General features: G+C 68.8%; 55 protein-coding genes and 1 tRNA gene (1 of these 56 running past the window's edge). 21 read left to right on the top strand and 35 right to left on the bottom strand.

From position 1 onward, the window contains the following. The 11 genes from katG to IT40_RS06395 all read right to left on the bottom strand — a co-directional run. Window positions 1-246, bottom strand: the 5' portion of a protein-coding gene (gene katG, locus IT40_RS06445) for a catalase/peroxidase HPI (protein WP_036751992.1). It extends 1,926 nt beyond the left edge of the window; the window shows 246 of its 2,172 coding nt (coding positions 1-246); its start codon is at window positions 244-246; its stop codon lies beyond the left edge, outside the window. Window positions 247-500: 254 nt separating this feature from the next. After that, on the bottom strand, window positions 501-767 hold the full coding sequence (locus IT40_RS06440) for a hypothetical protein (RefSeq protein WP_036751990.1): 267 nt from the start codon (window positions 765-767) through the stop codon (window positions 501-503). Beyond that, window positions 724-2,178, bottom strand: coding sequence for a cytochrome D1 domain-containing protein (locus tag IT40_RS06435; protein ID WP_036751987.1), 1,455 nt, complete (start codon window positions 2,176-2,178; stop codon window positions 724-726). The genes IT40_RS06440 and IT40_RS06435 overlap by 44 nt, the downstream gene beginning before the upstream one ends. After that, on the bottom strand, window positions 2,153-3,376 hold the full coding sequence (gene nirJ, locus IT40_RS06430; protein WP_036751984.1) for a heme d1 biosynthesis radical SAM protein NirJ: 1,224 nt from the start codon (window positions 3,374-3,376) through the stop codon (window positions 2,153-2,155). Before nirJ ends, IT40_RS06435 begins: the two co-directional genes overlap by 26 nt. A gap of 12 nt (window positions 3,377-3,388) precedes the next feature. Then, a complete protein-coding gene (ahbB, locus tag IT40_RS06425; protein WP_036751981.1) occupies window positions 3,389-3,871 on the bottom strand; it encodes a siroheme decarboxylase subunit beta in 483 nt (160 codons plus the stop codon). Beyond that, window positions 3,868-4,341 (bottom strand): Lrp/AsnC family transcriptional regulator, encoded by a 474-nt coding sequence (locus IT40_RS06420; protein ID WP_036751977.1) that lies wholly within the window; start codon window positions 4,339-4,341, stop codon window positions 3,868-3,870. Before IT40_RS06420 ends, ahbB (IT40_RS06425) begins: the two co-directional genes overlap by 4 nt. Beyond that, window positions 4,338-5,312 (bottom strand): siroheme decarboxylase subunit beta, encoded by a 975-nt coding sequence (ahbB, locus tag IT40_RS06415; protein ID WP_036751974.1) that lies wholly within the window; start codon window positions 5,310-5,312, stop codon window positions 4,338-4,340. Before ahbB (IT40_RS06415) ends, IT40_RS06420 begins: the two co-directional genes overlap by 4 nt. 1 nt (window position 5,313) lies before the next feature. Further along, window positions 5,314-6,465 (bottom strand): cytochrome D1 domain-containing protein, encoded by a 1,152-nt coding sequence (locus IT40_RS06410; RefSeq protein WP_036751971.1) that lies wholly within the window; start codon window positions 6,463-6,465, stop codon window positions 5,314-5,316. Next, window positions 6,462-6,773, bottom strand: coding sequence for a c-type cytochrome (locus IT40_RS06405; protein WP_036751969.1), 312 nt, complete (start codon window positions 6,771-6,773; stop codon window positions 6,462-6,464). The genes IT40_RS06410 and IT40_RS06405 overlap by 4 nt, the downstream gene beginning before the upstream one ends. Then, window positions 6,766-7,626 carry a uroporphyrinogen-III C-methyltransferase gene (gene cobA, locus IT40_RS06400; RefSeq protein ID WP_036752143.1) on the bottom strand — a complete coding sequence of 287 codons (861 nt, stop codon included), beginning with the start codon at window positions 7,624-7,626 and terminating at the stop codon, window positions 6,766-6,768. The genes IT40_RS06405 and cobA overlap by 8 nt, the downstream gene beginning before the upstream one ends. Before the next feature lie 64 nt (window positions 7,627-7,690). Continuing rightward, window positions 7,691-9,481 (bottom strand): nitrite reductase, encoded by a 1,791-nt coding sequence (locus IT40_RS06395; RefSeq protein WP_036751967.1) that lies wholly within the window; start codon window positions 9,479-9,481, stop codon window positions 7,691-7,693. A 126-nt stretch (window positions 9,482-9,607) separates the two neighbouring features. Between IT40_RS06395 and IT40_RS06390 the strand changes: the two genes are divergently transcribed. The 8 genes from IT40_RS06390 to IT40_RS06355 all read left to right on the top strand — a co-directional run bounded on the left by IT40_RS06390 (window position 9,608) and on the right by IT40_RS06355 (window position 18,024). After that, entirely contained in the window at window positions 9,608-11,653 is a 2,046-nt protein-coding gene (locus IT40_RS06390) for a NosR/NirI family protein (RefSeq protein ID WP_052095766.1), read from the top strand. After that, entirely contained in the window at window positions 11,650-12,576 is a 927-nt protein-coding gene (locus IT40_RS06385) for an FAD:protein FMN transferase (protein ID WP_036751965.1), read from the top strand. Before IT40_RS06390 ends, IT40_RS06385 begins: the two co-directional genes overlap by 4 nt. 74 nt (window positions 12,577-12,650) lie before the next feature. Beyond that, window positions 12,651-13,103, top strand: coding sequence for a c-type cytochrome (locus IT40_RS06380; protein WP_036751962.1), 453 nt, complete (start codon window positions 12,651-12,653; stop codon window positions 13,101-13,103). A gap of 12 nt (window positions 13,104-13,115) precedes the next feature. Then, complete coding sequence (locus tag IT40_RS06375) at window positions 13,116-14,504, top strand: cbb3-type cytochrome c oxidase subunit I (protein ID WP_036751959.1); 1,389 nt, start codon at window positions 13,116-13,118, stop codon at window positions 14,502-14,504. A 3-nt stretch (window positions 14,505-14,507) separates the two neighbouring features. Further along, window positions 14,508-15,320, top strand: a complete 813-nt coding sequence (locus tag IT40_RS06370) for a CbbQ/NirQ/NorQ/GpvN family protein (RefSeq protein ID WP_036751956.1) — start codon at window positions 14,508-14,510, stop codon at window positions 15,318-15,320. A 14-nt stretch (window positions 15,321-15,334) separates the two neighbouring features. Then, the gene (locus tag IT40_RS06365) at window positions 15,335-17,251 is read left to right on the top strand and encodes a nitric oxide reductase activation protein NorD (protein ID WP_208021262.1); all 1,917 of its coding nucleotides are present in this window, start codon (window positions 15,335-15,337) and stop codon (window positions 17,249-17,251) included. After that, complete coding sequence (locus IT40_RS06360; RefSeq protein ID WP_036751950.1) at window positions 17,251-17,787, top strand: cytochrome c oxidase subunit 3; 537 nt, start codon at window positions 17,251-17,253, stop codon at window positions 17,785-17,787. Before IT40_RS06365 ends, IT40_RS06360 begins: the two co-directional genes overlap by 1 nt. A gap of 3 nt (window positions 17,788-17,790) precedes the next feature. After that, on the top strand, window positions 17,791-18,024 hold the full coding sequence (locus tag IT40_RS06355) for a cytochrome C oxidase subunit IV family protein (RefSeq protein ID WP_036751948.1): 234 nt from the start codon (window positions 17,791-17,793) through the stop codon (window positions 18,022-18,024). A gap of 12 nt (window positions 18,025-18,036) precedes the next feature. Here the strand turns inward: IT40_RS06355 and IT40_RS06350 are convergent, their stop codons facing one another. From IT40_RS06350 to IT40_RS06325, 7 genes are all read right to left on the bottom strand, one after another. Next, a complete protein-coding gene (locus IT40_RS06350; protein ID WP_036751945.1) occupies window positions 18,037-19,143 on the bottom strand; it encodes a helix-turn-helix transcriptional regulator in 1,107 nt (368 codons plus the stop codon). Window positions 19,144-19,341: 198 nt separating this feature from the next. Then, window positions 19,342-19,512, bottom strand: coding sequence for a hypothetical protein (locus tag IT40_RS28390; RefSeq protein ID WP_157034060.1), 171 nt, complete (start codon window positions 19,510-19,512; stop codon window positions 19,342-19,344). A gap of 595 nt (window positions 19,513-20,107) precedes the next feature. Continuing rightward, on the bottom strand, window positions 20,108-20,782 hold the full coding sequence (locus IT40_RS06345; RefSeq protein ID WP_036751943.1) for a Crp/Fnr family transcriptional regulator: 675 nt from the start codon (window positions 20,780-20,782) through the stop codon (window positions 20,108-20,110). Window positions 20,783-20,875: 93 nt separating this feature from the next. Beyond that, window positions 20,876-22,000 (bottom strand): N-acetylglucosamine-6-phosphate deacetylase, encoded by a 1,125-nt coding sequence (gene nagA / locus IT40_RS06340; RefSeq protein WP_036751941.1) that lies wholly within the window; start codon window positions 21,998-22,000, stop codon window positions 20,876-20,878. Continuing rightward, window positions 22,000-23,025 (bottom strand): SIS domain-containing protein, encoded by a 1,026-nt coding sequence (locus IT40_RS06335; RefSeq protein ID WP_036751938.1) that lies wholly within the window; start codon window positions 23,023-23,025, stop codon window positions 22,000-22,002. Before IT40_RS06335 ends, nagA begins: the two co-directional genes overlap by 1 nt. Then, window positions 23,025-23,792, bottom strand: a complete 768-nt coding sequence (locus IT40_RS06330; protein WP_036751936.1) for a GntR family transcriptional regulator — start codon at window positions 23,790-23,792, stop codon at window positions 23,025-23,027. The genes IT40_RS06335 and IT40_RS06330 overlap by 1 nt, the downstream gene beginning before the upstream one ends. Next, window positions 23,792-24,625 carry a glucosamine kinase nucleotide-binding domain-containing protein gene (locus tag IT40_RS06325; RefSeq protein ID WP_036751934.1) on the bottom strand — a complete coding sequence of 278 codons (834 nt, stop codon included), beginning with the start codon at window positions 24,623-24,625 and terminating at the stop codon, window positions 23,792-23,794. The genes IT40_RS06330 and IT40_RS06325 overlap by 1 nt, the downstream gene beginning before the upstream one ends. A gap of 153 nt (window positions 24,626-24,778) precedes the next feature. On the opposite strand from IT40_RS06325, the gene IT40_RS06320 reads away from it, so the two are divergent. From IT40_RS06320 to IT40_RS06300, 5 genes are all read left to right on the top strand, one after another. After that, window positions 24,779-25,657: an N-acetylmuramic acid 6-phosphate etherase gene (locus IT40_RS06320; RefSeq protein ID WP_036751931.1), complete on the top strand. Its 879-nt coding sequence runs from the start codon at window positions 24,779-24,781 to the stop codon at window positions 25,655-25,657. A 48-nt stretch (window positions 25,658-25,705) separates the two neighbouring features. Further along, entirely contained in the window at window positions 25,706-26,965 is a 1,260-nt protein-coding gene (locus tag IT40_RS06315; RefSeq protein WP_036751928.1) for an ABC transporter substrate-binding protein, read from the top strand. 151 nt (window positions 26,966-27,116) lie between these two features. Continuing rightward, window positions 27,117-28,034, top strand: a complete 918-nt coding sequence (locus IT40_RS06310; protein WP_036751925.1) for a carbohydrate ABC transporter permease — start codon at window positions 27,117-27,119, stop codon at window positions 28,032-28,034. A gap of 10 nt (window positions 28,035-28,044) precedes the next feature. Beyond that, window positions 28,045-28,884: a carbohydrate ABC transporter permease gene (locus IT40_RS06305; protein ID WP_036751922.1), complete on the top strand. Its 840-nt coding sequence runs from the start codon at window positions 28,045-28,047 to the stop codon at window positions 28,882-28,884. Window positions 28,885-28,909: 25 nt separating this feature from the next. Then, window positions 28,910-29,902, top strand: a complete 993-nt coding sequence (locus IT40_RS06300; protein ID WP_036751919.1) for an ABC transporter ATP-binding protein — start codon at window positions 28,910-28,912, stop codon at window positions 29,900-29,902. Here the strand turns inward: IT40_RS06300 and IT40_RS06295 are convergent. The 7 genes from IT40_RS06295 to IT40_RS06265 form a co-directional block, all read right to left on the bottom strand. After that, window positions 29,899-30,786, bottom strand: a complete 888-nt coding sequence (locus tag IT40_RS06295) for a cation diffusion facilitator family transporter (RefSeq protein ID WP_036751916.1) — start codon at window positions 30,784-30,786, stop codon at window positions 29,899-29,901. The two genes, IT40_RS06300 and IT40_RS06295, sit on opposite strands and share 4 nt — an antisense overlap. A 109-nt stretch (window positions 30,787-30,895) precedes the next feature. Then, window positions 30,896-31,192 (bottom strand): hypothetical protein, encoded by a 297-nt coding sequence (locus tag IT40_RS06290; RefSeq protein ID WP_166443840.1) that lies wholly within the window; start codon window positions 31,190-31,192, stop codon window positions 30,896-30,898. Window positions 31,193-31,328: 136 nt separating this feature from the next. Beyond that, window positions 31,329-35,861 (bottom strand): glutamate synthase large subunit, encoded by a 4,533-nt coding sequence (gene gltB / locus IT40_RS06285; protein ID WP_036751910.1) that lies wholly within the window; start codon window positions 35,859-35,861, stop codon window positions 31,329-31,331. Between the two features lie 14 nt (window positions 35,862-35,875). After that, window positions 35,876-36,658, bottom strand: a complete 783-nt coding sequence (locus tag IT40_RS06280; RefSeq protein WP_243700100.1) for a hypothetical protein — start codon at window positions 36,656-36,658, stop codon at window positions 35,876-35,878. A 9-nt stretch (window positions 36,659-36,667) separates the two neighbouring features. After that, window positions 36,668-38,161 carry an NAD(P)-dependent oxidoreductase gene (locus IT40_RS06275; RefSeq protein ID WP_036751906.1) on the bottom strand — a complete coding sequence of 498 codons (1,494 nt, stop codon included), beginning with the start codon at window positions 38,159-38,161 and terminating at the stop codon, window positions 36,668-36,670. A 150-nt stretch (window positions 38,162-38,311) separates the two neighbouring features. Continuing rightward, the gene (locus IT40_RS06270) at window positions 38,312-39,118 is read right to left on the bottom strand and encodes an undecaprenyl-diphosphate phosphatase (RefSeq protein WP_175562306.1); all 807 of its coding nucleotides are present in this window, start codon (window positions 39,116-39,118) and stop codon (window positions 38,312-38,314) included. Continuing rightward, window positions 39,115-40,107: a complex I NDUFA9 subunit family protein gene (locus IT40_RS06265; RefSeq protein ID WP_036751901.1), complete on the bottom strand. Its 993-nt coding sequence runs from the start codon at window positions 40,105-40,107 to the stop codon at window positions 39,115-39,117. The genes IT40_RS06270 and IT40_RS06265 overlap by 4 nt, the downstream gene beginning before the upstream one ends. A gap of 576 nt (window positions 40,108-40,683) precedes the next feature. Between IT40_RS06265 and IT40_RS06260 the strand changes: the two genes are divergently transcribed. Together IT40_RS06260 and IT40_RS06255 are read left to right on the top strand one after the other, a co-directional pair. Beyond that, window positions 40,684-40,768, top strand: a tRNA-Leu gene (locus IT40_RS06260). A 208-nt stretch (window positions 40,769-40,976) separates the two neighbouring features. Then, a complete protein-coding gene (locus IT40_RS06255) occupies window positions 40,977-41,417 on the top strand; it encodes an NUDIX domain-containing protein (protein ID WP_036751900.1) in 441 nt (146 codons plus the stop codon). Window positions 41,418-41,428: 11 nt separating this feature from the next. On the opposite strand, the gene IT40_RS06250 is transcribed toward IT40_RS06255, so the two are convergent. After that, the gene (locus tag IT40_RS06250; RefSeq protein ID WP_036751898.1) at window positions 41,429-42,700 is read right to left on the bottom strand and encodes a PP2C family protein-serine/threonine phosphatase; all 1,272 of its coding nucleotides are present in this window, start codon (window positions 42,698-42,700) and stop codon (window positions 41,429-41,431) included. A 119-nt stretch (window positions 42,701-42,819) separates the two neighbouring features. Here IT40_RS06250 and IT40_RS06245 point away from each other — a divergent pair, with 119 nt between their 5' ends. Next, the gene (locus IT40_RS06245; protein WP_036751896.1) at window positions 42,820-43,170 is read left to right on the top strand and encodes an Hpt domain-containing protein; all 351 of its coding nucleotides are present in this window, start codon (window positions 42,820-42,822) and stop codon (window positions 43,168-43,170) included. Window positions 43,171-43,177: 7 nt separating this feature from the next. Here the strand turns inward: IT40_RS06245 and ilvA are convergent, their stop codons facing one another. Continuing rightward, the gene (gene ilvA / locus IT40_RS06240) at window positions 43,178-44,416 is read right to left on the bottom strand and encodes a threonine ammonia-lyase IlvA (RefSeq protein ID WP_036751894.1); all 1,239 of its coding nucleotides are present in this window, start codon (window positions 44,414-44,416) and stop codon (window positions 43,178-43,180) included. Between the two features lie 78 nt (window positions 44,417-44,494). After that, on the bottom strand, window positions 44,495-45,337 hold the full coding sequence (locus IT40_RS06235; protein WP_036751892.1) for a hypothetical protein: 843 nt from the start codon (window positions 45,335-45,337) through the stop codon (window positions 44,495-44,497). Window positions 45,338-45,387: 50 nt separating this feature from the next. Between IT40_RS06235 and IT40_RS06230 the strand changes: the two genes are divergently transcribed. Both IT40_RS06230 and mog read left to right on the top strand, forming a co-directional pair. Further along, window positions 45,388-46,614 (top strand): argininosuccinate synthase, encoded by a 1,227-nt coding sequence (locus tag IT40_RS06230; protein ID WP_036751889.1) that lies wholly within the window; start codon window positions 45,388-45,390, stop codon window positions 46,612-46,614. 49 nt (window positions 46,615-46,663) lie between these two features. Beyond that, window positions 46,664-47,197 carry a molybdopterin adenylyltransferase gene (gene mog / locus IT40_RS06225; protein ID WP_036751887.1) on the top strand — a complete coding sequence of 178 codons (534 nt, stop codon included), beginning with the start codon at window positions 46,664-46,666 and terminating at the stop codon, window positions 47,195-47,197. Here mog and IT40_RS06220 read toward each other — a convergent pair. The 4 genes from IT40_RS06220 to IT40_RS06205 form a co-directional block, all read right to left on the bottom strand. Next, window positions 47,187-47,786 (bottom strand): nucleoside/nucleotide kinase family protein, encoded by a 600-nt coding sequence (locus tag IT40_RS06220; RefSeq protein WP_036751885.1) that lies wholly within the window; start codon window positions 47,784-47,786, stop codon window positions 47,187-47,189. The two genes, mog and IT40_RS06220, sit on opposite strands and share 11 nt — an antisense overlap. A 61-nt stretch (window positions 47,787-47,847) precedes the next feature. Then, on the bottom strand, window positions 47,848-48,642 hold the full coding sequence (locus IT40_RS06215) for an ATP-binding cassette domain-containing protein (protein ID WP_208021261.1): 795 nt from the start codon (window positions 48,640-48,642) through the stop codon (window positions 47,848-47,850). Continuing rightward, the gene (locus IT40_RS06210) at window positions 48,639-49,712 is read right to left on the bottom strand and encodes an ABC transporter permease (RefSeq protein WP_036751880.1); all 1,074 of its coding nucleotides are present in this window, start codon (window positions 49,710-49,712) and stop codon (window positions 48,639-48,641) included. The genes IT40_RS06215 and IT40_RS06210 overlap by 4 nt, the downstream gene beginning before the upstream one ends. 90 nt (window positions 49,713-49,802) lie before the next feature. Then, window positions 49,803-50,822, bottom strand: a complete 1,020-nt coding sequence (locus IT40_RS06205) for a sugar ABC transporter substrate-binding protein (protein ID WP_036751878.1) — start codon at window positions 50,820-50,822, stop codon at window positions 49,803-49,805. Window positions 50,823-50,940: 118 nt separating this feature from the next. Here IT40_RS06205 and IT40_RS06200 point away from each other — a divergent pair, with 118 nt between their 5' ends. The 3 genes from IT40_RS06200 to IT40_RS06190 are packed head-to-tail and all read left to right on the top strand — an operon-like array spanning window position 50,941 to window position 53,405. Continuing rightward, window positions 50,941-52,131 carry an ROK family transcriptional regulator gene (locus IT40_RS06200; protein ID WP_036751875.1) on the top strand — a complete coding sequence of 397 codons (1,191 nt, stop codon included), beginning with the start codon at window positions 50,941-50,943 and terminating at the stop codon, window positions 52,129-52,131. Window positions 52,132-52,149: 18 nt separating this feature from the next. Continuing rightward, a complete protein-coding gene (locus IT40_RS06195; RefSeq protein ID WP_036751873.1) occupies window positions 52,150-53,061 on the top strand; it encodes a DnaJ C-terminal domain-containing protein in 912 nt (303 codons plus the stop codon). Continuing rightward, complete coding sequence (locus IT40_RS06190) at window positions 53,058-53,405, top strand: hypothetical protein (protein WP_036751871.1); 348 nt, start codon at window positions 53,058-53,060, stop codon at window positions 53,403-53,405. Before IT40_RS06195 ends, IT40_RS06190 begins: the two co-directional genes overlap by 4 nt. On the opposite strand, the gene IT40_RS06185 is transcribed toward IT40_RS06190, so the two are convergent. From IT40_RS06185 to IT40_RS29170, 3 genes are all read right to left on the bottom strand, one after another. Further along, window positions 53,402-53,584, bottom strand: a complete 183-nt coding sequence (locus tag IT40_RS06185; RefSeq protein WP_036751869.1) for a DUF1289 domain-containing protein — start codon at window positions 53,582-53,584, stop codon at window positions 53,402-53,404. The two genes, IT40_RS06190 and IT40_RS06185, sit on opposite strands and share 4 nt — an antisense overlap. Further along, window positions 53,581-54,057: a Holliday junction resolvase RuvX gene (ruvX, locus tag IT40_RS06180; RefSeq protein WP_036751867.1), complete on the bottom strand. Its 477-nt coding sequence runs from the start codon at window positions 54,055-54,057 to the stop codon at window positions 53,581-53,583. Before ruvX ends, IT40_RS06185 begins: the two co-directional genes overlap by 4 nt. Then, window positions 54,054-54,854 (bottom strand): tetratricopeptide repeat protein (locus IT40_RS29170; protein ID WP_036751865.1); only part of this gene is annotated, 801 nt, incomplete at its 5' end. The genes ruvX and IT40_RS29170, both read right to left, overlap by 4 nt.

Raw genomic sequence — 54,854 nt, 5'->3', positions numbered from 1 at the left:
CGGCCACCAGTCCTGGCTGTCGGTCATCAGCGCATGCAGGTCGCGCTTGACCGCGTCGAAGTCGAGATTGCGCACCTCGTTGCGATAGGTGAAGTCCTGGAGCGGGTTGGTCTTGCGGTCATGCTGGTGCAGGATGTCCAGATTCAGCGCATTCGGCCACCAATCCATGTTCGAGGTTCCCATGGCGGTGTTGCCGCCATGCATGACGGGGCATTTGCCCGTCGAGGGAATATCGTTGCCGTCCATGCTAGCTCTCCTTTGCTGGGCCGCGCCGCGGGGCGGCGCTGGTTGACCGGTGCGGATCGCGGCCGTCTTGTGGCTGCGACGGATGGCTCTTTCGAATCTACGCACCTTCTGGAGACAGGTTCTAGCAGCTTCCGAAATTGTTGGAATTTATAAGTTTTAATAGTTTTAATAACTTTTTATTATGTAGGGTGCCGCAGTTTCGCGCCCCTTTGCGCCGGCCGGGCGCAGGGGGGCCGCCTTTCCGGTGAAAAGGGTCAGTCGCGCGGCCGGGCGCGGTCCATCAGGCTGCGGATCCAGCGCCCCGAGGCCCAGCCCGCCGGCACGCCCAGAAGCAGCGCGGCGCCGGCGGCCTGCATCGGCGGCAGCACCGGCAGGCCGATCCAGCTGGCCAGAAGCGACAGCATGAACAGGTTGATCCAGACCGCCGCCGCCGCGAAGGGATAGAACAGCAGCGCCAGTTTCCAGGCCGGCCAGCCGTCAGTGGCTGGTTCCGTCCTCGAAGGTGATCTTGTTCCAGACATTGTATTTCCCCGAAGGCTTGCGCATCGGCAGCCGTTTCACCTCGTCCAGCGTCCCGGCATCATAGACCACGACCGCGCCCTCGTCCTCCCACAACGAGACCAGGACATGTCTGCCGTCGCGGGTGAATTCGCTATGGGCGAAGGTCTGGCCGGGAAAGGGCGCCAGCGTCTTGACGATTTCCAGCGTCTCCTTGTCGATGACATGCATCTCGTCCTTGTGCGGGCCGAAGAAGACGTCCGCCCAGACATAGGGGCTGGCGGCATGGCCGCGCAGGAAGAAGCCGGGGCCGTCGGTCTTGATCTGCTTGACCAGGCTCCAGTCCTGCATGTCGATGACCGAGATCACCCCCTCGCCCAGATGCGGGGTGGCCATGACGCGGCGGCCGCCCCGTTCCCAGGTGATGCCCGAGCCCAGGTGCGGCATCCCCGGCAAGGGCAGTTCCGCCACCTTGTGCCCGTCGTCCAGGTCGATCACCACGCCCTTGTCGCCCGCCCGGTTGGCGCCGATCAGCTGGCGGTAGTCGGGCGAGAAGAAGAAATCGTCCAGCGGCTCGTCGATCGGGATGCGGCGGATGGCCAGGTCGGCGGTCGCCACCTCCCAGATCTCGGGTGCGTCCTTCAGCGCCAGCACGAAGCTGCGGCGCTGCGGCGCCTGGTAGACGGCGCTGACCCGGCTGGGGGTGCCGCCGACCTCGGTCTCGATCAGCCGCAGCGGATTCAGGTCGGCGTCCAGGATGGTCAGGCTTTCGGGCAGGTAGTTCGCGACCGCGATGCGCTGGCCGTCCGGGCTGATGGCGATGTTGCGGCTGTTCAGCGCGGCGCGGATGCGGCCGACCTCGGCCAGCGACCAGATGTCGTATTTCTGCACCCAGCCGTCGCGCGACATGATGTAGACGAAGCGCCCGTCGGGGCTGAACTTCGGCCCGCCATGCACGGCGAAGGGGGTGGCGAAGCGGTCCAGGACCTCGAACGTGTCGCCGTCCAGCACGCTGACGTGATGGTCGCCGGTCTCCACCACCAGGGTGATGTTCAGCGGATCGGCGGCAAAGACCGGCTTGTCCGCCGGGTGGTAGTCGGCATTCATCTCGCGGCTGGCGGCGATCTGCTCGGCGCTCCAGTCCGGGCGGTGGTCCAACGGTGCGGTGACATAGCCGACCAGAGCCGCGATGGCCTCGGGCGACAGCCGGTCGGCAAAGCCCTCCATCTGGGTCGAGACCCTGCCTTGGGCGATCACCCCGTCGATGACCTTCACGCGCCCCAGCGTCTCGGGGATCAGCGCCGGGCCGGTGCCGCCCAGCCGGTCCTCGCCATGGCAGGCGGCGCAATGCTCGGCGTAATCGGTGGCCGGGTCGGCCTGCGCCGCCAGCGGCAGGGCAAGCAGCAGGCTAAAGGAAACGATGGGCCGGATCATGGCTTTTTCCCCGGAAAGGCGTGACGGCAAGGCGGCCCTGGTCGGCGCCCTCGGCGCCGATCTCGGAGCCTGAGAGATAGCAGGCCGGGTCTTCGGCCCATGGGTCGCCGGTCAGTTGCAGCGCGCGGATGCGGGTATTGCCGCCGCAGACCGCCTGATAGGCGCAGGCGCCGCAGCGCCCCTTCAGCGGCCGCGGCCGGGTGCGCAGCGTGGCCAGGATTGGGTCGTCCCCGGTCCAGATCGCGGAAAACGGCCGTTCCTTGACCGAGCCCAGCGTATAGTCCGACCAATAGGTATCGGGATGGACGCGGCCCTGCGGGTCGATGTTGCCGACCCCGAGCCCCGAGGAATTGCCGCCCCAGGCCTCCAGATGCGCGCGCAGATGCGCGACGGCGGCGGGTGCAAAGCGCGTCTCGGCCCAACGCAGGAAATAGACCGCATCGGCGTCGTTGTTGCCGGTGACGACCTCCAGCGGCTCGCCTTGCTCGACCGCCTGCCAGGCGCGGGCGATCAGCAGGTCCATGGCGCGGCGGGTGCGGGCATGCTCGGTATCCTCGCCCCGGTGCTTGTCGCCGCGACCGGCATAGACCAGATGCGACAGGTAGAACTTGTCCACGCCCTCGTCGCGGCACAGGTCCAGCATGGCGGGCAGGTGATGGGCATTGCCCTCGGTGATGGTGAAGCGCAGGCCCACCTTGACGCCCTGCGCCTTGCAGGCGCGCACGCCGGCCAGCGCCTGGTCGAAGGCGCCCTCGACGCCGCGGAACCAGTCGTTCACCGCGCCGATCCCGTCCAGCGAGATGCCGACATAGTCGAAGCCCAGCCCGGCCAGCCGGTCCACGTTCTGCGCATTGATCTTGGTGCCGTTGGTCGACAGCGACAGGTGGCGGAAATCCAGCCGCCGCGCCTCGGCCGCCAGTTCCCAGAAGTCGAAGCGCGACATCGGCTCGCCCCCCGACAGGATCAGCGCCGGGATGCGGAAATCCGACAGATCCCGCAGCACCGCCATGGCCTGGTCATGCGAAAGCTCGCCCGGAAACGGCCGGTCGGCCGAGACGGTATAGCAATGGCGGCATTTCAGGTTGCAGCTGCGCGTCAGGTTCCAGATCACCACCGGGCGGACCGCATCCGGCCGGCTGCGGCGGCGCGGCGGCGAGGGGTCCAGAAGCTGCTGCATGTATTGGGTCAGGCGGAACATGGTTTGCCTTTCTTAGCCGTCCTTCAGGCGCAGGCCGGTCTTTTTCAGGATCCGGGTGGAATAGAGGATGTCGTCGGCCCGGCAGGCGGCGCCCAGCAGCGCGCGGACCTGGGCGCGCTTTTGCTCGACCTCGGCGCGGCTCTGGCCGTGCAGCATGGCGAACAGGTTGTAGCGCCAGACCGGCGCGCGCGGCCGCAGGTAGCAATGCGTCACGAAATCCAGCGCGCCCACCTTTTCGCCAAGGCCGGCCGCCTGCGCGTCCTCGACGTCCCAGACGCTCATGCCGTTCGCGGTCATTCCCAGCGCGTAGTGGTTGGGCGCGATGGCGATGCGGCGGATCACGCCGCGCGCGTGCAGGACCGACAGCCTGGTGATGACCTGCGTTTCGGTGAGGCCCAGGTCGGCGGCGATCCGGGCATAAGGCGCCTCGACCAGCGGCAGCCCGGCTTGCGTCGCGGCGATCAGCCGGCGGTCGGTATCGTCCAGGACCGTCATGCCGCCACCCGAAAGCCGATGAAGAACTCCCGCAGCTTGGGAAAGCGCCAGACGGTCAGCCCGGTCTCGGCCTCGATCTGCCCGGCGGTCTCGGCGATGGCTTCGGGCGTGGCGGTGGCCAGCACGAACCACATGTTCAGCGCATGGTCGCGGGCATAGTTATGCGCCACCTCGGGATGGGCGTTGACCAGATCGGCGATGCGGTCGAAATCCGCCTGCGGCGCGGAAAGCGCGCAAAGGCAGAAGGCCCCGCCCATCGCCGCGGCGTCGTAGAACGGGCCGAAGCGGGTGATGGCGCCGATCGCGCGCAGGCGTTCGAGCCGCCCGATCAGTTCGGCGCCGGTCAGGCCAAGCGCCGCGCCGGCATCGTCGAAGGGGCGGGGGGTCAGCGGAAACCCCTCTTGCAGGCTGTTCAGGATGGCGCGGTCGGTATCGTCCAGCGCCTCGGGGGGCAGGGTCTGGCGGCTCATGCGGCAACCTCGGCGATGACGGCGCCCCGCTGGCGAAAGCAGCGGGTCGAGAACAGGATGCGATGCGGCACGCCTTGCAGTTCGGGCAGGGCGCGGGCCTGGACCAGCACCTCCATCGCCTCGGCGCGCGAGCGGGCGTGGATCATGCAGAACAGCGGCCAGCTCCACAGCCCCGGCACGCAGCGGCGCTGATAGCACAGCGTCACGCCGGGAACCCCGGCCAGCGCCGTGCCGGCGGCCTCGACCGCGGCTTCGGGCAGGCGCCAGACCACCATGGCGTTCTGGGTCCAGCCGAGCGCGCGATGGCGCACGATCACGCCGACGCGGGTCAGGATGCGGGCCTCGGCCAGCGCGCGGATGCGCGAGATCACCTCGGCCTCGCTGCGGTGCAGCGCCTGTCCCAGCGCGACGAAGGGGCGCGGCACCAGCGCCAGCCCGGTGGTCAGCGCCTGCATCAGCGCCTTGTCGCGCGGGCGCAGCGCGGCCAGGTCGGCGGGCCGGTCCAGCGCCATGGCGCGGCGCGGGCCGAGCAGCGGAAAGCCCAGGTCGATGTTGAAGGCCCGCACCAGCGGCAGCGACAAGGGCAGCAGCCCCGTCGCCGTCTCGATCCGGGCCAGGCTTTCCTCCAGCGCGGCGGCATCGGGGGCGGTGGCGACGAACCACAGGTTCCAGTCGCTGCCCTCGCGCAGATAGGCGTGGTTGACGCCGGGCTCGGCCCCGACCAGCGCCGCGACCTTGTCGATGCGCCGCACCGGCACGCGCAGCGCGGCGAGCGTCGAGGCGCCGGCGGTGTTCGGCCGGCAGGTGGCGCCGATGCGGGCGATCAGCCCCTCGTCGCGCAGGCGGGTCAGGCGGGCGATCACCTCGGCCTCGCTGGTGTCGAGGCGGTGGGCGATGGCGGCGAAGGGCCGGGTCTCCAGCGGCAGGTCGCGCTGGAAACCGTCCAGCAGGCGCAGGTCCAGATCATCCATGTCATAACCCCGTGCGATGCGCGCGATCGGTGAAGAAGATGCCCGAGGGCGCGCGGGCCTCGATCTCGCCCAGAACCTCGCGGGTGCGGGTGTCGCGGATCTCGACCCGGTTCTCGTCGCGGACCGACAGCCAGACCTCGCGCCCGCGGGGGGCGAATTCCATGTGCAGCACACCCTTGCCGGGGGTCAGCGTGTCCAGAACCTCGTGGGTCAGCACGTCCACCACCTGCAGCTTGTCGTTGTCGGGCGGGGCGAAGTTCACCCAGACCTCGCGCTGGTCGGGGCGGGCCAGGGCAAAGACCGGCTGGCCGGCCAGCTCGGTGCGGCCGATCTCGGCCAGCCCGTCGGCATCGACCCAAAGCAGCTGGTGCAGCCCCACGGCAGGCAGGGCGAAAAGCCCGTCGGCCAGGGTCCAGCCTTGCAGATGCGGCATCTTGTAGACCGGCAGGTCGGGCTGGTCCTTGCCGTAGTCGGGCAGGAAGCGCGTGACCTTGGGCGGGTCTTGCCACAGGTCGACCTGCGTCAGTCCCTTTTCGCCGAAGAGCCCGACGATATAGTGCCGCCCGTCGCCGGTCAGCAGCGCGTCATAGGGGTTGGCGCCGATGCCTTCCAGCGTCGTCACCGCAGGCTGCGCCGGATCGGCGGAATGGTCGAGGATCCAGACCTCGCCCGTGTCCCAGGTAGCCACCACGAAGCGCGAGCCGGGCGCATCGGCGATGCCCACGGTCTTGGAGCCCATCGGCACGTCCGCCACCAACTCCAGCGTCTCGGCGTCGAAGACCTTGACGCCGCCCGGCTCGTAATTCGCGACCGCGACCAGACGGCCGTCGTCCGAGATGGCGCCGCCGATGGAATTGCCGGCCTGCACCACGCGGCGGACCACCTGCCGGGTCAGGATGTCGACCTTGGTCAGCCCGCCGTCGCGGCCGAAGACATAGGCGAAGCGTTCGTCGGGGGAATAGACCAGGCTCGCGTGGGACAGGTCGCCCAGCCCCTCGATCCGGCCGAGCGCGGCGCGTTCGCTGCGGTCCACGACCAGCAGCGAGCCGGCCTCGCGCTCGACCACCAGGCCCAGGTCGCCGGTGCCGCGCAACGCGTCGGCCAGCGCCGGGCTGGCGATCATCAGGGCGGCCAGGAATGGCTTGAGCATCATTGCGTCTCCGTCGTCAGAAGGTAATCGGCGATCCAGCGCGCCTCGTCCTCGGTCAGCAGCGGGCGCCAGCCGGGCATGGCGGTGCCGGGCATGCCGTCCAGGATCACGCCGCTCAGATCCTCGGCATCGCGCCCGGCCAGCGCCTGGGCGGTGATCGGCCGGCCGAGCCCGCCGGTCAGCCGCAAGCCGTGGCACGAGCCGCAATCCTGCCGCACCAGATGGCGCAGCTGGTCCTGCCGCGCGGCATCGGGCGGGCCCGCCGCAGCGGTCCCGGCCAGCAGCACCAGCAGGAGCGCCAGCCTAGCCATGCGCCACCAGCCGCCATTCCGGGCGGTAAAGCCCCTGCGGCAGGGCGCAATCCTCGGCCATTGCCGCGACATGGCCGACGATGAACAGCACCGGCGCCGGCAGCGGCTCGCGCGCCAGGGCGGCGGCGATGCCCGACAGCGTGGCGCGCAGCCGCCGTTCCTGCGGGGTGCTGGCCTGCGACACGGCCAGCACCGGCAGGTCGGCCGGCATGCCGTGGCGGATCAGCTGGGCCGCGATCTCGGCCATGTTCGCCGCGCCCATGTAGACGGCCAGCGTGGTCTTCGGATCGGCCAGCGAGGCCCAGTCGAGGTCCAGCGCCGCGTCCCGCGCCCGGTGGCCGGTGACATGGCGCAGCCCGGTCGCCAGCCCGCGATGCGTCAGCGGGAACCGGGCCGAGGCCGCCGCGCCCTGCGCCGCGGTGATGCCGGGCACATAGTCGCAGGGGATGCCGGCACGGGTCACGGCCTCGAACTCCTCGCCGCCGCGGCCGAAGATGGTCGGATCGCCGCCCTTGAGCCGCGCCACGGCCAGGCCGGACAGGGCCAGCTCGACCAGAAGCGCGTTGATCTCATCCTGCGGCACGGGATGGAAGCCCGCCGCCTTGCCCACCGGGATGCGCCGGACATGGGCGGGGATGCAGGCCATCACCTCGTCCGAGACCAGCCGGTCATGCACCACCACATCCGCCTGCTGCAAAAGCCGCAGCGCCCGCAGCGTCAGCAACTCGGCGTCGCCCGGACCGGCGCCGATCAGATCGACCCTGCCCATCCGTGCCTTGCCCGCTGCCGCATCGTTCAAGTTGCGCGCGGCCATGCCTGGCGCCGCGCCGCCCGTCACCGTCTTGCCGGCCATGTCGAACCCCATTGAAATACTGCCGGGGCGGGGGCGCGAACGCCCCCACCTGGGTTGTGACCGCTCAATAGGTGTCGGTCATGGTGTTGTAGACGTTGAACTTGCCGGTGGGCGTCACCAGCCGCTCATCCTTGATGACGTGCTTCAGCTCCAGCGTCTTGTCGTCCACCACGACCAGCGCCGATTCCTGGTCCTTGCCGTTCCAGACGCTGAACCAGACCTCGGTGCCGTCCTTGTTGAACTCGCCCTGCACGACGCGGGGCTGGCCCTCGGTGATGCCGGCCCATTCGGCGATGGGCAGGGTGGTGAACTCGGGGTCCGAGTCGTCGCCCGTCATCGCCTTGGTGTCGAAGACCGCGACCGAGCCCGAGATCTCGGCCTCGGGGTTCAGGGTCGCATCGACATAGAGGTATTGCGAATTCGGGTGCGTCTTGATGAACAGCGAGCCGCCCCCCAGCGCCGGGAAGCTGTCCAGGATCTTCCAGGCATTGTCGGGATGGCCCTCGGGATCGGTGCCGATCAGCGCCACCGAATCGTCGCCCATGTGCGAGGTCGCCCAGACCGGCCCGAAGGTCGGGTGGACGAAGTTCGCGCCGCGGCCCGGATGCGGGGTCTGGCCGCCGGTATCCTCGATCGCGACCAGCTTGCCTTCCTTGGTGTCGATCACCACCAGCTTGTTGCGGGCGTTCGCCGCGGTGATGAAGTAGCGGTGCGAACCGTCCAGGCCGCCGTCGTGCAGGAAGCGCTCGGCGCTGATCTCGGTGGTCTTGAGGTTGTCGAGGTCGGTATAGTCCACCAGCAGGATCTTGCCCGTTTCCTTGACGTTCACGATGAACTCGGGCCGGTAGTGGCTGGCCAGGATCGCGGCGACGCGCGGCTCGGGGTGATATTCCTGCTCGTCATAGGTCATGCCGCGCGTGGACTGGATCTTTCTCGGCTCCAGCGTCTCGCCGTCCATGATGACGTATTGCGGCGGCCAATAGGCCCCGGCGATGGCGTATTTGTCCTCCCAGCCCTCCATCTTTGAGGTCTCGATGGAACGCGCCTCCGAGCCGATCTTGATCTCGGCGACGGTAGTGGGCTCCTTCATCCACAGGTCGATCATGTTGACCTTGCCGTCGCGGCCGATCACGAACAGATAGCGGCCCGAGGCGGACAGCCGGCTGATATGGACCGCATAGCCCGTATCGAGGACCGACTTGATCTCGTAGGTGGCGCCGTCGATCAGCGCGATCTGGCCGGCGTCGCGCAGGGTGACGCTGAACAGGTTTTCCAGATCCCAGTCGTTTTCCTGATGGGTGGGGCGGTCTTCGGGCGCGACATGCACCTTCCAGGATTCGCGCATCTCCTTCATGCCGAATTCCGGCGGCGCGGCCGGGTCAAGAAGCAGGTAGTTCGCCATCAGGTCGACCTGCTCGGCCGAAAGGTCGCCCGAGGTGCCCCAGTTCGGCATCCCCGCAGGCGAGCCGTAGGTGATGAAGCTTTGCAGGTAGTCGAAGCCCAGCTCGCGGGTCAGGTCGGGGGTCAGCGCTTTGCCGGTCGCGCCCTTGCGCAGGACGCCGTGGCAACCGGCGCAGCGTTCGAAATAGATCTTGTTGGCCTCGTTATACTGGGCATCGGACAAGGCGGGGACGCCCTCGGGGGCGCCCGGCGCCGCGACGTCCTGCTGCGCAAGGTTGTCCAGCGAGGGCTCGTAGCGGTTGTCGGTGCGGGTCTTGTGGTCCTCCAGCGCGGCGGCTGGATCCTTTGGCGGGGCGGCCTGTTCCTGTGCGGAGGCCGCAAGCGGCCCAAGGACAATGGCCAGGGCTGCCGAGGCCAGAAGGCCGGGTCTGGCGAATGGAGTCCTTTGTCTCATCTGGCTTTCCTATTTGCTGGCGCGCGTTCCCGTCGTTCCTGTGCGGAATTTGCGCGCAAGGCTTTGACCATTGTTAAGGCCGGGCTGCGGCATTCGCGCGATCAGCAGGAAAACCCTGGGATGCGGATGGCGATGCCCGTCAAATATCTTGTTGCACCCTGCCGCCTGCTGGCTGCGCTTCTGGCGCTGGTCCTGCTGATTCTGCCCGCCTGGGCCGAACCGCCCGCCGCCCCCGACGCGCGGCTGGCGCAGGCGCTGTTCGGCGCCGACGGGCCGGTGGTCTTGGACCGCCGCGAAACCCCGGTGCCGGGCTGGAGCGTCAGCCGCGACGGCCGGGCGCTGGGCATGATCGGCTCGACCTGGGAGATCGCGGCGACCACCGGCTATTCCGGCAAGCCGCTGGACGTGCTGGTCGCGGTCACGCCCAAGGGGGTCATCGCCGGCGCCAGGCTGGTGCGCCAGACCGAGCCGGTGCTGAGCCTCGGGATCTCGCAGGCGCATATCGCCGCCTATGTGGACGGGTTCCGCGGCGTCGACCTGTCGCAGGGCCAAGGGCGGGATCGCGGGTTGCCGCCGGTGATCTCGCGCGCGACGGTCTCGACCGGGGTGATTCGCGACGGCATCCTGCGCAGCGGCCGGGTGCTGGCGCAGGCGCAGGGGCTGGGCGGCGGCGGCATCGACCGCGTGGGCTACCGCCCCGCCACCTGGGCCGAACTGCTGGCCGAGGGGGCATTCGGCCATGCCTCGGTCTCGATGGCCGAGGCGGCGCGGGCCTTTGCCGGCGCCAAGGTGCCGGTCGAGCCATCGGAGGCGCCCTTCCTCGACCTTTATGCCGGGCTGATCGACCCGCCGACCGTCGGGCGCAACCTCTTGGGCGCGCAGGACTTCACCGCCGCCGTGGGCGCCTTGCAGCCGGGACAGGCGCTGGTGGCGGTGCTGTCGCGCGGCCTCTACAGCCCGCGCGGCACGGAATGGCGCCGCTCGGGCCGGTTCGAGCGCATCGCCTTCGAACAGGGCGCGCTGCGGATCGAGCCGGGCGACGGCGATTTCGTCATGGCCGAGACGCTGGCGCTGGCCGACGCACCGGCCTTCAAGGAAATCAGCCTGTTCCGGCTGAACATCGACCCTGCCGCCGGCGGCATCGACCCGCGCCGGCCCTTCGACCTGGTGGTGACGGCGACCCGGCCGCTGGCCGCGGGGGGCGAAGGCACGCTGCCCATCCGCGCCACCATCCGCCTGCCCGCGGCCTATGCCGTCGCCGAGGCCCCCGCCGTCCCGCTGTGGCAGGAGTTCTGGCAAAAGAAGATCCCCGGCATCGCCATCGTCGGCGCCATGCTGTTCGTGCTGGCGCTGATCCTGTTCGGGCAAGAGGCGCTGGTGCGCCGGCCGATGCTGTGGCGGCGCGTGCGGCTGGGCTTTCTGGCCACCACGCTTTTCGTGCTGGGCTGGGGGCTGAACGGCCAGCTTTCGGTGGTGCAGGTGGTGGCCTTCCTGAACGCGCTGCTGTCCGGCTTTCGCTGGGAGACCTTCCTGATCGAGCCGATCATCTTCCTGATCTGGTCCGCCGTCGCTCTGGGGCTGCTGTTCTGGGGCCGCGGCGTGTTCTGCGGCTGGCTGTGCCCCTTCGGCGCGCTGCAAGAGCTGATGAACGCCGCCGCCCAGCGGCTGGGGGTGCGGCAGATTGCCGTGCCCCAGGCCCTGCACGAGCGGCTATGGGTCATCAAGTATACGCTGTTCGTCGCCATCGTCGCGCTGAGCTTCTACAGCATGGAGCAGGCGCTGATCCTGGCCGAGGTCGAGCCGTTCAAGACCGCGATCTCGATGCGCTTCCTGCGCGCCTGGCCCTTCGTGCTGTTCGCGCTTGCGGTGCTGGCGGGCGGGCTGTTCATCGAGCGGTTCTATTGCCGCTACCTGTGTCCCCTGGGCGCGGGGCTGGCGATCCCGGCCAAGCTGAAGATCTTCGACTGGCTCAAGCGCCGCCCGCAATGCGGCCGCGAATGCCGGCTGTGCGAGACGAAATGCACCGTCGGCGCCATCGACCCGCTGGGCCGGATCAACCCCAACGAATGCGTGCTGTGCCTGCGCTGCCAGGTGGTGATGAACGACCCCGGCACCTGCCCGGTGCTCAAGCGCCGCGCCCGCAGCCCCGCCCCGACCGGAGATGCGCCATGAACCGCCGCCGCTTCCTGCTGCTGACCGCCTGCGCCGCGCTGCCCGGCATGGCAGGCGCCGCACCCGCCGCGCCTTCCCAGGAATGGCGGGGTCGCGCCATGGGTGCCGATGTCACCCTGCGGCTGCATGGCGCAGGCCCGGCGCAGGCGCGCGGCTTCTTTGCCGAGGCGGCGCGGCTGCTGGCCCAGGTCGAAAACCTGTTCTCGCTGCATCGCGATTCGGACCTGGCGCGGCTGAACCGCGACGGGCGGCTGCGCTTTCCCGCCGCCGGCATGGTCGAGTTGCTGGCCCTGTCCGACCGGCTGCATCGCGCCACCGGCGGCGCCTTCGACCCCACCGTGCAGCCGCTGTGGCTGGCGCGGGCGCAGGGCGGGGACGAGGCCGCGGCCCGTGCCCTGGCCGGCTGGGATTCGGTCGCCTGGTCGCGGGCCGAGGTGCGGCTGGCCCGCCCCGGCATGGCGCTGACCTTCAACGGCCTGGCGCAGGGCTGGGCTGCCGACAGGCTGGCCGAGGCGGCCGCGCGCCACGGCCTGACCGACCTGCTGATCGACGCGGGCGAGATGCGGGCGCTGGGTGCGCGCGGCTGGCGGGTGGGGCTGGCCGATGCCGCAGGGCGCGAACACCGGCGCATCCGACTGGGCGACCGGGCGCTGGCGACCTCGTCGCCCGGCGGCACGCTGATCGGCCCGCGCGGCCTGCCGCATATCCTGGCGCCGGACGGCGGGGCGCCGCCTTGGGACACGATCTCGGTCAGCGCCGACAGCGCCGCCCTGGCCGACGGGCTTTCGACCGCGCTTTGCCTGATGCCGCCCGAGGCCGCCTGCGCGGCGCTGGCGCGCCTGCCGGGCTGCCGGATCGAGCTGGCGATCCCCGCGCCGCATGCGGAATTTCCCGGCAAGATCTCAAGCTTTTGCCTCGCTTGACTTTCATCAATGATCGACTCACGCTTGCCGGACAGTGAGGTCGTATCGAAAACAACAGATAGGGGACCCGCGTCATGAGCGAAATCATGACCAAGAACATGGCCCGGAACGTCTTCTACGGCGGGTCCATATTCTTCATCCTGATCTTTGGCGCGTTAACCGTGCATAGCCATATCTATGCCCGCACCAAGGCAGTGGATGAAAGCCAGCTCACCCCCTCGGTCGCCGAGGGCAAGCATATCTGGGAACGCAACGCCTGCATTGACTGCCATACCATCCTGGGCGAGGGCGCCTATTTCGCCCCCGAGCTTGGCAATGTGATGAAACGCTGGGGCGTGCAGGATGATCCCGAATCCGCCTTCGAGACGCTGAAGGGCTGGATGGAATCCATGCCCACCGGAATCGAGGGTCGCCGCCAGATGCCCCGCTTCGATCTGACGGACGAGGAATTCCGGGCGCTGTCGGATTTCCTGCTGTGGACCGGCACGATCAACACCCAGAACTGGCCACCGAACGACGCGGGCTGAGGGGGAAAACCGATGAGATACCATTCGCAACGCATCGCCTATGCCTATTTCCTGGTGGCCATGGCGCTTTTCGCCGTTCAGGTGATTTTCGGCCTGATCATGGGCTGGATCTATGTCAGCCCGAATTTCCTGTCCGAATTGCTGCCCTTTAATATCGCGCGGATGCTGCATACCAACAGCCTGGTCGTCTGGCTGCTCTTGGGCTTTTTCGGCGCGACCTATTACATCCTGCCCGAAGAGGCCGAGCGCGAAATCCATTCGCCGATGCTGGCCTATATCCAGCTGGGCATTTTCGTGCTGGGCACGCTGGGCGTGGTCGTGACCTATCTGTTCGACCTTTTCCATGGCCATTGGCTTTTGGGCAAGGAGGGGCGCGAGTTCCTGGAACAACCGAAATGGGTCAAGGTCGGCATCGCCGTGGCCGCGGTGATCTTCATGTACAACGTCAGCATGACCGCGCTGAAGGGCCGGCGGACGGCGGTCACGAACGTGCTGCTGATGGGCCTGTGGGGGCTGGTGCTGCTGTGGCTCTTTGCCTTCTACAACCCGGCGAACCTGGTCCTCGACAAGCAATACTGGTGGTGGGTGATCCACCTGTGGGTCGAGGGCGTGTGGGAGCTGATCATGGCCGCCATCCTCGCCTTCCTGATGCTCAAGCTGACCGGCGTGGACCGCGAGGTGGTCGAGAAATGGCTTTACGTCATCGTCGCCACGGCGCTGTTCTCGGGCATCCTGGGCACCGGGCACCACTACTACTGGATCGGCCTGCCGGCCTATTGGCAGTGGATCGGCTCGATCTTCTCGAGCTTCGAGATCGTGCCCTTCTTCGCGATGATGTCCTTTGCCTTCGTCATGGTCTGGAAGGGCCGGCGCGACCACCCGAACAAGGCGGCGCTGGTCTGGAGCCTGGGCTGCACCGTGCTGGCCTTCTTCGGGGCCGGGGTCTGGGGCTTCCTGCACACGCTGCACGGGGTGAACTACTATACCCACGGCACGCAGATCACCGCCGCGCATGGCCACCTGGCCTTCTATGGCGCCTATGTCTGCCTGGTGCTGGCGCTGGTGACCTATTGCATGCCGCTGATGAAGAACCGCGACCCCTACAACCAGGTGCTGAACATGGCCTCGTTCTGGCTGATGTCCTCGGGCATGGTGTTCATGACGGTGACGCTGACCTTCGCCGGCACGGTGCAGACCCATCTGCAGCGGGTCGAGGGCGGGTTCTTCATGGACGTGCAGGACGGGCTGGCGCTGTTCTACTGGATGCGCTTCGGCTCGGGCGTCGCGGTGGTGCTGGGCGCGCTGCTCTTCATCTATGCGGTGCTGTTCCCGCGCCGCGAGGTGGTCACAGCCGGCCCGGTGCAGGCGCACAAGGACGGCCACCTGGAGGCTGCGGAGTAAGCCATGAACGCCTATGCGAAACCCGAACGGAACGGGGCGGCCGACGCCCCCTTCTACCTGCCGCAGGGCGACGAGGTCGCGGTCTTCGAGGCCGCCGCCGCGAACGACCTGCCGGTGCTGCTGAAGGGCCCGACCGGCTGCGGCAAGACGCGCTTCGTCGCCCATATGGCGGCGCGGCTGGGCCGGCCGCTTTATACGGTCGCCTGCCATGACGACCTGTCGGCGGCCGACCTGATCGGCCGCTACCTGCTCAAGGGCGGCGAGACGGTCTGGACCGACGGTCCCCTGACCCGCGCCGTGCGCGAGGGCGCGATCTGCTATCTCGACGAGGTGGTCGAGGCGCGCAAGGACGTGACCGTCGTTCTGCACCCGCTGACCGACGACCGCCGCATCCTGCCCATCGACCGCACCGGCGAGGAAATCGAGGCGGCGCCCGGCTTCATGCTGGTCGCCTCCTACAACCCCGGCTACCAGAACATCCTCAAGACGCTGAAGCCTTCGACCCGGCAGCGCTTCGTGGCCATGGAGTTCGACTTTCCCGAACCCCGGCGCGAGGCCGAGATCGTGGCCCGCGAAAGCGGCCTCGACCGCGACCGCACCCTGGGGCTGGTGCGGCTGGCGGGCAAGATCCGCGGCCTCAAGGGCCAGGACCTGGAAGAGGGGGTCTCGACCCGGTTGGTGGTCTATGCCGCCAGCCTGGTCGCGCGGGGCATGTCCCTGGACCGCGCCATCGAGGCGGCGATGATCGAGCCCCTGACCGACGATGCCGAGGTCAAGCGCGGGTTGCGCGACCTGGCCGCGGCGATCTTCGGCTAAGGGAGGACGCCATCATGGGCCTGGACCTGGAACCCTGGGAACCCGAGGAAACCGTCGGCAAGCTCTGGCACGTCTGGGCCAGCAGCTTCGGCGCGCCGGAGGCGTTCGAGGATCAGGCGGTGGCGCTTTCCGAGGTCTCGGGGCGGCTCGCGGTGCTGTTCCGGGCCCTGGGCGGCGGCGCGGGGGTCGAGATCCGGCCCGCCGCCGCCCAGGCATCGCATCATCGCATCGGCTGGCTTCGCCGGCTGGGCACCCCGGCCGAGATGGTGCCGCGCGCAAGTTTCGACGGCGAGATCCTGCGCCTGCCGGAACGGCTGACGGCGCTGCCCTCGCGCCAGGCGAACGGGGCGCTTTACCTGTGGCTGGCGGCCTGCGCCGCGCATGGCAGCCCGGTGCCGCCGCAGGACGATCCGCTGCGCCGCGACCTGGCGCGGCTGGGCGCGGCGCGCCGGGCCGTCGCGGCGACGCTGGAGGATGCGCCGGGCCTGGCCGGGCTTTACGACGATCTGGCCAGGCTGGTGCTGTCCCTGCGCCCCGACCCGCCGCTGCCCCCGGCCGAGGCGGTGGTCGAGGCGCTGGCGCGCCATCTTCTGGGCGATCCCGCGCCGCTGCCGCCCCTGGCCCGCGACTGGCTGGCCGAGCTGGACGATCCGCAGGCCAGGGCGCCGCGCGACTATCACTCGATGCGGCCGGTGCCGCTTTGGCCCGACCTGGCCCTGCCCGAGACGACGCTGGCCGCGGCGCCGGGCGATGCGCCCGACGGCATCGCCGCCGATCCGGCCAGCGCGCGCATGTTCCGCGCCCGCCGCCGGCAGAGCGACCAGCCGCAGCGCCGCGACAGCCTGATCTTGCACAAGTTCGAGGCCCTGCTGAGCTGGGCCGACCTGATGAACCTCAACCGGCATGTCGACGATGACGATCAGGACGACGCGAAGAAGGCGGCCGAGGATCAGGAAGAACTGGGCCTTGGCCAGGTGTCGAAGGCACCGGCGACGCGTTTGCGGCTGCATCTCGATCTTGCGCCCGAGGATGCGGATCTTGAGGCGGTCGCCGGCATCCGCACCTATCCCGAATGGGATGCGCGGCGCGGCCGCTACCTTGCCGATCATGTGCGCGTGCTGGAAAACCGCGCGCCCGAGCATGACGAGGCGCTGACCCCGGACCCCCGTGCGCAAGCCCGCATCCGCGCCGTGCGCCGCCAGTTCGAGGCGCTGCGTCCCGGCCGCGTCACCACCACCGGCCACCGCGACGGCGAGGAACTGGACGCCGAGCTGACCGTCCGCGCCGCCGCCGACCTGCGCGCCACCGGCCAGGGCAGCGACCGCATCTGGCGCCAGTCCCGGCCGCTTGCACGCAACCTTGCGGTGTCGATCCTGCTCGACGTGTCGCGTTCCACCGAAAGCGCGGTGACGGGCCGCGCGGTGATCGAGATCGAGCGCGAGGCGCTGGCGGCGCTGGCCTGGGGGCTGGATGCCTGCGGCGACCGTTTCGCGGTCAACGCCTTTTCCTCGCTGAAGCGCGACCGGGTGTTCCTGACCGCCTGCAAGGATTTCGACGAGCCGATGGGCGCCGCGGTCGAACGGCGCATCGCCGGGCTGCGGCCGCGCTTCTATACAAGGCTCGGCGCCGGCATCCGCCATGCCTCGGCCGGGCTGGCGCAGCAGGCCAGCAGCCGGCGGCTTTTGCTGGTCATCACCGACGGCAAGCCCAACGACCTCGACCATTACGAGGGTCGCCACGGCATCGAGGACAGCGCCATGGCGGTGCGCGAGGCGCGGCGCGCCGGCCATGCCGTGCATGGCATCACCGTGGACCGCGACGCGAAAAGCTGGTTTCCCCGCATCTTCGGCCAGGGCGGCTTTTCGCTGATCCCGCATCCCGACCGGCTGCTGGCGGCCCTGCCGGTGATCTATCGCCAGCTGGTGGCGTGATGCGGGTCCAGGATCTGCCGGGCGAGCCGATCATGTGGGTGCTGATCGCCTCGGAACTGCTGGTCTTTGCCGCCGGCATCACCGCCATGGCCGGGGTGCGGCTGACCGACCCGGCCGGCTTTGCCGCGGCGCAGGCGCAACTGCATGGCTGGATGGCGGCGCTGAACACGGCGATCCTGGTCAGCTCGGGCTTCTGCGCCGCCCTGGCCGAGCGCGCCTGCCACCGCGGCGACGGCCGCCGCGCGCGCATCGGGCTGGCGCTGGCCGCCCTGGGGGGCGCGGCCTTCCTGGCGGTGAAGGTGGTGGAATATGCCGGCGACCTGCGCGCGGGCCTGGGGATGGAGAGCCATCCGTTCTTCACCTTCTACTACCTGCTGACCGGCTTTCACGCCGCGCATGTGCTGTTCGGCATCGGCGTGCTGGCGCTGGTCGCGATCCGGCTGCGCCCCGAAGAGGTGCAGGCGGGCGCGGCCTTCTGGCACATGGTCGACCTGGTCTGGGTGCTGATCCTGCCGCCGGTCTACCTGCTGGGCTAGGGGATGGAATTGACGCGCATCTGGCTGACCCTGCTGGCGCTGACCGCCGCGACCACGGCGCTGGCCTTCGTGCCCGGCCCTGCCGCGGCGGCGGCGCTGCTGGCGGTGGCGTTCCTCAAGGCCCGCGCGATCCTGGGCGGCTTCCTGCATCTCGGCCGGGGCTCGGGCTGGCGCGCGGCCTTTACCGTGCCGCTGGCGATCTGGCTGGCGCTGGTCTGGGGGCTGCACGTCATATGACGACCCCGCCGGTCAGCGACCCGGTTCGTTCCGGTTCTGCCGCGGATGGCCATGCGCCAGGTTGACGAGCTGGGTCTGGCTGTTGACCCCGGTCTTGACGAACAGCGCCTTTTGCTGGGTTCGCACCGTCTCGTGCGACAGCCCGGCCGCCTCGGCGATCTGCCTGAGGTTGAGGCCCTGCAGCAACCCGCCCAGCACCCTGCCTTCCGCGGCGGTCAGGTCATGGGCCAGGCGCAGCCGGTCGCGCTTTTGTTCAAGGTCCAGCCCGTGCAGCCCCGGATCGACCACCAGCATGACGCAGGGGCCAAGCAGCAGTTCCGACAATTCGTCGCGGCGGATGCGGACCATGGTGATCGTGGCCTGCGCCGTCCTGAACTCTGCCAGCCTGCGCCCGGCGCGGTTGCGCGACAGCATCTCGCCCAGGCAGTCGTCGGCAGCCTGATCGACCAGCCCGACCGTGCCAAAGGGCGATTGCCGGACCGCCTGCCAGACCCTGTCCCAGAGTTGCGCGGCCGGCGACACCGGCAGGATCTTGCGATCCGCGCCGACGATCATCACCCCAAGGTCCAGTGATTGCGACAGCACCGCGGGCAGTTCCGCCAGCGCGCCCAGCCCCGAGCCGCGGCGGCACCAGGCCATGGCCCGGTGCAGGTGCCCGGAAATCCGGTTGAAGGTTTGCGACCATGCCTCGATCAGCGCGGACTGGCCCAGCGGGGCCATGATCGTCAGCGTCGCGGTGCCCGAACGCCGCGCATCCAGCAGCAGCCCCGCCGCCGTGTCCAGCCCCAGCGGCCTGAGGAAACCGTCGTGAAATTCGGTGCGCAGCAATTCGTCATGCGGCACCAGCCGATGCGCCGGCATGGACTGGCGCGACTGGGCCGCCATCGCCCGCTCCATCCAGGGGTTGCGGTGGGTATAGTAGTCCACATATTCCGCCAGCGCCTTTTCCGGCGCGCTGTTGTGCAGGATGGAGCAGCTGCCGTCGGCGCCCTGGTAGAACATCGCCCCCATGCCGCCCGGCGTTGCGCGCTCGATCTCGGCCAGGAAGTCGCGCCAGCTGCGCTCGCCCAGAAGGATCGCATAGATCAGGTCGGTCAGCCGTTCCTCGATGCCGTTCATGGATCGCCTGAAATGCCCCGCCTGCCTCTTGCTTTGCAGCCCTTGCCGCGGGCAGGGGGCGGGCCTTGTCCGGCCCGCGCATCCGACCCGGACGGGAATGCCCGGGTCGATGTTATTTTCGGATCCGCCCAGGTCAAGCGCCGATACCGGGCAAGGCCATGTTTTGGCCGCATTTTCGACAGCGCCGCGCCCCGCCGGCTACGCGGGGCAGCTGGCCATCCACCCGTCCGGGGCATAGGCACAGGACTGATTCGCGGTCTGCCTTGCCTCGGCGGCCAGGCGGCGGGTGTCCTGCAAGGCGGCCGGGATGCCGGCGACGCATTCGGCGTCCCCGGCCGCCCTGGCCTCGGCCAGGCAGGTTTCCAGCACCGCGATGCCCCTGTTCGCGCCGCATCATGCCATCTTGACCGAGACATGGACCGAGCTGCCGCCTTGCGCGCCCAGGGCGAGCAGCCGGTCGGAATAGTCGCGAAGCCGGCTGCTTGCCGCGCGGCATTGCGGCCGCTGGTCGCATTTCCCGGTGCCGGGCCGGGATGCGCCTGCCGAGGCCGCTGCGGGCGTGTCCAGCGTGGCGGTTCGCCTTGGATCGGCGACCCCGTGGCGGCGGGCGCAGCCTCGGCCGCCGAACGGCGCTGGGCGGCATCGTTCAGGCTGGCGGTCGCGACCTGAAGCCGGGCGTCGCGATAGGCATCCCCGCCGAAGGCCGCCGCCGGCAGGCCCACGGCCGCCGTCATCTCGCCCTGGTTCACCTGGTCGGCGGTCGTGGGGTCCAGCCCGGAGGTGTCGCAGGCCGACAACAGCATCAAGGGCGCCAAGGCACTGGCAAGAGCAAAGCCGCGGTGCGTTTCAACCTTTCCACGGAAAGCAATGCACCGTCGCTATCGCGCAACCGCCGGCGGGCCTTCACCCGATGGGGCGAGGGCCGGCGCGGCGCGCGGTGATTTCCAATGCCGGGGGCGGCGGGTCAGTCCATGGCCAGCATGCGCAATTCGGCGATGTCGGCGATGGTGGCCTTGTCGGCCTCGACCTCGACGCCGTGCTGGCGCAGCCGGGCGAAGGCGCGCGACAGGCTTTCGGGCTGCATGCCCAGGTGCCCGGCGATCAGGCGCTTGTTATAGGGCAGCCGGACTTCGGCCGGGCCGGCCACGGCATCCGACAGGTCGGCCAGGAACTGCGCCACCCGCTGCACCCCGGTATGGGCCTTGAGCTTTTCGATCTGGTCCACCAGCCCTTGCAGATGCACGAAGGTCGAGGCGAGCAGGCCGATGGCGAATTCCTGATTCTCCAGCAGAAGCTGGCGCAGCCGCGCCCCGTCGATCTGCAGGACCGTGCAGTCCGACACCGCCTCGGCCGAGACGGGATAGGGCGTGCCGCGCAGCGCCATCGCCTCGGCGAAGCTGCGGTTGCGGCCCAGGATCGCCACCACCGCCTCGGACCCGCCGGGGGTCAGCCGCGACAGCTTGATGAAGCCGTTCAGCACGATGAACACCGCCCGCGCCGGATCGCCTTGCAGGAAGATGGTCTCGCCCTCGCGATAACTGCGGCGCTGGGCGTCCTTCAGCAGCTTGTCGCGCACTTCGGGGGCCAGCCCGTTCAGCAGAACGGATTTCTTCACCGCCTCGGGCAGGGGGGCGTTCATCGCAGCCTCATCCTTGGTTTCGCGCGGGGCCGAGTGTCGCACGAGCGGCGGGCGAGGAAAAGACCGTGCGTTCCACTCGGCATTTGCCGGCCATCAGGGCGACAGCCAATGCTCGCGCAAGGCGAAATCGCGGTCCAGCAGCACCAGCTCGGCCGGCCGGCCGGGGGCCAGCGTGCCATGACGGTCCTGCAAGCCCAGCAGTTCCGCGGGAATGGCCGAGGCCATGCGCAGCGCGCGTTCGGGCGCGATGCCGACCTGGCGGACCAGCACGGCGACGGCCTGCGGCAGCGTCAGGTCGGCGCCGGCCAGCGTGCCGTCGGCCAGCGTCAACCGCCCGTCGCGGCGCAGCACCTTGCGGCCGCCCAGTTCCATCTCGGTCAGATCGGTGCCGGCGAAGGCCATGCAGTCGCTGACCAGGAAGATGCCCTCGGGCCGCGCCCCCAGCGCCAGTTGCATCACCGCCGGATGGACGTGGATGCCGTCGGCGATCAGCCCGGCGCTCGCCTCGCCGGCCAGCACCGCGCCCACCAGCCCCGGCGCGCGGTTGCCGATCTGGCTCATGGCGTTGAACAGATGCGTGGCGCAGCGGGCGCCGGCGGCAAAGCCGGCCTGGGCCTGTTCGAAACTGCAATCGCTGTGGCCCAGGCTGACCACCGCGCCGGCCCCGGCAAGGGCGGCGATCTGCTGCGGGCTTGCCGCCTCGGGCGCCAGCGTCACCATCAGCGCCGGCAATTGCCGCGCGGCCTCGCACAGCCGGGCCAGGTCGTCCTCGGCCATCGGCCGGATCAGCGCCGGGTCGTGCGCGCCCTTGCGGCGCGGGTCGAGATGCGGCCCCTCCAGATGCAGGCCCAGGAAGCCCGGCACCTGCGCCTTGGCGGCCGCGATCCCCAGCGCGATGACATGGGCGGTGGCCGCGGGCGTGTCGGTGATCAGCGTCGGCAGCACCCCGGCGGTGCCAAGCGCGCGATGCGCGGCGCAGATGCGGCGCAGCCCGTCCAGATCGGTCGTGCCGTCCAGCATCAGCCCGCCGCCGCCGTTCACCTGCAGGTCCAGGAAGGCCGGGGCCAGGATGCCCGTGACCGCCCGCCGCCCCTCGGCCGGGGCCTCGGGCTCGGGCAGGATGGCGGCGATCTCGCCCGCCTCGATCACCAGCGCATGACCGTCGAGGAAACGCGCGCCGTCGAAGATGCGGGCGCCGGTCAGGACCTCGCGCGCCATCACACCGTCTCCGTCACCTTGCGCAGATGCGGCGGCGTGTCGGGGTCGAAGCCGCGCCGCCGCGCCAAGCCCTCGATGAAGGCGTAGAAGCCGGCGATGGTGACAAGCGGCGCCACCAGCGGATGCAGGCCGGGGACCGAGGGCAGGGTGACGGCGCCGCCGACCTCGGTGCCGGTGACGAAGACATCCGCGCCTTGCGCCGCCAGCCGCTCGGCCGTGGCCTTCAGCTGGGGCAGGGCGGCGTCCTCGATCCCCAGCGCCAGCACCGGAAAGCCGGCCTGCACGATGGCGGCGGGGCCGTGCAGCACCTCGGCGGCCGAATAGGCCTCGGCATGGATGCCCGAGGTCTCCTTGAACTTCAGCGCCGCTTCGCAGGCGATGGCGAAGCTGGGGCCGCGGCCGAGGACAAAGGCCGACGATGCCCGCGCCAGCCGCGCCGACAGCGGCGACCAGTCCAGCGCCACGGCCTGCGCCAGCCCTTCGGGCAGGGCGGCGACGGCGTCCTGCAAGGCGTGATCCTGCCGCCATTCCGCCAGCAGCGACAGGCCGGCCAGCACCGAGCAGACGAAGGTCTTGGTGGCGGCGACGCTTTTCTCCTCGCCCGCCTGCAGCGGCAGGCAATGGGCCGAAACCTGCGCCATCGGGCTGTCGGGGACATTGGTGATGGCGATCGACAGCGCGCCGCCCTGGCCCGAGGCGCGCATCATCTCGACCCCGTCCGGGCTGCGGCCGGATTGCGAGATGCCGATGCAGGCCGCCTTGCCCAGCCGCAGGGGCCGGCGATAGATCGAGGCGATGGAGGGCCCGACCGAGGCGACCGGCACGCCCGCCTCCAGCTCGATGGCGTATTTCAGATAGGTCGCGGCATGGTCGGACGACCCTCGCGCCACCGTCACCACCAGGTCGGGATCCTTGCGGCGCAGGGCGCTGGCGGCATCCAGCACCGCGTCGCGCGAACGGTCAAGGAAACGGGCGGCGGCTTCGGGGATCTCGGTCACTTCGCGCGCCATATGCGTCTGGCTCATCACGGGTTCCTTTCGCCTTCCGGGGCAAGTTTCAGTTCCACGGCGAAGTCATAGGCATCGCCGCGATAGAGCGAGCGGGTGAACTCGACCACCTTGCCCGAGGGCAGGTAGGAGATGCGTTCGATCCGCAGTCCGGCCACGCCGGGATTGACGCCCAGCAGCTCGGCGTCCTTGGCGTTCAGGTTCGCGGCCGAGATGCGCTGCACCGCCCGCACCGGCCGCAGCCCGCGGCCTTGCAGCACGGCGTAAAGCGAATCGGTGACGCCTTCGGGATCGGGCAGGATCGCCTGCGACAGCGAGGCGCGCTCGATGGCCAGCGGCACCCCGTCCGAGCTGCGCACCCGTTCCAGCCGCGCCACCTTTTCGCCGACGCCCAGCCCCAGCGCCATCACCTCTTCGGGCGCCGGGGCGTGCAGGCCCCGCGCGATCCAGCGGCTTTCGACGCTGCGGCCGCGCCGGGCCATGTCCTCGGTAAAGGATGTCAGCAGCGACAGCGCCTGTTCCAGCTTTTCGACCCTGGGCGCGACGAAGGTGCCCGAGCCGCGCCTTTGCACCAGCTGCCCCGAGGCGACCAGTTCCGCCACCCCCTTGCGCACGGTGACGCGCGACAGGCCGGTCATCGCCGCCAGTTCGCGTTCCGACGGCAGGCTGTCGCCCGGCTGCAGCCGCCCAGAGGCGATGGCCTCGGCGATCAGCCGGTGCAATTGCAGGTAAAGCGGCCCGCCGCCGGTTTCCTCGAAAGCCTCGGGGGTGAACAGCTCGCCCATCACGCCTCCTGCCGGGCCAGGTGCAGCGCGCCGTCGAGGCCCGAGCCCCTGGGCGGCTGGATGGGCCACAGCCCCTGCAGGCGGGCGGCGTAATGCGCGCCAAGCCCGCCCAGGAACACCACCGGCAGGTGGCGGCTGGCCTGCAAGGTGTCGATCATGGCGCGGATCTCGGCCACGGCCGCGGCAAAGATGCGCTCGCCCGCCGGGTCGGTGCCGGCGGTGATGCGCGGCGCGAATGCGGCGAATTCGGCGGGCCGGGCGCGGAAGCCGAAGGAGATCACCCCCTCGATCCCGCCCAGCTCGTCCAGGACGGCTTGCAGCAGCGGGCTCATCGGCGCGAAGCCGTCCTCGGCGCGCAGGGCCTCGGACAGAAGCGCCCGGCCCAGCACCGCGCCGCTGCCCTCGTCGCCCAGGACGAAGCCGCGCCCGCCATATTGCCGCATCTCGCCGCCGATCTGGACCGCAAAGACCGAGCCGGTGCCCATCGCGGCGACGATGCCGTCCCCGCCCCCCAGCGCGCCGGTGGCGGCGGTGACGGCATCGGTGACGATGCGCGTGCGGCGAAAGGGCAGCATGGCCTGCAGGCCGCGGGCGGCGGCGGTGACATTGGCGCCGGCCAGGCCCAGCACGGCGGTCAGCTCGTCCAGATGGCCCCGCCCGGCGTCCTGAAGCGCGGCGCGGGCGGCGGCGAGGATATTGGCGCAGGCCCCCTCGGTCTCGACCGAGATATTCGCCGGCCCCGCCGCGCCCCGGCCGATGATCCGGCCCGAGCCGTCCGCGACGGCGGCGCGGCAGCCGGTCCCTCCTCCGTCTATGCCCAGGAAATATGACATGGCGACTCCCTTTGCAGGAAAGATACCAAAACAATACCAAATGGGAAGGGTTAATTTGAATTTCCTCAAGAAACGCCGATTTTCGGCCTTTTTGAAGAAGGGGGTTTACAAGTGGTATTGTTTTGGCATTATCAACGGAACAGGGGGAATCACATGACCGCATCCGGCACCGAGGCAAGGCATCCGGCATCGACAGGGCTTCACGCGCGCCCCGGCGGCGACGTGCTGCGCATCCTGCTGGAGGCGCAGGTCGCGGCGCTGGCTGCGTTGCAGCCCGCCTTGCCGGCGCTGGAACGCGCGGCCGAGGCCGCAGCAGAGACGCTGCGCCGGGGCGGCAAGCTCGGCTATGCCGGGGCCGGTTCCTCGGGGCTGATGGCGCTGGCCGATTGCCTGGAACTGGCCGGCACCTTCGGCATCGCGCCCGAGCGCACGCCGATGATGTTCGCCGGCGGGACCGAGGCGCTTTTGCACCTGCAAGGCAGCGTCGAGGACGACCCGCGGCTTGCGCTGGCCGACCTGGACCGTTCCGGGCTGGCGGCGGGGGATGTGCTCTTGTGCCTCTCGGCCTCGGGGCGCACGCCCTATGCGCTGGCGATCTGCGCGGCGGCGCAGGAGCGGGGCGTGACCGTGGCCGGCCTAGCCAATGTGGCGGGCTCGGCCCTGCTGGAGCGCGCCGACATCCCGGTGCTGATCGAGACCGGGGCCGAGGTGGTTTCCGGCTCGACCCGCATGGGGGCGGCCACGGCGCAGAAGGTGGCGCTGAACATGCTGTCGGTGCTGGTGGCGATCCGGCTGGGCCATGTCCATGACGGCTACATGGTCAACCTGGTGGCCGACAACATCAAGCTGGTGGACCGCGCCGCCCGCATCGTCGCCGCCGTGGCAGGGGTCGGGCGCGACGCGGCCGAGGCGGCGCTGTCGCGCAGCGGCGGCGCGGTGAAGCCCGCGATCCTGGTCGCGCGCGGCATGGCGCCTGATATGGCCCAGGCGCGGCTGGCCGCAACCGGGGGCCTTCTGGCCCCGCTGATCTGATTGCAACCGGAGGGTCCGCGAGAGACCCGATGCCGAAGGGAGAAGACCATGACCAAGACCATCCGCCTGGCGCTGCTGGCCAGCACATTGCTGACCGGCGCCGCCTGGGCCCAGGACGTGACGCTGACCATCGAGAGCTGGCGCAACGACGACCTTGCCATCTGGCAGGAAAAGATCATCCCGGCCTTCGAATCGGCCAATCCCGGCATCAAGATCAATTTCGCGCCCTCGGCGCCGCCGGAATACAACGCGGTGCTGAACTCCAAGCTGGATGCGGGCTCGGCCGGCGACCTGATCACCTGCCGGCCCTTCGACGCCTCGCTGGAACTGTTCAAGAAGGGCAAGCTGGCCGACCTGAGCGACCTGGCGGCGATGGCGAATTTCTCGGACGTGGCGAAATCGGCCTGGCAGACCGATGACGGCGCCCAGACCTTCTGCGTGCCGATGGCCTCGGTGATCCACGGCTTCATCTACAACAAGACCGCCTTCGAGGAACTGGGGCTGACACCGCCGAAGACCGAGGCCGAGTTCTTTGCCCTGCTCGACAAGATCAAGGAGGACGGCACCTATATCCCGATGGCCATGGGCACCGCGGACCAGTGGGAGGCCGCGACCATGGGCTACCAGAACATCGGCCCGAACTACTGGAAGGGCGAGGAGGGCCGCAAGGCGCTGATCGAGGGCACGCAAAAGCTGACCGACGAAGGCTGGGTCGCGCCCTTCCGCCAGCTGGCGAAATGGAAGGACTACCTGGGCGACGGGTTCGAGGCGCAGACCTATCCCGACAGCCAGAACCTGTTCACGCTGGGCCGCGCCGCGATCTATCCGGCCGGGTCTTGGGAGATCGGCGTCTTCGGCCCGCAGATCGGCGGTGCCTTCGAGATGGGCGCCTTTCCGCCCCCCGTCCCGGCCGAGGGCGACACCTGCCATATCAGCGACCATACCGACATCGCGCTGGGCATGAACGCGGCGACGCAGCACCCGGAAGAGGCGCGGAAGTTCCTGGAATGGGTCGGTTCGTCCGAGTTCGCCACGCTTTACGCCAATGCGCTGCCGGGCTTCTTCTCGCTGAATTCGGCGCCGGTCGAGATGGAGGATGCGCTGGCCAAGGAATTCGTCTCCTGGCGCGAGAGCTGCGAGCCGACCATCCGCTCGACCTACCAGATCCTGTCGCGGGGCACGCCGAACCTGGAGAACGAGACCTGGACCGCCTCGGCCAATGTCATCACCGGCACCGAGACGCCCGAGGCCGCGGCCGAGCGGCTGCAACAGGGCCTGGCCTCGTGGTACGCGCCGCAGCAGAACTGAGCCTCGGCCGGGCCTGACGGCCGGAAGTCAATGTTGCCGGGCCTGGCGGCCCGAGATGAAATGTTGCCGGGCCTGACGGCCCGGCGGTGGCGGGGGGCTTTCCGCCCCCCGCACCCCCCGAGGGTATTTTTCAACGGAGAAGGAGGGCGTCATGGCGCAGCGGAAAGCGTTTCGCTGGCATATCGCGGTGTTTCTTGCGCCCGCGGTGCTGGTCTATACCGCCATCATGATCGTGCCGCTGTTCGGGACGCTGAACCTGTCGCTGTTCAACACCGGCGAGGAGGGCCGCGTCTTCGTCGGCCTGCGGAATTTCGCCACGCTGTTCGGCGATCCGCGCTGGTCGGCGAGTTTCTGGAACGCGCTGGGCAACAACGCCTGGTTCTTCCTGGTCCATATGCTGGTGCAGAATCCGGTCGGCGTGGCGCTGGCGGCGCTGCTGAGTTCGCCGCGGCTGCGGGGGGCGGCCTTCTATCGCACCGCGATCTTCATCCCGACCATCCTGAGCTTCGTCATCGTCGGCTTCGTCTGGAAGCTGATCCTGTCGCCGATCTGGGGCATTGCGCCCGGCATGCTGGACGCCGTCGGGTTGAAATCGCTCTTCGCGCCTTGGCTGGGCCGCGAGGGCACGGCGCTGACCACCCTGGCGCTGATCTCGGTCTGGCAATTCGTCGGCATCCCGATGATGCTGATCTATGCCGCGCTGCTGTCGATCCCCGACGAGGTGATCGAGGCGGCCGAGATGGACGGCGTCACCGGCTGGTCGCAGTTCTGGAAGATCAAGCTGCCGCTGATCCTGCCCTCGATCGGCATCATCTCGATCCTGACCTTCGTCGGCAATTTCAACGCCTTCGACCTGATCTACGTCACGCAAGGCGCCTTGGCGGGGCCGAATTTCTCGACCGACATCCTGGGGACGTTCCTTTACCGGACCTTCTTCGGCTTCCAGCTGCAGATCGGCGACCCGCATATGGGCGCGACCATCGCCACCGCCATGTTCGGCATCATCCTGCTGGGCGTCGGCTTCTACCTGTTCGCCATCCAGCGCCGGCTGCGCCGCTATCAGTTCTGAGGGGAGAGCCATGAGCCAAGCCCGCCATTCCACCGCCCGCAGCCTGGCTGCCCATGCGGTGCTGATCCTCTATACCGTGATCGCGCTGTTTCCGGTCTTCGTCGTGGTCATCAACAGCTTCAAGAACCGCCGCGCGATCTTTGCCGATCCGCTGGCCGTGCCCACGGCGGAAAGCTTCGACCTGGTCGGCTATCGCACGGTGCTGGCGCAGGGGGATTTCCTGCTTTACTTCCAGAACTCGCTGGTCGTGACCGTGGCCAGCCTGTTCTTCGTGCTGCTCTTCGGCGCCATGGCGGCTTTCGCCCTGTCGGAATACCGCTTTCGCGGCAACATGCTGATGGGGCTTTACCTGGCCTTGGGGATCATGATCCCGATCCGGCTGGGCACCGTCGCCATCCTGCAGATGATGGTCGCATCCGGGTTGGTCAATACGCTGACGGCGCTGGTGCTGGTCTATACCGCGCAAGGGTTGCCGCTGGCGGTGTTCATCCTGTCCGAGTTCATGCGCGGCGTCTCGGACGACCTGAAGAACGCCGGCCGCATCGACGGGCTGTCGGAATACACCATCTTCTTCCGGCTGGTGCTGCCCTTGGTGCGGCCGGCCATGGCCACCGTCGCCGTCTTTACCATGATCCCGATCTGGAACGACCTGTGGTTCCCGCTGATCCTGGCGCCGAGCGAGGCGACCAAGACCGTCACCCTGGGCAGCCAGGTCTTCATCGGCCAGTTCGTCACCAACTGGAATGCGGTGCTGGCGGCGCTGAGCCTCGCCATCCTGCCGGTGCTGGTGCTCTACTTGGTGTTCTCGCGCCAGCTGATCCGCGGCATCACCGCCGGCGCCGTCAAATGATCCGTCTTGCAGCAAGGAGACCCCGATGGGAGCCCTGACCCTTACCCAAGTCACCAAGTCCTTCGGCACCACCCAGGTCATCAAGGGCGTGGACCTGGCGGTCGAGGATGGCGAGTTCTGCGTCTTCGTCGGCCCCTCGGGCTGCGGCAAGTCCACGCTTCTGCGCATGATCGCCGGGCTCGAGGACGTGACTTCGGGCGACGTGGCCATCGACGGCGCGCGGGTGAACGACCTGGCCCCGGCCCGGCGCGAGATCGCCATGGTGTTCCAGAGCTATGCGCTTTACCCGCATCTGACCGTGCGCGACAACATGGGGTTGGCGTTGAAACAGGCCGGCACGCCCAGGGCACAGATCGAGGCGGCGACCGGCAAGGCGGCCGAGATGCTGGCCCTGGCGCATCTGCTGGAGCGGCGCCCGGCCGAGCTGTCGGGCGGCCAGCGCCAGCGCGTCGCCATCGGCCGCGCCATCGTGCGGCGCCCGAAGCTGTTCCTGTTCGACGAGCCGCTGTCGAACCTCGACGCCGCGCTGCGCGTGCAGACCCGGATCGAGATTGCCCGGCTGCATCGCGAACTGGGCGCGACGATGATCTATGTCACCCACGACCAGGTCGAGGCGATGACGCTGGCCGACAAGATCGTCGTATTGCGCGGCGGCGTGGTCGAGCAGGTGGGCCGCCCCATGGACCTTTACAACGATCCCGACAACACCTTCGTCGCCGGCTTCATCGGCAGCCCGCAGATGAATTTCCTGGATGCCGGCAAGCTGGGCCTGCGCTCGGCCAGGCTGGGCATCCGCCCCGAGCATCTGGTGCCGGGCGGCGGCCAGATCGGCGGCCGCGTCAGCCATGTCGAGAAGCTGGGCGGCGAGACGCTGGTCTATGTCGCATCCGAGGACCACGGCCTTTTGACCGTGCGGCTCTTCGGCGAGCAGGACTATGCCGTGGACGAGGTGGTCGGGCTGGGGTTCGAGCCGAACCGCGCCTTTCACTTCGACGCCGAGGGGCGGCGGCTGCGCTAGATCACCACGACGCCGGAATGCTTGGCCTTGTGTTCCGGCTCGACATGGATGGTGATGAACGCGCCGGGCAGCTTGCGCTTGAGCGCCTGTTCGATGCGGTCGCAGATGTCATGGGCGGCATCGACCGTGGTCTGGCCGTCCACCACCAGGTGGAAGTCGATGAAGGTGCGCGGCCCGGCATGGCGGGTGCGCAGGTCATGCGCCTCGATGGCGCCGACGGCGGTGTCCGAGATGGTGGCGCGGATCTCGGCCAGCGTGTCCTCGGAAACCGCCTCGTCCATCAGGCCCGAGAGCGAGCTGGCCATGACCTTCCAGCCCGACCACAGGATGTTCAGCGCGACCAGCGCCGCCAGCGCCGGGTCCAGCACCGCCCAGCCGGTGAGGACCGCCAGCGTCACGCCCGCCACCACGCCCGCGGACGAGATCACGTCCGACAGGAGATGCCGCCCGTCGGCGACCAGCGCCGGCGATTTCAGCCGCCCGCCGCGGCTGATCAGCACCCAGCACCACAGCGCGTTCAGCACGCTGGCCAGGCCGTTGACCAGAAGCCCTTCGAGCGGCGCATCCAGCATGCGCGGGTTCTGGAAACCGTGCCATGCCTCGCGCAGGATCAGCAGCGCGGCGACGATGATCATCACCCCCTCCAGCACGGCGCTGAAGAACTCGGCCTTGTGATGGCCATAGGGGTGGCCGCGGTCGGCGGGCTTGGCCGCGACCCGGATCGCGATCAGCGCGGCGACGGCGGTGGCGACGTTCACCGTGCTTTCCAGCGCATCCGACAGCAGCGCGACCGAGCCGGTCAGCCACCAGGCAAGCGCCTTCAGCGCCAGAACGACCAGCCCGACGAGGATGCTGCCGAAGGCGATCTTTTCGGTCGCAGACATGGGCGCTTCCTTTTCCGAATCCGTCGCGCCGGGGTTTTATCCGGGTTGGCGGTCAGGGCCAACCGGCCTTGCGGGAAAGTTGCGTGCTGCGGGAAAGGGGGCGCCCCGGTCAGGCCCGGAAGGTGCGCGCCGCCGGGTTGTCCGAACGGGGACGCGCAGCCCCGGTATAAAGATCCGAGGATTTTTCCAGCTGGCCGCGCTGGATCTGATGCGGTTCGGCCGGGATCCTTCTGGCCGCCCATGCGTCGGCGGCGAAAAGGGCGCAGACGCCCGCGCCCAGGAAGCCGAGGGCCGAGACCCACCAGGGCAAGCCCAGGATCATCGACAGGATTGCGGCTCCCAGGCTGGCCAGCACGCTTGTGAACATGATCCCCGTCGGCTCCACCAACTGAACAGTATAGTTCACATAGCATGCCCGAAGCGCGATTCAACGGAAGTGTTTCGGATGAAGCGGCATTTGTCCGGGTGGCCGGGGGTGCCGGTGGCCGGGATGGTCCCTGGCGCAGCTAAAGGAAAGGGGGCCCGCAGGCCCCCGATCCGTCCTATTCCGCCGGCACCGCCGCCAGATCCTCGACCGGGGCGATGGGATACTGCAGATGCGGCAGCATCTCCCTGGGGCAGACTTGCAGGAAGTTCGCCTTTTCGTCCTCCCAGTTCTGCAGGATCTCCTCGGCCCGGCGCGAGCGGGTCTCTTGATGGTGCCGCTCGATCAGGTCGCGAAGCTGCTCTTCCCAATGCGCCTGCGTCACCGGGCACAGGACCAGCGTCTCGGCGTTGATATAGTCGCGCGCCAGCCCCTCCGGGTCGTAGAGATAGGCCATGCCCCCGGTCATGCCGGCACCGAAGTTCGCGCCGATCCGGCCCAGGATCACCGCGACGCCGCCGGTCATGTATTCGCAGCCGTTCGAGCCGCAGCCCTCGATCACCACCTTGGCGCCCGAGTTCCTGACCGCGAAGCGTTCGCCCGCGCGGCCGGCGGCGAAGAGATGGCCGTCGGTCGCGCCGTAAAGCACCGTATTGCCGATGAGGGTGTTCTCGGCCGCCTTCAGCGGGCTGCCCATCGGCGGGCGCACGACGATGGTGCCGCCGGACAGGCCCTTGCCGACATAGTCGTTGGCATCGCCCGAGACCTCGATCTTCAGCCCCGGCGCGGCGAATGCGCCCAGCGACTGGCCCGCGCTGCCGGTCAGGCGCACGGTCAGGTGATCGGGTTGCAGCTTGTTGCGCATGCCGAAGGTCTGCACGATCATCGACGAGGTGCGCGTGCCCACCGTCCGCTGCGTGTTCCTGACCGCATAGGAAAGCTGCATCTTCTCGCCGTCCGAGAAGAAGCGGCCGGCATCGCGGATGATCTCGGCGTCCAGCGTGTCGGGCACCGCGTTGCGCGGCTTCGAACGGTCGTAGACGATCTTTTCCGAGCCATCGACGGTGATGAGCAGCGGGTTCAGGTCCAGGTCGTCCAGCGACTTGTCGCCGCGGCTGACCTGGGTCAGCAGGTCGGCGCGGCCGATCACCTCGTCCAGCGAGCGCGCGCCGATGCTGGCCAGGATCTCGCGCACCTCGGTGGCGTAGAAGGTGATCAGGTTCACCACCTTGTCGGCCGAACCGTTGAACATGGCGCGCAGCTTTTCGTCCTGGGTGCAGACGCCGACCGGGCAGGTGTTCGACTGGCACTGGCGCACCATGATGCAGCCCATGGCGATCAGGGCGGCGGTGCCGATGCCGTATTCCTCGGCCCCCATCATCGCCGCCATGACGATGTCGCGCCCGGTGCGCAGGCCGCCGTCGGTGCGCAGCGTCACCCGGTCGCGCAGGCGGTTCATCGCCAGCACCTGATGCGCCTCGGTCAGGCCCATCTCCCAGGGCAGGCCGGCGAACTTGATCGAGGTGGCCGGCGAGGCCCCGGTGCCGCCGTTGTGGCCCGAGATCAGGATCACGTCGGCCTTGGCCTTGGCCACGCCCGCCGCAATGGTGCCGACGCCCGAGCTTGCCACCAGCTTCACCGTGATCTTGGCGCGCGGGTTGATCTGCTTGAGGTCATAGATCAGCTGCGCCAGATCCTCGATCGAATAGATGTCGTGGTGCGGCGGCGGCGAGATCAGCGTCACGCCCTTGGTCGAATGCCGCAGCCGGGCGATCAGGTCCGTCACCTTCATGCCGGGCAGCTGGCCGCCCTCGCCGGGCTTGGCGCCCTGGGCGACCTTGATCTCCAGCTCCTCGCAGGCGTTCAGGTATTCTGCGGTGACGCCGAACCGCCCCGAGGCGACCTGCTTGATCTTGGCGCAGGGGTTGTCGCCATTGGGCAGCGGGTGGCTGTGGGCCGGGTCTTCGCCGCCCTCGCCCGAGTCGGATTTCGCGCCGATGCGGTTCATGGCGATGTTCAGCGTCATATGCGCCTCGGGCGACAGCGCGCCCAGCGACATGCCCGGCGTCACGAAGCGCTTGCGGATCGAGGTGATCGATTCCACCTCTTCCAGCGGCACCGGCTTGCCCAGCGGCTTGATGTCCAAGAGGTCGCGGATATGGATCGGCGGGTTCGCCCGCATGGTCGCGGTGAACTGCTTCCAGATGTCGTAGGACGCCTTTTCGCAGGCCAGCTGCAACAGCCGCATGGTATTGGCTTCCCAGGCGTGCTTCTCGCCCGAGCGGCGCGCCTTGTAGAAGCCGCCCACCGGCAGCAGATCGACCAGGGCCGCGCGGAAGCCCTTGGCATGGGCCTCTTCCAGCTTGGCTTGCAGCCCGTGCAGGCCGATGCCCGAGATGCGCGACTGCATGCCGGGGAAATATTCCGCCACCATGGCGCGGGAAAGCCCCACCGCCTCGAAGTTCAGCCCGCCGCGATACGAGGACAGGACCGAGATCCCCATCTTGGCCATGATCTTCAGCAGGCCCGCGTCGATGGCCTCGCGATAGCGGGTCATGATGTCGATCAGGTTGCCGTCCAGCAGCCCGCGCTCGATCCGCTCGGCCAGGGTGTCCTGCGCCAGATAGGGGTTCACCGTGGTCGCGCCGCAGCCGATCAGCACCGCGAAATCATGCGGGTCCACGCATTCCGAGGCGCGCACGTTCAGCGAGCAGAAGGTCCGCAGCCCCTTGCGCGTCAGCCAGCTATGCACCGCGCTGGTCGCCAGGATCATCGGCACGCCGACGCGGCTGGCCGAGATGCCCTCGTCGGTCAGGATGATATGGCCGTTGCCGGACCGCACGGCATCCTCGGCCTCGGCGCGGATGCGCGCCAGCGCCTCGCCCAGGGCATCGGCGCCGCCATCGACCGGGAAGGTGCAGTCGATCTGCGTCGCCTGGTCGCGGAACATGCGGGTCAGCTCCTCGAACTCGCCATTGGCGAGGAAGGGGCTTTCCAGCATGGTGATCTCGGCATGGGTCGAGCTTTCCTCAAGCACGTTCTTGAGGTTGCCGAAGCGGGTGCGCAGGCTCATCACCCGGCTTTCGCGCAGGCTGTCGATGGGCGGGTTCGTCACCTGGCTGAAGTTCTGCCGGAAGTAATGCGACAGCGGCCGGAACTGGCGCGACAGCACCGCGGGCGGCGTGTCGTCGCCCATCGAGGCCAGCGCTTCCTTGGCGTCCTCGGCCATCGGCACCAGCATCTGCTCGACCAGCTCGACCGTATAGCCGACGGCGATCTGGCGGCGGTGCAGTTCCTCGCCGACATGCAGCGGGGTCTCAGGCAGCTTGGCCATCAGCTCCGAGGGCTGGACGACCTTTTCCACCCAGTCGCCAAAGGGCTGGCTGGCCGCCAGGTGGTCCTTGATCTCGCGGTCGTGGTAAAGCTTGCCCTCGGCCATGTCGACGGCGATCATCTGGCCCGGACCCAGCGCGCCCTTTTCGCGCACGGCGGTCTCGTTCACCGGGACCATGCCGGCCTCGGAGCCCGCGATCAGCAGGTTGTCGCCGGTCACGACATAGCGCAGCGGCCGCAGCCCGTTGCGGTCCAGGCCGCCGCAGACCCAGCGCCCGTCGGTCATCGCCAGCGCCGCCGGCCCGTCCCAGGGCTCCATGATCGAGTTGCAATAGGCATACATGTCCGCCCAGGCCCTGGGCATGTCGGTGGTGGCCTTGGACCAGGCCTCCGGCACCAGGATGGTCTTGGTCATCGGCGCATTGCGCCCCGAGCGCACCAGCACCTCGAACACCGCGTCCAGCGCCGCGGAATCGGACGAGCCGCCGGGGATGATCGGCTTGATGTCCTCGGCCATCTCGCCGAAGGTCCGCGAGGCCATGCGGATCTCGTGGCTGCGCATCCAGTTCGAGTTGCCCTTGAGCGTGTTGATCTCGCCGTTATGGGCCAGCATGCGGAAGGGCTGCGCCAGCCACCATTGCGGGAAGGTGTTGGTGGAATAGCGCTGGTGATAGATGGCAAAGGCGGATTCGAAGCGCTCGTCCTTGAGGTCGGGATAGAACTCGGCCACCTGTTCGGCCAGCATCATGCCCTTGTAGATGATGCTGCGGCAGGACAGCGTGCAGATATACATGCCCGCGATCTGCGCCGCCACCGCCGCCTTCTCGATCCGGCGGCGGATGATGTAAAGCTCGCGCTCGAACTGCTCGTCGTCGATGTCCTTGTCGCAGCGGATCAGGATCTGCTCGATCTCGGGGCGGGTGGCATTGGCCTTTTCGCCCAGGACCGAGGTGTTCACCGGCACGTGGCGCCAGCCGTAGATGTAATGGCCCATGCGCAGCACTTCGGATTCCACGATGGTCCGGCAACGCTCCTGCGCGGCGAAATCGGTGCGCGGCAGGAAGACCTGGCCCACGGCGATCAGCTTGTCGTGGTCGGGCTCGTGCCCGGTGCGGCGCACCTGGTCGTAGAAGAAGGGCACCGGGATCTGCACATGGATGCCGGCGCCGTCGCCGGTCTTGCCGTCGGCGTCCACGGCGCCGCGGTGCCAGATCGCCTTCAGCGCGGTGATGCCGCTTTCCACCACCTTGCGGCTGGCCTTGCCGTCGATGCTGACGACCAGCCCGACCCCGCAGGACGAATGCTCGTCCTCGGCACGGTAGAGCGAATGTTCCGCCATCCAGTCGCGGCGGGCCTGTTCCTGCTGTTCCCAGCTCATCTGTTCACAGTCCTTCACGTCCGTGCCTCCTTCGTAAGCTGCCACAGGATGTCGGCGCCCTGGCCGCCCACCATCTGCAGGTCGCAATCATATTCCGGCTTGGTCGAGCCGAAGCCGGGCTGTCCGGGGAACGAGAACGTCACCGGGCTGTCGTTGGTCTGCTGCACGGCGCCGGTCCAGTCCTCGGAGGTCTCGACCCCGCCGTAGAACCGCCCCTGCGCGCGGCTGATGAATTGCTGGCCGCGGCGCTGGATCAGCACCTGGCCGGATTCGCCATAGGTGGTCAGCTCGAAGCGCGTGACCTCCAGCGTCACGCCGTCGATCTGCACCTTTTCGCCGGTCAGCTCGTCATGGCCCACATGGCGCAGCCGCTCGCCGCTGTTCGAGCGGGTCCAGAAATCGAAATCGTCGCGTCCGGTCTCCAGCAGCGTGCTGAACGAGGCATGGTCCTGCGCCTCGTCCTCCAGCAGGTCGGTCAGGCCGCTGCGCAGGTCGGTGCTTTCCATCCAGCGCGTCTCGCGGTCGATGCGCGACTGGAAGGTTGGGCCCTCGGGGGTGAAATAAGTCACCCGCTGGTCCCCCGGCGCATCCGAGCCGCAGCGATAATGCTGCGAGACGCTGCAACCGCGGTTCTGCACCGTGATCTCCAGCTTGCAGCCGGAAGGCGGGGTGAAATTCGCCGCCGCGGCGGGCAGGGCAGGAAGCGTCAGCATGGCTGCCATTCCTGCCGCCAGCGCCATGCCGCGCGCCATCGGCGCGGCGCCGGGTGCGGGGCTGGGGCGTGGTTGTCGTGCCATGGCCGCCCCCTATTCGGCCGCGACGCGGGCGGCACCCGACAGGTAGCCGGCGATGCTGTCGGCGGCCTCGCGGCCGTCGCGGATCGCCCAGACCACCAGGCTGGCGCCGCGCACGATATCGCCCACGGCAAAGACGCCGGGCAGGCTGGTCTGGTGCGTCTGGTAATCGGCCTTGATCGTGCCCCAGCGCGTGACCTCCAGCCCATCGACGCCCCAAAGCCGCGGCAGTTCCTCGGGCTCGAAACCCAGCGCCTTGATGACCAGCTCGGCCGGCTCGTCGTAATCGGCGCCCTCGATCAGTTCCGGCGACTGCCGGCCCGAGACATCGGGCTGGCCCAGCCGCATCCGCTGCACCCGCACGGCGCTGATGGTCGGGATCTCGCCGGTGTCGTCCACGTCGCGTTCCTGCGCGACCATCGCCTCGCCGGTGACATGGCCGGTAAAGGCGCCGGGGGCGGACAGCCAGACGAACTCGACGCCTTCTTCCTCGGCGTTCTGCACCTCGCGCTGGCTGCCGGGCATGTTGGCCCGGTCGCGGCGGTAAAGGCATTTCACCGATTGCGCGCCCTGGCGGATCGCCGTCCTGACGCAATCCATCGCGGTGTCGCCGCCGCCGATGACCACGACGCGCTTGCCCTTGGCGTTCAGCTCGCCATCCTCGTAGTCGGGGATCTCGTCGCCCAGGTCCACCCGGTTCGAGGCGGTCAGGTAATCCAGCGCCCGCACCACGCCCTTGGCGGCGGCATTGTCGATGTCCAGGTCGCGGGTCTTGTAGACGCCGGTCGCGATCAGCACCGCGTCATGCTTGCCGCGGATGGCGTCGAAGCTGATGTCCTCGCCGACATTGACGTTCAGCACGAAGTCCACGCCGCCCTGGGCCAGCTGCTCCGTGCGCCGCTCGACCACCTGCTTTTCCAGCTTGAAGCCGGGGATGCCATAGATCATCAGCCCGCCGGCGCGGTCGTGGCGATCATAGACCGTGACCTGGAAGCCCATGCGGCGCAGCCGGTCGGCGGCGGCAAGCCCGCCGGGCCCGGCACCGATGATGCCGATGGATTCCGGCCGTTCCTGCATCGGCACGACCGGGGTGATCCAGCCCTGCTCCCAAGCGGTGTCGGTGATGTATTTCTCGATGGCGCCGATGGTGACGGTGCCGTGGCCGGACTGTTCGATGACGCAATTGCCCTCGCACAGCCGGTCCTGCGGGCAGATGCGGCCACAGATCTCGGGGAAGGTGTTGGTCTCCTGGCTGCGCAGATAGGCTTCCTGCGTGCGGCCCTCGGCGGTCAGGCGCAGCCAGTCGGGGATGTTGTTGTGCAGCGGGCAATGGCTCTGGCAATAGGGCACGCCGCATTGGCTGCAGCGGCTGGCCTGTTCCTTGGCCTTGGCTTCGGCGAACTCGCGATAGATCTCGTGGAAATCTTCCGAGCGGGATGCCGCGTCACGCTTCTCGGGCATCTCGCGCCCGATGGTGACGAATTTGAGCATCTTCTGCGTGGCCATGGCTGCGCGTCCTTCGATGACGAGGGTGTTCACAGCCTGATAAGACAGGCTGCCGTCAAAGAAAAGTCAGCACAGTTGACCTAATTAACGATTCTTCCGATCCGCCTTCACTTTTCCATGCTGCAAATGCGAAAAATGGGTCAGCATTGTTTACCATCCTGCCTGCAAAGCCAGCAGAACCACGGCCCCGACCACGATTCGCCACCAGGCGAAGAAGCCGTAGCCATAGGTCGAGACATAGTTCAGCAGCCCCCGCACCACGACCACGGCGGCCAGGAAGGCGCAGACGAAGCCCAGCACGATGTTCCCGGTCGCCGCTGCGTCCAGGATGTCGCGGTTCTTGTAGAGGTCATAGACGAAAGCGCCCAGCATCGTCGGCATGGACAGGAAAAAGCTGAATTCCGCGGCAGAACGCTTGTCCGCGCCCAGAAGCAGGGCACCGACGATGGTCGCCCCCGAACGCGAGACGCCGGGAATCATCGCCAGGCACTGGATGAAGCCGATCTTCAGCGCCATGGGCAGCGGGAAATCCTCGGCCGAGAAATGGCGCGGCCGGGTCGCCATCCGGTCCACGAACAGCAGCACCACCCCGCCGACGATCAGCATGATGGCGATCAGGGCCGGGGTTTCGAACAGCACTTCCTTGATGATGCGATGCGCCAGCACGCCGATCACCACCGCGGGCAGGAAGGCCAGCAGCACCGCCAGGATGAAGCGCCGCGCGCGCGGGTCATGCGGCGCGCTGGTGAAGATCCGCCACAGCCGCCCGGAATAGACGCCCAGGATGGCCATGATGGCGCCCAGCTGGATCAGCACCTCGAAGGCGCGGCCAGGCGAATCGAAGCCCAGGAAATGCCCGGCCAGCAGCACGTGGCCGGTCGAGGACACGGGAATGAACTCGGTCAGCCCCTCCAGCAGACCAAGGGCGGCGGCAACGAGGGTGTTGTGGTCCATCAGCCGTTGCGCAGGTTCTTCGCCGAGGCGGTGATCGCCTCATATTGCCCCGAGGACCGGAAGCGCCACAGGTATTGCGCGATGATCGCGGGGGCGGCGGTCGGCTCGATCCCCAGGTCGGCAAAGGTCTTGACCTGTTCCGAGACCCGGTTGGGCCGGCGCAGCAGCCGGGCCTGGTCGCGGGTCATGATGCGGTTGGTCAGAAGCCCGCCGCTGACGGTCTGCACCGTGTCCAGCACCGATCCCATCACCCCGCCCAGCCAATGCGGCAGGCCGACGATGGCGCGGCGGCGGCCGGTCGCGACCAGCACCTGCTGCGCCACCTCGCGCATGGTCAGCACATCGGGGCCGCCCAGCTCATAGATGCCGGGCCGGGCCTGTCCCGCGGCCGCCATGGCGGCGGCCTGGGCCACGTCCTCGACATAGACCGGCTGCATCGGCGTCCTGGCGCCCGGCACCAGCAGGATCGGTCCCAGCCGGGTCATCGAGGCGATGCGGTTGTAGAAATGATCGTCCGGCCCGAACATGACCGAGGGGCGCAGGATCGCCGCATCGGGGCGATGCGCCAGCACCGCGGCCTCGCCCCGGCCCTTGGAGGCGGCATAGCGGCTGTCCGAATCCGGGTCCGCGCCGATGGCCGAGACATGCACGAAATGCCGGACGCCGGTTTCGGCGGCGATGCGGGCGATGCGGCCCGCGGCTTCTTCGTGGATGGCGTCGAAGGTGTTCCTGCCTTCGCGCACCATGATGCCGACGCAGTTGATCACCGCATCCGCATCGGCCATGCAGGCGGTCACGGACAGGTCGTCGCGGACGTTGCAGGGCACCGGCTCGACCTGGCCGGGCGCGCCATAGGTGCGCACCACGCCGGCTTCGTTCGGGCGGCGGACGGCGACGCGGATGCGCCAGCCCTGGGCGGCCATGATCCGTGCGATCTGCCGGCCCAGGAATCCAGACCCGCCATAAATGGTGACAAGCTTGGCTGCGGACATGCGGCGCTCCCTTCGTGCGTGCTTGATCGTTCAATACCCAAGCCTTCCGCCAGCGGCAAGCCGTGGCGGCCGGCCTGCGACGATCGGGTCCGCCTTGCCGGCCGCTCCCGGCGTGTGCCGCGCCCTTTCTACGACCGGGCGAGGGCGGCAAACGGGCTCGGCATGAAAGACCTGTCAGGTCGCGCCATGGAGGAGGTGCGGCCTCGCCGCCGCCGCCGCGGGCGCAAGGCGGTCGCCATGGGGTCATGGCGACCGACATGGGCGGCCTGCTCTCGGTCGCCTGGGCGGGGCTGTGTGGATGACTTCGACCGCGGGAGGATCGAGCGGGTCTGTATAAGGCGAAGGGGGCGGTCATGCCGGGCCGTCCGGCTGAAGGGGGCCGGGGCCGTCTGGCCAGGGCGCGGCTTTCCGGTGCCGCCAGCCCATGGATTGCGGCCCAGAACAAGGCCAGGGCGAGGGCCTGGGCGAGGGCGTGAAACGGGGGCGTGAAAAAGATTTGCGGCCGGGCGCAGATTTTTGTCGATCCCCCGTTGACACCCCCAGCGGCTGGGCTTAATCACCCGGCTCACGCGACCTGCCCAGGTGGCGGAATTGGTAGACGCGCACGGTTCAGGTCCGTGTGCCGCAAGGCGTGGAGGTTCGAGTCCTCTCCTGGGCACCATAAACAAAAGCCGCGCAAGCCCTTGGGTTTGCGCGGCTTTTGCTTTGCGCGGCAGGGGCCCTTTCGGGCGGGCCTTGTCGCCGGTGGCGCGGTTGCATGAGTATTTGGGGAACGAAGAAGCCATGCGGAGCCGCGAAGGGCGTCGCCATGGCCTTCCCGGCCAGGAAGGGTGCCGGCAAGGCGCCGTGGGGAAAGGAAAGCAAGCCGCATGATACCGCGTTTCGGATCGCTGCCGGGGCGTCGCGCCTATCGCCTGCGTCCGGGGGCCTATGGCCTGTTGATCCGCGACGGTGCGGCGCTGCTGACCTTCCAGCAGGCGCCGCAGCCGGAGTTCCAGCTGCCCGGCGGCGGCATCGACCCAGGCGAATCGCCGCTGGCCGCGCTGCATCGCGAGGTGCGCGAGGAGACCGGCTGGAGCATCGGCAATCCGCGCCGCTTCGGCGCCTACCGGCGCTTTTGCCATATGCCGGATTACGGGTTCTGGGCGGAAAAGCTCTGCACCCTCTGGCTGGCGCGTCCGGTGGCGCGGCTGGGCGCCCCCGCCGAACCGGGGCATGAGGCGCATTGGGTGCCCCTGCGGCAGGTCGTGGAACTGTTGCCCGATCCGGGCTCGCGCGCCCTGGTGCGGGCGGCGTTGCGGCGGATCTGAGCCGCGCCTGCTCAGCCCCATGGGTGGTCGCCGTTCCTCTGCCGCTCGACCAGCACGGCCGAGATGTCGTCGCTGCGCCGGCCGCCGGCGTAATGCGCCGCCGACCAGCAGATCGATTCCAGCAGCGCATCGCCGCGCAGCGTCGCATTGGTGCGCAGGATGGCGTTCAGTCCCTCCTCGCCCAGGGGTTCGCCGCGCGCGTTCTCGCTTTCGGTCAGCCCGTCCGAGCTGATGAACAGCCTGTCGCCGGGGCCGAGCGCCAGTTGCACCTCGTCATATGCGGCATCGGGAAAGACCCCCACGGGCAGGCCGCCGCCGCCGATCCGCTCGATGCGGCCGTCGGCGTGTTGCAGCACCGGATGGGGGTGGCCCGCCTGCACCAGCCGCAGTTGGCCGGTCAGGAAGTCCAGGTCGGCATAGACCATGGTGAAATAGGATTCGATGCGCAATTCCTCGATCATCAGCGTGTTCAGGTGGCGCAGGACTTCGGCCGGGGGGCGGGCGTCGTAAAGGCCCAGATCGGTGATGCGCAGCGCGATGTTCTGGTCCGTTCCGCCCGACAGCAGCGCCGCCAGCCGGGCGCAAAGCAGCGCCGAGGCAACGCCATGGCCCGCCACGTCCAGCGCGAACAGCCCGATGCGGCGGGCGTTGATCGGGAAGAAGCCGACCAGGTCGCCGCCGATATGGCCGGCCGGGCGCATCAGCAGCGACAGGTCGAAATCGCCGTAGCGGCCATGGCGTTCCCGCACCAGCCCCTGCTGAAGGCGCTGCGCCTCGCGCAGGTCGCGGTCGATCGCGGCCTGGGTCTCGCGCAGCTGGGCCAGGGTGGCGCTGAGCTGGGCATTGGCGCTACGCAGGCTTTCCTCCATGCGCAGAATGCGTTCGCTGGCGGAAAGCCGCGCCAGCAGTTCGGCGCCCGAGACCGGCTTGGTCAGGAATTCGTCGGCGCCGGCGCGCAGCCCCTGGGCGATGTCCTTCTTGTCGTTGCGCGAGGTCAGCAGGATGAAATAGCCATAGCGGTCCGACTGCATCTCGCGGAAGCGGCGGCAGAATTCCAGCCCGCTTTGCCCCGGCATCATCCAGTCCGAGATCACGATGTCCGGCCGCCGTTCCAGGCAGATGCGCATCGCCTCGTCGCCGCTGGCCGCCTCGACCACCTGGTAGCCGGCGCGGATGAGCTGCACCGCCAGGGTCCGCCTTTGCGCCCGGCTGTCGTCGACAAGCAGCACCAGCCGCATGCTGTGCGGTATCGTCGTCGCGGCCTGGGGATCGAGGATCATCATGCGCCAGGGTCTAGACCACGGGGTCTGAATGTTCCGTTAATCCAGACAATTTTCGCGATTAACACGTCATAGATGAAATTGCTGTTATGAAGGCCGGGTGATTCTTCCGAGGGTTGTCCATGCTGGATTGGAACCGTATCAACGAACTGCGCGGGGAGGTCGGCGATGACGAATTCCAGCTGATCCTGGAGCTGTTTCTGGACGAGGTGGAAGGCGTCATCATGCGCCTGTCGCGCCGGGACGTGCTGCAGCTGGAAACCGACCTGCATTTCCTGAAGGGATGCGCCTGGAACCTGGGCTTTACCGATTTCGGCAATCTTTGCGATGCGGGCGAACGCAAGGCCGCCGGTGGCCGGGCGGCCGAGGTCGATGTCGAATCGCTGCTGGCCAGCTATTCCGCGTCGAAACAGGCGCTGATGCGGCAACTGGACGCGGCGCTGCGCCCCGACAGGCGGGCGCGCCTTGCCTGAGCGCCGGTCAGATCAGGAATTCCGCCAGCACCGGGTCGCGGGTGATGTCGCGATGGCCGATCCCCGCCGCCTCCAGCCTTTCGCACAGCCGGGCGAGGTTTTCCGGCGCGGTGGTCTCGATGCCGATCAGGACCGAGCCGAAGTTGCGCGCCGATTTCTTCAGGTATTCGAAGCGGGCGATATCGTCCTCGGGGCCAAGCAGCTGCAGGAAGTCGCGCAGCGCGCCGGGCCGCTGCGGCATGCGCAGGATGAAATAGCGCTTGAGCCCCGAGAAACGCTGGGCGCGTTCCTTGACCTCGGGCAGGCGTTCGAAGTCGAAATTCCCGCCCGAGCAGATGCAGACCACCCGCTTGCCGGCGAGATCCGGGATGTCGCGCAGCACGTCCACCGCCAGCGCCCCGGCCGGTTCCAGCACGATGCCCTCGATGTTCAGCATCTCGAGCATGGTGGCGCAGATGCGATCCTCGGGCGCGGTATGGACGCGCTCGGCGTCGAAACCGGCAAGCGCGGCAAAGGGCAGGTCGCCGATCCGCGCCACGGCGGCGCCATCGACGAAATTGTCCACGGCGGGCAGGGTCACGGGGGCGCCGGCCAGCAGCGCCTCGCGCAGGCTGGCGCCGCCCTCCGGCTCGGCGAATTCGGCGCGGGTGCTGGGGGCCAGCTCGGCCAGCAGCCGGGTGACGCCGGCGGCCAGCCCGCCGCCGCCGACCGGCAGAACGACGACATCCGGCGCCCCGCCCAGCTGCTCGAGCAGTTCCAGCCCCACCGTGGCCTGCCCCTCGATGATGTCCGGGTCGTTGAAGGGCGACAGGAAGGTGGCGCCCTGCGCGCGGGCGAAATCCTGCGCCGCGGCCAGCGTCTGGTCGAAATAATCCCCGGTCAGCACGATCTCGATGGCGCCATTGCCGAAGATGCGGGTCTTGTCGATCTTTTGCCGGGGCGTGGTGACGGGCATGAAGATCGTGCCGCGGGTGCCGAAATGGCGGCAGGCATAGGCCATGCCCTGCGCGTGGTTGCCGGCGCTGGCGCAGACGAAATGCCCCTGCGGCCCGGCGCCGATCTTGCGCATGGCGTTGAAGGCGCCGCGCAGCTTGTAGCTGCGCACCGGCGTCAGGTCCTCGCGTTTCAGCCAGATCTCGGCGCCGTATTTCGCCGAAAGGTGGTCGTTCTTCTGCAAGGGCGTCGGCTCGAAAAGGTCGCGTAGCGCGATCCCGGCCTGGCGGACAGAGGCGGCAAAGTTTTCCATGACCGGCGAATGGCGCGAAAAGCGGCGGTTGGCAAGTGGGGATGGCTTGCCGCCCTGGGCGATGCCCGCCCGCCCTGGCTAGCGGGCGGCGTCCATCTCGCAGGGCAGGACGACGGGCTGCGCGGTATCGGGCATCCAGGCAAGCACCTGCGTATCGGAAAGGAAGGTGACGGCAAGGGGCCGGGACGGCATGGAAGGGAACGCGCATCGGTAGCTTTCCTGCCCATCCAGCGCGCGGACGGTGCCGGGCAGGTCGGGCATGATCGCCAGCGATGATGCCAGCGGCATCGCGATCATCGCGCTGAGCGGCAGGACAAAGGCCATCGACCGCAGGGCTGCGCCGCCGCCCCCCGTCAGCATTTGCAAGGTAAACAGCCCGAACAGCAGCAGCATGAGCAGCGCCCCGACCCCGGCGAAGGTCAGCCAAAGGCTCATGACCGCGGTCAGCACGTCCAGGCTCATCGGAAAGGCGTCGGGCGAAACCCCGAAACTGTGCGCCAGGATGTCGCGCGCGCCCCGCCGGGCAAGCATGGCCATGCCAAGCGGAATGGCGATGGTCAGCCCCAGCCTGAAACCGGGCCAGCGCTGCAGGCTGCCCATGATCGCGATGGCCCAGCCCAGCACCGCGATGCCGAAGGCCAGCGTCAGCACGGCAAGGGCGACGGGATCATGCCAGGCGGGCAGCGGCTCGACCAGCAGCGGCGGCAGGAAAAGGACCGCGGCGATGATCGCGCTGAGCCACCAGCAATCGCGAAAGACGCGCCGCAGCAGCGCGCCCGCCTGGTCCATGAAGGCATCGCGCGCCCGCCGCAGCCTGCGCCGGCACAGGATGACCCTGCTCCGGGCCCCGTGCCGAAATCCCCCCGGTTTGCCGGAAAAGCCCTGCCTGCGGTTGGGCCGCGCCCCGCTCTTGTCGGTCATCGGAAAACATCCTATTGCAACATCAACTCAAAAAACGGGGGCCATATCGCATGTCCGACGCGCCGAAGAAAGTCGTCCTTGCCTATTCGGGCGGGCTCGACACCTCGATCATCCTGAAATGGCTGCAGACCGAATATGGCTGCGAGGTCATCACCTTCACCGCCGACCTGGGCCAGGGCGAGGAGCTGGAGCCGGCGCGCCAGAAGGCCGAACTGCTGGGCATCAAGCCGGAAAACATCCATATCGTCGACGTGCGCGAGGAGTTCGTGCGCGATTTCGTCTTCCCGATGTTCCGCGCCAATGCGGTCTACGAGGGGCTTTACCTGCTGGGCACCTCGATCGCCCGCCCGCTGATCTCCAAGCACCTGGTGGAAATCGCGCATCGCCACGGTGCCGATGCCGTGGCCCATGGCGCCACCGGCAAGGGCAACGACCAGGTCCGGTTCGAACTGTCGGCCTATGCGCTCGACCCCTCGATCAAGGTGATCGCGCCCTGGCGGGAATGGGATCTGACCTCGCGCACCCGGCTGATCGAATTCGCCGAAGAACACCAGATCCCGATCGCCAGGGACAAGCGTGGCGAGGCGCCCTTCTCGGTCGATGCCAACCTGCTGCACACCAGCAGCGAGGGCAAGGCGCTGGAAAACCCCGCCGAGGAAGCGCCCGACTACGTCTACCAGCGCACCGTCAGCCCCGAGGACGCGCCCGACCAGCCCGAATACATCGAGATCGGCTTCGAGCGGGGCGACGCGGTCTCGATCAACGGCGAGGCGCTGTCGCCCGCCACCATCCTGACCGCGCTGAACGAATACGGCCGCAGGCACGGCATCGGCCGGCTCGACTTCGTGGAAAACCGCTTCGTCGGCATGAAGTCGCGCGGCATCTACGAGACCCCCGGCGGCACCATCCTGCTCGAGGCGCATCGCGGCATCGAACAGATCACGCTGGACAGCGGCGCCGGCCATCTCAAGGATTCGATCATGCCGCGCTATGCCGAGCTGATCTACAACGGCTTCTGGTTCAGCCCCGAGCGCGAGATGCTGCAGGCGCTGATCGACAAGAGCCAGGAACATGTGACCGGCACCGTGCGGCTGAAGCTCTACAAGGGCAGCGTCCACACGGTCGGCCGCTGGTCGGACCATTCGCTCTACAGCGAAAAGCACGTCACCTTCGAGGACGATGCCGGCGCCTATGACCAGAAGGACGCGGCGGGCTTCATCCGGCTCAACGCGCTGCGGCTGAAGCTGGTGGCGAACCGCAACGCCAGGTTCAAGTAAGACCCACCGGCCGCGGGCAGCCCCCGCGGCCTTTTTCATGAGGCCCGCCATGTCCCGTCCCGCCCATATCGCCATCGTCACCGTCTCGGATCGCGCCGCCAGCGGCGAATACGAGGACAAGGGCGGTCCGGGGGCCGAGGACTGGCTGCGCGCCACCATCACCTCGCCCATGGACATCACGCGCCGCATCATCCCCGACGGGCGCGAGATCGTCGCCGAATGCCTGCGCGACCTGGCCGACGACCAGGGCGCCGACCTGATCCTGATCACCGGCGGCACTGGCCCGGCGCCGCGCGACCAGACGCCCGAGGCCATGGCCGACGTGATCGAAAAGGAACTGCCCGGCTTTGGCGAGGAAATGCGCCGCGCCAGCCTGCGCGAGGTGCCGACCGCCATCCTGTCGCGCCAGACCGCGGGCATCCGCGGCGCCTCGCTCATGATCACCCTGCCGGGCAAGCCCTCGGCCATCGCCACCTGCCTCGACGCGGTCTTCGCGGCGGTGCCCTATTGCCTCGATCTGATCGGCGCGGCCTGGATCGAAACCGACCCCGCCCGCATCAAGGCGTTCCGGCCTAAGAAATAGGCGCGGGCCGGACCCGCAGATCGGCGGGCAGCGATTCGCGCAGCACCAGTTCGGCATTGCCAAGGTCGTTCTCCAGATGCGCCATCACCTCGGCGGGCGAACGCCCCAGCCCCTGCCAGCGCGCGGTCAGGCGCCGGCGCAGCTCCTCGATCGGCACGTCCAGCATGACCGACAGATCCCAAAGCCCGGCCAGTTCGCGCCAGGGCGCGCGGTCCAGCAGCAGGTAGTTGCCCTCGACAACCACCAGCCGATGCCCCGCCTCGACGCGGCCGGCGCCGGCGATGGCCAGGTCCAGGCCGCGGTCGAAGACCGGATGGACCACCTCGCCCCCCGCCTTCAGTCGCCGCACCAGCGCGACGAAACCCGCGGCGTCAAAGGTCTCGGGCGCGCCCTTGCATCCGCGCAGCCCGTCCGCCTCCAGCAGCCTGTTGTCCAGGTGGAACCCGTCCATCGGCACCAGAACCGCATCGTCCAGCCCGGCCACCAGCTGCGCGGCCAGGGTCGATTTCCCCGATCCGGGCGCGCCCAGGATGGCCACGATCCGCCGGCCAGGGCCTAGCCTTGCCACAAGGTCCAGTATTTCTTCCATGCAAAAATATCCTGGGGGGAGTCCGAAGGACGGGGGGCAAAGCCCCCCGCAGCCGCGCCGTTCAGGCCGCCGTCGCCACCTCGTCCGGCACCTTTGCCCCAGTCATGAAGGCCACCGCGTCCGACATGGAATAGTCGTCCGGCCGGATCACGCAAAGCCGCCGGCCCAGCCGGTGGATATGGATGCGGTCCGCCACCTCGAAGACATGCGGCATGTTGTGCGAGATCAGGATGATCGGGATCCCGCGCGAGCGCACGTCGCGGATCAGCTCCAGCACGCGCCGGCTTTCCTTGACGCCAAGCGCCGCCGTCGGCTCGTCCAGGATCACCACCTTGGAGCCGAAGGCGGCGGCGCGCGCCACCGCCACGCCCTGGCGCTGGCCGCCCGACAGCGTCTCGACCGCCTGGTTGATGTTCTGGATCGTCATCAGCCCCAGCTCGGTCAGCTTCTCGCGGGCGAATTTCTCCATCGCCGGCCGGTCCAGCTTGCGCAGCCACTTGCCCATGATGCCGGGCTTGCGCAGCTCGCGCCCCATGAACATGTTGTCGGCGATGGACAGGGCCGGCGACATGGCCAGCGTCTGGTAGACGCATTCGATGCCATAGCCGCGCGCATCCAGCGGGCTGGCAAAGCGCACCGGCTTGCCCTCCAGCGTGATCTCGCCCTCGTCGGGCTGGACCGCGCCCGACAGCGCCTTGATCAGCGAGGACTTGCCCGCGCCGTTGTCGCCGATGACGGCCAGGATCTCGCCCGGCATCAGGTCGAAGTCGCAATGGTCCAGCGCGGTGACCTTGCCATAGCGTTTCACCAGCCCGCGGGCTTTCAGAAGCGGTTCCCCGGAAATGTTCGCGTTCATGCCGATGCCTTTCTGATCCATTGATCCACCGCCACGGCGAGGATGATGAGCAGGCCGATGAGGAAGAAGGTCCATTGCGGATCGGTGCCGACCATCTTCAGCCCCATCTCGAACACGCCGACGATCAGCGCGCCGAAGAACATGCCGACGATGGATCCGCGGCCGCCGAAGAGGCTGATCCCCCCGATCACCACCGCGGTGATGGACTGGATATTGCCCAGCTGCCCGGTCGAGGCCGAGGGCGAGACCGAACCGAAGCGGCCGATCATCACCCAGCCCGCGATGGCGCAGAAGAACCCGGCCAGCGCATAGACCTGGATCAGCACCCGCCGGGTGCGCACGCCGGCCAGTTCCGCCGCATCCGGGTCGTCGCCCACCGCATAGACATGCCGGCCCCAGGCGGTATGGCGCAGGACGTAGGCCAGGATGGCGACCAGCGCGACCATCAGGAACACCGCGTAAAGGATCTTCACCCCGCCGGGCTGGATGGAATAGCCCCAGAATTGCAGCGCCGGCGCCTCGGCGGCGATGGCCGACGAGCGGATGGTCTCGTTCGCGGAATAGATGTAGTTCGCCGCCAGGATGATCTGCCAGGTGCCCAGCGTCACGATGAAGGGCGGCAGCTTGATGCGGGCGACCAGCCAGCCGTTGGCAAAGCCCATGGCGGTGCCCGCCGCCAGCCCCAGCGCGATCGCGACCGGCGCCGGGATGCCATAGCGGAATGTGAACTGCCCCATCAGCACCGAGGAAAACACCGCGATGGCGCCGACCGACAGGTCGATCCCGGCGGTCAGCACCACCAGCGACTGCGCGCAGCCCAGGATGCCGACGATGGCGATCTGCTGCAGGATGGTGGACAGCGTCACCGCCTTGAAGAAGTTCGGCGACAGCAGGCCAAAGACGATGATCGCCGCGACCAGCACGATCATCGGCACGGCCGAGGGCGTCATGTGCAGCCAGTGCTGCAGGCGCTTCAGGGCGGTTTTCTGTTCGTGGAACTCGGCAACCTTGTCCGAGGCGCCTTGCAGGCCCTCCTCGTAGCCGGCGGCCGTCTTGGTGTCGGATGACATGGACGGTCTCCCCCCTTGCAAGACGCCGTGCAGGGCGCCGCTGCCTGTGGTCAGGGCGAGGTTTCCCCCGCCCTGCGGTTCAGTCGAGGCTCAGCCCCAGCAAAGCTCGGCGCCGCGGGCCGAGTCGATGGATTCGATGCCCTCGGCCGGCTTGTCGGTCACCAGTTGCACGCCGGTATCGGTGAAATCCTTGCCCTCGGTCGGCACGGGCTTGGTGCCGTCCTTGGCGAAGGCGGCGATGGCCTCGATGCCCTGCGACGCCATGTCCAGCGGATATTGCTGCGAGGTGGCGCCGATCACGCCGTCCTTGACGTTCTGCACGCCGGGACAGCCGCCATCGACCGAGACGATCAGCACGTCGCCTTCGCGCCCGACGGCCTTCAGCGCCTCATAGGCGCCGGCGGCGGCGGGTTCGTTGATGGTATAGACCAGGTTGATGTCGGGATCCTTGGCCAGCAGCGTCTCCATCGCCTTCAGCCCGCCTTCCTCGTTGCCCGAGGTGACTTCGTGGCCGACGATGCGCGGGTCGGTCTCGTCGCCCCATTTCTCGGGGTCGCCCAGCTCGATGCCGAAGCCCTGCAGGAAGCCCTGGTCGCGCAGCACGTCGACCGAGGGCTGCGAGATCGCCAGGTCCAGAAGCGCGATCTTGGCCTCGGCCGCCGCATCGCCCATGGTGGCCTTGGCCCATTGGCCGATCAGCTCGCCGGCCTTGAAATTGTCGGTGGCGAAGGTCGCGTCCGCCGCATCGACCGGGTCCAGCGGCGTGTCCAGCGCGATGACCAGCAGCCCGGCATCGCGCGCCGCCTGGAGGGAATCGACGATGGCCTTGGTGTCCGAGGCGGTGATCAGGATGCCCTTGGCGCCGTCCGCGATGCAGGCCTCGACCGCCGAGACCTGGCTTTCGTGGTCGCCGTCGATGCGGCCGGCATAGGATTTCAGCTCAAGCCCCAGCTCGGCGGCCTTGGCCTGCGCGCCTTCCTTCATCTTCACGAAGAAGGGGTTGGTGTCGGTCTTGGTGATCAGGCAGGCGCTGTCGGCCTGCGCCATGCCGGCGATCAGGGTCAGGGCCGTGCCCGCCAGCGCCGCGCGCAGCAGTTTGGTCTTGGTCATGATGTCCTTCCTCCTCTGGGCGGGTCTGACCGCCGCCTCCTGTAAAAGGCTGCCGAAGAAACGGGGGCTTGTCAATAAATCAATTTCGTTGATTTAATAGGGGAGGGAGGAAGCGACCATGCCGAACACCAATCCGGCGGCGACGCCGCAGGGGGTCCGCAGCCAGAACGAGCGGCTGATCCTGTGGCTGATTCGCCGCAACGGGCCGATGCCACGCGCCGCGCTGGCCCAGGCCACGGGCCTGTCTGCGCAGGCCGTCACCAACATCACGCGCGAGCTGATCGCCGCGGGCCTGCTGGATGCGGGGGGCGAGCGGCGGCGCGGCAAGGTGGGCCAGCCGCTACTGCCGCTGGCCCTGGCGCCGGAGGGGGCGCTGTTTCTGGGCCTCAAGGTCGGGCGCCGGGTGGCCGAGCTGGTGCTGGTCGATTTCGCCGGCGGCATCCGGCAGATCCGGGTGCTGCCCCATGCCTATCCGCAGCCCGACGCGATTCGCGACTTCGCCGTCGCCGGCGCGGCCGAGATCCTGGCCGAATTGACCCAAGCGCAGCGCGCGCGGCTGTCGGGCATGGGCATCGCCAGCCCCTTCTACCTGTGGGACTGGGCCGAGGAGATGGCCCCCTGGCGCGGCCGCGACCTGCGCGCCGAACTGGCGCAGGCGCTGGACCTGCCGGTCTGGCTGGAGAATGACGGCTCCTGCGCCTGCGGGGCCGAGATGATGTTCGGCACCCAGGAATTGCCGCAGGATTTCCTGTATTTCTATGTCGCGCATTTCGCCGGCGGCGGCGTGGTGCTGGACGGGCGGCTGCGGCTGGGGCCGTCGCGCAATGCCGGGGCGATGGGCTCCTATCCGGTGCCGGGGGGGCGGCAGGTGCTGGACGTGGCCTCGATTTCCGTGCTGGAATCGGCCTTGGGGGGCGACCTGCCGCTGGACGATGCGGCCTGGGATCTGCCGGCCGGTATCGTCCGGGAATGGCTGGACGAATCGGCGCGGGTGCTGTCCCATGCGGCTCTGGGGGCGGTGGCGGTGCTGGACCTGCCGCTGGTGGTGATCGACGGCGCCATGCCGGCCGCGCTGCGGGCCGGGCTGGTGCAGGCGACCGCGGCCAGCCTGGCCGGGATGCGCCACCACGGCGTCACCCTGCCCGAGGTGCGCGCCGGAACCCTGGGCCGCCGGGCCCGCACGCTGGGGGCGGCCGCGCTGCCGCTGGGGGCGGGCTTCCTGCCGGGCGGCAGTTTCTCGGCCCCGCGGCCGGGCCGGAACGGGCATGAAACCCAGGGTGCGCCCGCGCGTTCCCGTGACGACAGGTGAAGAAAGGAAGCCGCGGCCATGGCCGACGATCCATACAAGGCGCTGGGGCTGGGCAAGAACGCCAGCCAGGACGACATCAAGCGGGCCTATCGCCGGATCGCCAAGACCGACCACCCGGACCTCAATCCCGATCCTGCCGCGCATGAGCGCTTCAAGGCCGCCTCTTCCGCCTATGACCTGCTGAAAGACCCCGAGCAGCGCGCCCGCTTCGACCGCGGCGAGATCGACGCCCAGGGGCAGGAGCAGCCGCAGCGGCATTACTATCGCGAATATGCCGAATCGGGCGACAACCCCTATCGCCAGCCGCATGGGTTCGACGATCTGTCGGACGTGTTCTCGGACCTGTTCGGCGGCCGTGCCGGCGGCGGCGGCCGGCGCGGCGGGGCGCGCAGCTTCGACATGCGCGGCCCCGACCAGCGCTTTACCCTGGAGATCGACTTCATGACGGCGGCCCGCGGCGGTTCGACCCGGATCACCATGCCCGACGGCAGCGTGCTGGAGGTCAAGATCCCCGAGGGCGCGCATGACGGCCAGGTCATCCGCCTGCGCGGCAAGGGCGGTCCCGGCATGGGTAATGGCGAGCCGGGCGACGCGCTGCTGACCCTGATCGTGGCCGAGGATCCCGACTGGAAGCGCGACGGCAACGATGTCGAGACCACGCTGCCCATCACCATCGACGAGGCCGTGCTGGGCGGCAAGGTCGAGGCGCAGACCATCGACGGCCCGGTGATGCTGACCGTCCCGCGCGGCGCCAGCTCCGGCCAGAAGCTGCGGCTGAAGGGCCGCGGCATCAGGGGCGCGGACGGGCGGCGCGGCGACCAGCATGTCGTGCTGAAGATCGTGATGCCGCCCAGGGTCGACGACGAATTGGCCCGCTTCATCGAAGAGTGGCGCCAGAACCATGCCTATGATCCGAGGAGGGGAAAATGACCCAGCCCCATCATACCCTGGCCGAGACGCTGGAGGCGATCAGCGACCTGACGCCCGAGCAGCTGGAGCGCTATATCCGCGCCGGCGTGGTCGTGCCGGTGCAATCCGAACAGGGTCCGCTGTTTCGCGACATCGACCTGGCGCGGCTGAGCCTGGTCGTCGACCTGGCCGAGGGCTATCATCTGGACGAAGAGGCGCTGGCCCTGGTGCTGTCGCTGGTCGACCAGCTGCACGGGCTCAGGGGCGACATGCGGGCGATCCTGGACGCGGTGGCGCGCGAGCCGGTCGAGACGCGGGTGCGGCTCAAGGCCGCGATCCGCGAGGTGCGGGTGGTGACGCGCTAGTCCGCCCTGCCGCAGGCGGGCAGGGCGCGGGAGGGCAGCTCGGCCATGATCGCCAGCCGCTCGGCCTCGGTCATGCGGCCCCAGCCGGCGATCTCGTCGATGCTGCGCAGGCAGCCGGTGCAAAACCGGCTTGCCGGCTCGATCCGGCAGATGTTGACGCAAGGCGTCGAGGGCTTCATCCGCCGGCCCCCAGGAAGCGCAGCCGGTCCAGCGCGCCTTGCAGGATATAGCCGGCCGCGACCTGGTCGATGACCTCGGCGCGGCGCTTGCGCGAGGTGTCGCCCTCGAGCAGCGCGCGTTCGGCGGCGACGGTCGACAGCCGCTCGTCCCAGAAGGTGATCGGCAGCGGCGTCAGCCGTTCCAGGTTGCGGGCAAAGGCGCGGGTCGATTGCGCCCGCGGCCCCTCGCTGCCGTCCATGTTGCGCGGCAGGCCCAGCACCAGCCCGACCAGCGCCCGGTCGGCGGCGATCTGCAGCAGCGCCTGCGCATCGACGGTGAACTTCGTGCGCCGGATCACCGTCAGCGGCGAGGCGACGCTGCGCAGCCCGTCGCTGACCGCGACGCCGATGGTCTTGGTGCCCAGGTCCAGCCCGGCGACGGCGCCGGTGCGGGGCAGGGCTGCGGCGAAGCTCTCGACGTTCTCGCAGATCATTCCAGCCCGGCCTGTTTTGCCGCCGCCTCGATCACCTCCAGCGCCGCGGCATCGCCGGCGAACTGCTTGCGCGCCTCGCCCAGGATGTCGCCGGCATGGTCCTTTTGCCCGATCACCGGCAGGGACGAGATCAGCCGCGCCCATTCCTCGGGCGTGCCGCCCTGGGTCGCCAGCCGGGTCTCCAGCCCCTTGACCATGCCCTCGACCATCTGCTGGCGCTCTTCGGCGGTCATTTCCTCGGCCGCGGCCATGGCGTCGGCATCCGGGCCGGGCATCGCGGGCAGGCTGGGCATGCCCGGCGTGCCCGAGGCGGCGGGTTCCGGTGGGGTATAGTCCGGGTGGCCGGCAAACCAGGCCAGATCCTGGATCGAGCCGCGGATCGGCGCGATCCAGGGCGCGTCCTCGGGGCCTTCGGCCAGCAGCCGGGCCCAGACCGGAAAGGCCTGGTCGGGCCGGCCGTTCTGCAGGTGCAGCAGCCCGGCCATGAAGCGCGCCTGCGGATTGCGGGCATCGCGCGCCAGGGCTTGGGCCACGGCATCCTCGGCCTCGCGGGTGATGATGCCGCCGGCCGCCTCGATCGTCAGCCCGGCCAGCCGCGCCAGATCCTCGGCGCTGGCCTTGTCGCCGCGCAGGGCAACCAGCCGGCGCTGCGCATCCTTGGCGGCGACGAGGTTGCCCAGCCGCTCCTCGTGCTCGGCCAGAAGCTCCAGCCCGCGCGGGTCGTTGGGGTTCTTCATGACCGCCTCGCGCAGCCGTTCGATCAGCGCGACATAGTCGGCATCGGGCTCGGGGCGGGC

Origin of the sequence: Paracoccus versutus (assembly GCF_000763885.1) — a bacterium.
Taxonomy (GTDB): domain Bacteria; phylum Pseudomonadota; class Alphaproteobacteria; order Rhodobacterales; family Rhodobacteraceae; genus Paracoccus; species Paracoccus versutus.
The sequence above is the reverse complement of the archived record's forward strand: the minus strand, read 5'-3'. Positions and strand labels throughout refer to the sequence as shown.

Excerpts from the sequence above, each read along its gene's own strand:
- IT40_RS06215 (WP_208021261.1), bottom strand. The coding sequence starts at position 48,642 with ATGAACGCGAACATTTCCGGGGAACCGCTTCTGAAAGCCCGCGGGCTG.
- IT40_RS06205 (WP_036751878.1), bottom strand. The coding sequence starts at position 50,822 with ATGACCAAGACCAAACTGCTGCGCGCGGCGCTGGCGGGCACGGCCCTG.
- IT40_RS06280 (WP_243700100.1), bottom strand. The coding sequence starts at position 36,658 with ATGGCACGACAACCACGCCCCAGCCCCGCACCCGGCGCCGCGCCGATG.
- IT40_RS06245 (WP_036751896.1), top strand. The coding sequence starts at position 42,820 with ATGCTGGATTGGAACCGTATCAACGAACTGCGCGGGGAGGTCGGCGAT.
- IT40_RS06195 (WP_036751873.1), top strand. The coding sequence starts at position 52,150 with ATGGCCGACGATCCATACAAGGCGCTGGGGCTGGGCAAGAACGCCAGC.
- ahbB (WP_036751974.1), bottom strand. The coding sequence starts at position 5,312 with ATGGATGATCTGGACCTGCGCCTGCTGGACGGTTTCCAGCGCGACCTG.
- IT40_RS06320 (WP_036751931.1), top strand. The coding sequence starts at position 24,779 with ATGACCGCATCCGGCACCGAGGCAAGGCATCCGGCATCGACAGGGCTT.
- IT40_RS06390 (WP_052095766.1), top strand. The coding sequence starts at position 9,608 with ATGGCGATGCCCGTCAAATATCTTGTTGCACCCTGCCGCCTGCTGGCT.
- nagA (WP_036751941.1), bottom strand. The coding sequence starts at position 22,000 with ATGGCGCGCGAGGTCCTGACCGGCGCCCGCATCTTCGACGGCGCGCGT.
- IT40_RS06265 (WP_036751901.1), bottom strand. The coding sequence starts at position 40,107 with ATGTCCGCAGCCAAGCTTGTCACCATTTATGGCGGGTCTGGATTCCTG.
- IT40_RS06325 (WP_036751934.1), bottom strand. The coding sequence starts at position 24,625 with ATGTCATATTTCCTGGGCATAGACGGAGGAGGGACCGGCTGCCGCGCC.
- cobA (WP_036752143.1), bottom strand. The coding sequence starts at position 7,626 with ATGGCCGGCAAGACGGTGACGGGCGGCGCGGCGCCAGGCATGGCCGCG.
- IT40_RS06275 (WP_036751906.1), bottom strand. The coding sequence starts at position 38,161 with ATGGCCACGCAGAAGATGCTCAAATTCGTCACCATCGGGCGCGAGATG.
- gltB (WP_036751910.1), bottom strand. The coding sequence starts at position 35,861 with ATGAGCTGGGAACAGCAGGAACAGGCCCGCCGCGACTGGATGGCGGAA.
- IT40_RS06365 (WP_208021262.1), top strand. The coding sequence starts at position 15,335 with ATGGGCCTGGACCTGGAACCCTGGGAACCCGAGGAAACCGTCGGCAAG.
- IT40_RS06435 (WP_036751987.1), bottom strand. The coding sequence starts at position 2,178 with ATGATCCGGCCCATCGTTTCCTTTAGCCTGCTGCTTGCCCTGCCGCTG.
- IT40_RS06235 (WP_036751892.1), bottom strand. The coding sequence starts at position 45,337 with ATGACCGACAAGAGCGGGGCGCGGCCCAACCGCAGGCAGGGCTTTTCC.
- nirJ (WP_036751984.1), bottom strand. The coding sequence starts at position 3,376 with ATGTTCCGCCTGACCCAATACATGCAGCAGCTTCTGGACCCCTCGCCG.
- ilvA (WP_036751894.1), bottom strand. The coding sequence starts at position 44,416 with ATGGAAAACTTTGCCGCCTCTGTCCGCCAGGCCGGGATCGCGCTACGC.
- IT40_RS06220 (WP_036751885.1), bottom strand. The coding sequence starts at position 47,786 with ATGGAAGAAATACTGGACCTTGTGGCAAGGCTAGGCCCTGGCCGGCGG.
- IT40_RS06350 (WP_036751945.1), bottom strand. The coding sequence starts at position 19,143 with ATGAACGGCATCGAGGAACGGCTGACCGACCTGATCTATGCGATCCTT.
- IT40_RS06405 (WP_036751969.1), bottom strand. The coding sequence starts at position 6,773 with ATGGCTAGGCTGGCGCTCCTGCTGGTGCTGCTGGCCGGGACCGCTGCG.
- IT40_RS06190 (WP_036751871.1), top strand. The coding sequence starts at position 53,058 with ATGACCCAGCCCCATCATACCCTGGCCGAGACGCTGGAGGCGATCAGC.
- IT40_RS06355 (WP_036751948.1), top strand. The coding sequence starts at position 17,791 with ATGGAATTGACGCGCATCTGGCTGACCCTGCTGGCGCTGACCGCCGCG.
- ahbB (WP_036751981.1), bottom strand. The coding sequence starts at position 3,871 with ATGACGGTCCTGGACGATACCGACCGCCGGCTGATCGCCGCGACGCAA.
- IT40_RS06255 (WP_036751900.1), top strand. The coding sequence starts at position 40,977 with ATGATACCGCGTTTCGGATCGCTGCCGGGGCGTCGCGCCTATCGCCTG.
- mog (WP_036751887.1), top strand. The coding sequence starts at position 46,664 with ATGTCCCGTCCCGCCCATATCGCCATCGTCACCGTCTCGGATCGCGCC.
- IT40_RS06330 (WP_036751936.1), bottom strand. The coding sequence starts at position 23,792 with ATGGGCGAGCTGTTCACCCCCGAGGCTTTCGAGGAAACCGGCGGCGGG.
- IT40_RS06315 (WP_036751928.1), top strand. The coding sequence starts at position 25,706 with ATGACCAAGACCATCCGCCTGGCGCTGCTGGCCAGCACATTGCTGACC.
- IT40_RS06410 (WP_036751971.1), bottom strand. The coding sequence starts at position 6,465 with ATGATGCTCAAGCCATTCCTGGCCGCCCTGATGATCGCCAGCCCGGCG.
- IT40_RS06305 (WP_036751922.1), top strand. The coding sequence starts at position 28,045 with ATGAGCCAAGCCCGCCATTCCACCGCCCGCAGCCTGGCTGCCCATGCG.
- IT40_RS06250 (WP_036751898.1), bottom strand. The coding sequence starts at position 42,700 with ATGATGATCCTCGATCCCCAGGCCGCGACGACGATACCGCACAGCATG.
- IT40_RS06420 (WP_036751977.1), bottom strand. The coding sequence starts at position 4,341 with ATGAGCCGCCAGACCCTGCCCCCCGAGGCGCTGGACGATACCGACCGC.
- IT40_RS06395 (WP_036751967.1), bottom strand. The coding sequence starts at position 9,481 with ATGAGACAAAGGACTCCATTCGCCAGACCCGGCCTTCTGGCCTCGGCA.
- IT40_RS06185 (WP_036751869.1), bottom strand. The coding sequence starts at position 53,584 with ATGAAGCCCTCGACGCCTTGCGTCAACATCTGCCGGATCGAGCCGGCA.
- IT40_RS06200 (WP_036751875.1), top strand. The coding sequence starts at position 50,941 with ATGCCGAACACCAATCCGGCGGCGACGCCGCAGGGGGTCCGCAGCCAG.
- IT40_RS06210 (WP_036751880.1), bottom strand. The coding sequence starts at position 49,712 with ATGTCATCCGACACCAAGACGGCCGCCGGCTACGAGGAGGGCCTGCAA.
- IT40_RS06230 (WP_036751889.1), top strand. The coding sequence starts at position 45,388 with ATGTCCGACGCGCCGAAGAAAGTCGTCCTTGCCTATTCGGGCGGGCTC.
- IT40_RS06345 (WP_036751943.1), bottom strand. The coding sequence starts at position 20,782 with ATGAACGCCCCCCTGCCCGAGGCGGTGAAGAAATCCGTTCTGCTGAAC.
- IT40_RS06335 (WP_036751938.1), bottom strand. The coding sequence starts at position 23,025 with ATGAGCCAGACGCATATGGCGCGCGAAGTGACCGAGATCCCCGAAGCC.
- IT40_RS06360 (WP_036751950.1), top strand. The coding sequence starts at position 17,251 with ATGCGGGTCCAGGATCTGCCGGGCGAGCCGATCATGTGGGTGCTGATC.
- IT40_RS06375 (WP_036751959.1), top strand. The coding sequence starts at position 13,116 with ATGAGATACCATTCGCAACGCATCGCCTATGCCTATTTCCTGGTGGCC.
- IT40_RS06300 (WP_036751919.1), top strand. The coding sequence starts at position 28,910 with ATGGGAGCCCTGACCCTTACCCAAGTCACCAAGTCCTTCGGCACCACC.
- IT40_RS06295 (WP_036751916.1), bottom strand. The coding sequence starts at position 30,786 with ATGTCTGCGACCGAAAAGATCGCCTTCGGCAGCATCCTCGTCGGGCTG.
- IT40_RS06310 (WP_036751925.1), top strand. The coding sequence starts at position 27,117 with ATGGCGCAGCGGAAAGCGTTTCGCTGGCATATCGCGGTGTTTCTTGCG.
- IT40_RS06380 (WP_036751962.1), top strand. The coding sequence starts at position 12,651 with ATGAGCGAAATCATGACCAAGAACATGGCCCGGAACGTCTTCTACGGC.
- ruvX (WP_036751867.1), bottom strand. The coding sequence starts at position 54,057 with ATGATCTGCGAGAACGTCGAGAGCTTCGCCGCAGCCCTGCCCCGCACC.
- IT40_RS06440 (WP_036751990.1), bottom strand. The coding sequence starts at position 767 with ATGTCTGGAACAAGATCACCTTCGAGGACGGAACCAGCCACTGACGGC.
- IT40_RS06385 (WP_036751965.1), top strand. The coding sequence starts at position 11,650 with ATGAACCGCCGCCGCTTCCTGCTGCTGACCGCCTGCGCCGCGCTGCCC.
- IT40_RS06370 (WP_036751956.1), top strand. The coding sequence starts at position 14,508 with ATGAACGCCTATGCGAAACCCGAACGGAACGGGGCGGCCGACGCCCCC.